Annotated in this window: 41 protein-coding genes and 4 pseudogenes; 21 read left to right on the forward strand and 24 right to left on the reverse strand. The window is 54.5% G+C overall.

Translation table 11 applies throughout. From position 1 onward, the window contains the following. Positions 1–397: 397 nt before the first annotated feature. Positions 398–679: a YjcB family protein gene (locus ACSZPU_RS02380; RefSeq protein WP_498995086.1), complete on the reverse strand. Its 282-nt coding sequence runs from the start codon at positions 677–679 to the stop codon at positions 398–400. A 548-nt stretch (positions 680–1,227) separates the two neighbouring features. Between ACSZPU_RS02380 and ACSZPU_RS02385 the strand changes: the two genes are divergently transcribed. From ACSZPU_RS02385 to pdeC, 3 genes are all read left to right on the forward strand, one after another. Then, positions 1,228–2,022, forward strand: coding sequence for a PAS domain S-box protein (locus tag ACSZPU_RS02385; protein ID WP_498995087.1), 795 nt, complete (start codon positions 1,228–1,230; stop codon positions 2,020–2,022). Further along, positions 2,019–2,630, forward strand: coding sequence for a GGDEF domain-containing protein (locus tag ACSZPU_RS02390; protein WP_498995089.1), 612 nt, complete (start codon positions 2,019–2,021; stop codon positions 2,628–2,630). The genes ACSZPU_RS02385 and ACSZPU_RS02390 overlap by 4 nt, the downstream gene beginning before the upstream one ends. A 340-nt stretch (positions 2,631–2,970) precedes the next feature. Beyond that, complete coding sequence (gene pdeC, locus ACSZPU_RS02395) at positions 2,971–4,542, forward strand: cyclic di-3',5'-guanosine monophosphate phosphodiesterase PdeC (RefSeq protein ID WP_498995091.1); 1,572 nt, start codon at positions 2,971–2,973, stop codon at positions 4,540–4,542. 15 nt (positions 4,543–4,557) lie between these two features. Here pdeC and soxS read toward each other — a convergent pair whose 3' ends face one another. After that, positions 4,558–4,881: a superoxide response transcriptional regulator SoxS gene (soxS, locus tag ACSZPU_RS02400; RefSeq protein ID WP_047372175.1), complete on the reverse strand. Its 324-nt coding sequence runs from the start codon at positions 4,879–4,881 to the stop codon at positions 4,558–4,560. An 80-nt stretch (positions 4,882–4,961) separates the two neighbouring features. Here soxS and soxR point away from each other — a divergent pair, with 80 nt between their 5' ends. The 5 genes from soxR (at position 4,962) to ACSZPU_RS02425 (ending at position 10,002) form a co-directional block, all read left to right on the forward strand. Next, positions 4,962–5,420 (forward strand): redox-sensitive transcriptional activator SoxR, encoded by a 459-nt coding sequence (gene soxR, locus ACSZPU_RS02405; RefSeq protein WP_498995094.1) that lies wholly within the window; start codon positions 4,962–4,964, stop codon positions 5,418–5,420. Between the two features lie 8 nt (positions 5,421–5,428). Then, a complete protein-coding gene (locus ACSZPU_RS02410) occupies positions 5,429–5,560 on the forward strand; it encodes a hypothetical protein (RefSeq protein ID WP_498995095.1) in 132 nt (43 codons plus the stop codon). Positions 5,561–5,889: 329 nt separating this feature from the next. Next, positions 5,890–6,558, forward strand: coding sequence for a glutathione S-transferase family protein (locus tag ACSZPU_RS02415; RefSeq protein ID WP_498995098.1), 669 nt, complete (start codon positions 5,890–5,892; stop codon positions 6,556–6,558). 306 nt (positions 6,559–6,864) lie between these two features. Continuing rightward, positions 6,865–8,214: a guanine/hypoxanthine transporter GhxP gene (gene ghxP, locus ACSZPU_RS02420; protein ID WP_498995100.1), complete on the forward strand. Its 1,350-nt coding sequence runs from the start codon at positions 6,865–6,867 to the stop codon at positions 8,212–8,214. A 141-nt stretch (positions 8,215–8,355) separates the two neighbouring features. Next, positions 8,356–10,002: a Na+/H+ antiporter gene (locus ACSZPU_RS02425; protein ID WP_498995102.1), complete on the forward strand. Its 1,647-nt coding sequence runs from the start codon at positions 8,356–8,358 to the stop codon at positions 10,000–10,002. Between the two features lie 497 nt (positions 10,003–10,499). On the opposite strand, the gene ACSZPU_RS02430 is transcribed toward ACSZPU_RS02425, so the two are convergent. After that, positions 10,500–11,420 carry a LysR family transcriptional regulator gene (locus ACSZPU_RS02430; RefSeq protein ID WP_498995104.1) on the reverse strand — a complete coding sequence of 307 codons (921 nt, stop codon included), beginning with the start codon at positions 11,418–11,420 and terminating at the stop codon, positions 10,500–10,502. Positions 11,421–11,523: 103 nt separating this feature from the next. Here ACSZPU_RS02430 and ACSZPU_RS02435 point away from each other — a divergent pair, with 103 nt between their 5' ends. Further along, a complete protein-coding gene (locus tag ACSZPU_RS02435; RefSeq protein ID WP_498995107.1) occupies positions 11,524–11,934 on the forward strand; it encodes a CidA/LrgA family protein in 411 nt (136 codons plus the stop codon). Beyond that, positions 11,927–12,616 carry an LrgB family protein gene (locus ACSZPU_RS02440; protein WP_498995109.1) on the forward strand — a complete coding sequence of 230 codons (690 nt, stop codon included), beginning with the start codon at positions 11,927–11,929 and terminating at the stop codon, positions 12,614–12,616. The genes ACSZPU_RS02435 and ACSZPU_RS02440 overlap by 8 nt, the downstream gene beginning before the upstream one ends. Here the strand turns inward: ACSZPU_RS02440 and ACSZPU_RS02445 are convergent. Next, a pseudogene (locus tag ACSZPU_RS02445) lies at positions 12,613–13,915 on the reverse strand (Gfo/Idh/MocA family protein). The gene ACSZPU_RS02440 and the pseudogene ACSZPU_RS02445 sit on opposite strands and share 4 nt — an antisense overlap. Before the next feature lie 47 nt (positions 13,916–13,962). Between ACSZPU_RS02445 and ACSZPU_RS02450 the strand changes: the two are divergent. After that, positions 13,963–15,528, forward strand: coding sequence for a hypothetical protein (locus ACSZPU_RS02450; protein ID WP_498995112.1), 1,566 nt, complete (start codon positions 13,963–13,965; stop codon positions 15,526–15,528). A gap of 217 nt (positions 15,529–15,745) precedes the next feature. Here ACSZPU_RS02450 and actP read toward each other — a convergent pair. The 3 genes and pseudogenes from actP to acs all read right to left on the reverse strand — a co-directional run bounded on the left by actP (position 15,746) and on the right by acs (position 19,862). Further along, a pseudogene (actP, locus tag ACSZPU_RS02455) lies at positions 15,746–17,395 on the reverse strand (cation/acetate symporter ActP). Next, positions 17,392–17,706, reverse strand: coding sequence for a DUF485 domain-containing protein (locus ACSZPU_RS02460; protein ID WP_498995114.1), 315 nt, complete (start codon positions 17,704–17,706; stop codon positions 17,392–17,394). Before ACSZPU_RS02460 ends, actP begins: the two are co-directional and overlap by 4 nt. A gap of 197 nt (positions 17,707–17,903) precedes the next feature. Then, on the reverse strand, positions 17,904–19,862 hold the full coding sequence (acs, locus tag ACSZPU_RS02465; RefSeq protein WP_498995116.1) for an acetate--CoA ligase: 1,959 nt from the start codon (positions 19,860–19,862) through the stop codon (positions 17,904–17,906). Between the two features lie 413 nt (positions 19,863–20,275). Between acs and gltP the strand changes: the two genes are divergently transcribed. After that, positions 20,276–21,589, forward strand: a complete 1,314-nt coding sequence (gltP, locus tag ACSZPU_RS02470; protein ID WP_498995118.1) for a glutamate/aspartate:proton symporter GltP — start codon at positions 20,276–20,278, stop codon at positions 21,587–21,589. Positions 21,590–21,637: 48 nt separating this feature from the next. Here gltP and ACSZPU_RS02475 read toward each other — a convergent pair. Next, positions 21,638–22,399: pseudogene (locus ACSZPU_RS02475) on the reverse strand (DeoR/GlpR family DNA-binding transcription regulator). A gap of 88 nt (positions 22,400–22,487) precedes the next feature. Between ACSZPU_RS02475 and ACSZPU_RS02480 the strand changes: the two are divergent. From ACSZPU_RS02480 to ACSZPU_RS02490, 3 genes are all read left to right on the forward strand, one after another. Beyond that, positions 22,488–22,874: a VOC family protein gene (locus tag ACSZPU_RS02480; RefSeq protein WP_498995120.1), complete on the forward strand. Its 387-nt coding sequence runs from the start codon at positions 22,488–22,490 to the stop codon at positions 22,872–22,874. A 160-nt stretch (positions 22,875–23,034) separates the two neighbouring features. Continuing rightward, complete coding sequence (locus tag ACSZPU_RS02485; RefSeq protein ID WP_498995123.1) at positions 23,035–23,511, forward strand: hypothetical protein; 477 nt, start codon at positions 23,035–23,037, stop codon at positions 23,509–23,511. Further along, positions 23,511–23,927 carry a hypothetical protein gene (locus ACSZPU_RS02490; RefSeq protein ID WP_498995125.1) on the forward strand — a complete coding sequence of 139 codons (417 nt, stop codon included), beginning with the start codon at positions 23,511–23,513 and terminating at the stop codon, positions 23,925–23,927. Before ACSZPU_RS02485 ends, ACSZPU_RS02490 begins: the two co-directional genes overlap by 1 nt. Positions 23,928–23,993: 66 nt before the next feature. On the opposite strand, the gene fdhF is transcribed toward ACSZPU_RS02490, so the two are convergent. Beyond that, complete coding sequence (fdhF, locus tag ACSZPU_RS02495) at positions 23,994–26,141, reverse strand: formate dehydrogenase subunit alpha (RefSeq protein ID WP_498995127.1); 2,148 nt, start codon at positions 26,139–26,141, stop codon at positions 23,994–23,996. A gap of 270 nt (positions 26,142–26,411) precedes the next feature. Between fdhF and ACSZPU_RS02500 the strand changes: the two genes are divergently transcribed. Further along, positions 26,412–27,143: a response regulator gene (locus tag ACSZPU_RS02500; protein WP_498995129.1), complete on the forward strand. Its 732-nt coding sequence runs from the start codon at positions 26,412–26,414 to the stop codon at positions 27,141–27,143. A 5-nt stretch (positions 27,144–27,148) separates the two neighbouring features. Here ACSZPU_RS02500 and ACSZPU_RS02505 read toward each other — a convergent pair whose 3' ends face one another. From ACSZPU_RS02505 to ACSZPU_RS02530, 6 genes are all read right to left on the reverse strand, one after another. Continuing rightward, the gene (locus tag ACSZPU_RS02505) at positions 27,149–28,156 is read right to left on the reverse strand and encodes a carbohydrate kinase family protein (RefSeq protein ID WP_498995171.1); all 1,008 of its coding nucleotides are present in this window, start codon (positions 28,154–28,156) and stop codon (positions 27,149–27,151) included. After that, positions 28,153–29,013 carry a ketose 1,6-bisphosphate aldolase gene (locus ACSZPU_RS02510; protein ID WP_498995132.1) on the reverse strand — a complete coding sequence of 287 codons (861 nt, stop codon included), beginning with the start codon at positions 29,011–29,013 and terminating at the stop codon, positions 28,153–28,155. Before ACSZPU_RS02510 ends, ACSZPU_RS02505 begins: the two co-directional genes overlap by 4 nt. A gap of 10 nt (positions 29,014–29,023) precedes the next feature. Beyond that, positions 29,024–29,710 (reverse strand): D-lyxose/D-mannose isomerase, encoded by a 687-nt coding sequence (locus ACSZPU_RS02515; RefSeq protein WP_498995134.1) that lies wholly within the window; start codon positions 29,708–29,710, stop codon positions 29,024–29,026. A gap of 91 nt (positions 29,711–29,801) precedes the next feature. Beyond that, positions 29,802–30,743, reverse strand: coding sequence for an ABC transporter substrate-binding protein (locus ACSZPU_RS02520; RefSeq protein ID WP_498995137.1), 942 nt, complete (start codon positions 30,741–30,743; stop codon positions 29,802–29,804). Positions 30,744–30,770: 27 nt separating this feature from the next. Next, positions 30,771–31,781 carry an ABC transporter permease subunit gene (locus tag ACSZPU_RS02525; RefSeq protein WP_498995140.1) on the reverse strand — a complete coding sequence of 337 codons (1,011 nt, stop codon included), beginning with the start codon at positions 31,779–31,781 and terminating at the stop codon, positions 30,771–30,773. Then, a complete protein-coding gene (locus ACSZPU_RS02530; RefSeq protein ID WP_498995141.1) occupies positions 31,774–33,297 on the reverse strand; it encodes a sugar ABC transporter ATP-binding protein in 1,524 nt (507 codons plus the stop codon). Before ACSZPU_RS02530 ends, ACSZPU_RS02525 begins: the two co-directional genes overlap by 8 nt. Positions 33,298–33,509: 212 nt before the next feature. Between ACSZPU_RS02530 and ACSZPU_RS02535 the strand changes: the two genes are divergently transcribed. After that, the gene (locus tag ACSZPU_RS02535) at positions 33,510–36,074 is read left to right on the forward strand and encodes an ATP-binding protein (protein ID WP_498995144.1); all 2,565 of its coding nucleotides are present in this window, start codon (positions 33,510–33,512) and stop codon (positions 36,072–36,074) included. Here ACSZPU_RS02535 and alsK read toward each other — a convergent pair. From alsK to ACSZPU_RS02565, 6 genes are all read right to left on the reverse strand, one after another. Continuing rightward, entirely contained in the window at positions 36,028–36,972 is a 945-nt protein-coding gene (gene alsK, locus ACSZPU_RS02540; RefSeq protein ID WP_498995146.1) for an allose kinase, read from the reverse strand. The genes ACSZPU_RS02535 and alsK overlap by 47 nt on opposite strands. Then, the gene (alsE, locus tag ACSZPU_RS02545; protein WP_498995149.1) at positions 36,956–37,651 is read right to left on the reverse strand and encodes a D-allulose 6-phosphate 3-epimerase; all 696 of its coding nucleotides are present in this window, start codon (positions 37,649–37,651) and stop codon (positions 36,956–36,958) included. The genes alsK and alsE overlap by 17 nt, the downstream gene beginning before the upstream one ends. A 112-nt stretch (positions 37,652–37,763) precedes the next feature. After that, on the reverse strand, positions 37,764–38,744 hold the full coding sequence (gene alsC, locus ACSZPU_RS02550) for a D-allose ABC transporter permease (RefSeq protein ID WP_498995151.1): 981 nt from the start codon (positions 38,742–38,744) through the stop codon (positions 37,764–37,766). Further along, entirely contained in the window at positions 38,723–40,255 is a 1,533-nt protein-coding gene (gene alsA / locus ACSZPU_RS02555) for a D-allose ABC transporter ATP-binding protein AlsA (RefSeq protein WP_498995152.1), read from the reverse strand. The genes alsC and alsA overlap by 22 nt, the downstream gene beginning before the upstream one ends. 85 nt (positions 40,256–40,340) lie before the next feature. Beyond that, complete coding sequence (gene alsB, locus ACSZPU_RS02560; protein WP_498995155.1) at positions 40,341–41,276, reverse strand: D-allose transporter substrate-binding protein; 936 nt, start codon at positions 41,274–41,276, stop codon at positions 40,341–40,343. A gap of 69 nt (positions 41,277–41,345) precedes the next feature. Further along, positions 41,346–42,236: a MurR/RpiR family transcriptional regulator gene (locus ACSZPU_RS02565; RefSeq protein WP_498995157.1), complete on the reverse strand. Its 891-nt coding sequence runs from the start codon at positions 42,234–42,236 to the stop codon at positions 41,346–41,348. Between the two features lie 364 nt (positions 42,237–42,600). Between ACSZPU_RS02565 and rpiB the strand changes: the two genes are divergently transcribed. Beyond that, positions 42,601–43,050, forward strand: coding sequence for a bifunctional allose-6-phosphate isomerase/ribose-5-phosphate isomerase RpiB (rpiB, locus tag ACSZPU_RS02570; protein ID WP_498995158.1), 450 nt, complete (start codon positions 42,601–42,603; stop codon positions 43,048–43,050). On the opposite strand, the gene ACSZPU_RS02575 is transcribed toward rpiB, so the two are convergent. Together ACSZPU_RS02575 and ACSZPU_RS02580 are read right to left on the reverse strand one after the other, a co-directional pair. Beyond that, complete coding sequence (locus ACSZPU_RS02575) at positions 43,047–43,400, reverse strand: low molecular weight protein tyrosine phosphatase family protein (protein WP_498995173.1); 354 nt, start codon at positions 43,398–43,400, stop codon at positions 43,047–43,049. The genes rpiB and ACSZPU_RS02575 overlap by 4 nt on opposite strands. Beyond that, positions 43,378–43,623 carry a hypothetical protein gene (locus tag ACSZPU_RS02580; RefSeq protein ID WP_498995161.1) on the reverse strand — a complete coding sequence of 82 codons (246 nt, stop codon included), beginning with the start codon at positions 43,621–43,623 and terminating at the stop codon, positions 43,378–43,380. The genes ACSZPU_RS02575 and ACSZPU_RS02580 overlap by 23 nt, the downstream gene beginning before the upstream one ends. Positions 43,624–43,981: 358 nt before the next feature. On the opposite strand from ACSZPU_RS02580, the pseudogene ACSZPU_RS02585 reads away from it, so the two are divergent. From ACSZPU_RS02585 to yjdP, 3 genes and pseudogenes are all read left to right on the forward strand, one after another. After that, positions 43,982–45,822, forward strand: a pseudogene (locus ACSZPU_RS02585) (ATP-binding protein). 4 nt (positions 45,823–45,826) lie between these two features. After that, positions 45,827–48,142 (forward strand): ATP-binding protein, encoded by a 2,316-nt coding sequence (locus tag ACSZPU_RS02590; RefSeq protein ID WP_498995163.1) that lies wholly within the window; start codon positions 45,827–45,829, stop codon positions 48,140–48,142. Positions 48,143–48,242: 100 nt separating this feature from the next. Continuing rightward, the gene (yjdP, locus tag ACSZPU_RS02595) at positions 48,243–48,566 is read left to right on the forward strand and encodes a DDRRRQL repeat protein YjdP (RefSeq protein WP_498995166.1); all 324 of its coding nucleotides are present in this window, start codon (positions 48,243–48,245) and stop codon (positions 48,564–48,566) included. 23 nt (positions 48,567–48,589) lie between these two features. On the opposite strand, the gene ACSZPU_RS02600 is transcribed toward yjdP, so the two are convergent. Continuing rightward, positions 48,590–48,925, reverse strand: coding sequence for a zinc ribbon domain-containing protein YjdM (locus ACSZPU_RS02600; RefSeq protein WP_498995168.1), 336 nt, complete (start codon positions 48,923–48,925; stop codon positions 48,590–48,592). Positions 48,926–49,180 lie beyond the last annotated feature (255 nt).

The following is a 49,180-nucleotide window of genomic DNA, read 5'->3' on the forward strand; positions in this document are numbered from 1 at the left end:
ATAGTCATGATAATAGGGCCTTCTGATTAGAAGGCCCTATTATCAATGATTTTTATCCTCGTGACGACACTATCTAGGGATTTATAGTGGCAAGAAGCTGATATTGTTGATTTTATTTGCGCTTGTTGTGGCAACGATTTGCGGGGTTTCGACCTATTTATTTGTAAAGCACTTTGGCTAAATATATATTTCTTTACTCAAGCGGATATTATTTAAAAATAATGATAAAGTCAGTGTTAATTAGCAGCCTATATAATTTAACCCAGAATGGTTACGTCCTTATGGCTAATTAAGAGTGCGTTAAGGATGGCAACAGCAGTGCCTTGTTAAAAAGAGCCGTGTTTTGGGTAATAAAAAAGCTCCAGGCAGGAGCTTTTTTATCAAGGAATGGCGACTATCAGGTAATGACCATCGGCCATTCGGGGGACGATTTCTCTGACATCTCCGTCATGATGTTAATGACGTTGTGCCAGACGGCATGGACATCGACCATCGTAATGCCCAGCAGCCCCGTCGCGAACCAGCAGGCCGCCACCAGACCACAGCCGCTGCTGATCACAGCAAGACCGATGTAATCTGCTTTACGAAAGCGAATGTTCAATGTGCTGGCCATAAACATCAGCACAGCGCTCAGTATCTGCCAGCGAAGAAGAACAACGCTGGTGGTTAATGTAGCCATGAAAACAATCCTCGAAAGAAAAACTTTCAGGCACAGGGGTGAAGCCATGAGCCTGAGCGATGTGTGCAGGCGCAGAAAATCTGCAGAAGTAACGTTATAAGTTGAAACAGCGTTCCCTGTCTCAAGAATGTGTGAACTATATCACATTTGTTCTTTTATTAGCCAGTGTGCAAATGAGCAAAATTTTCTATGCAAAGTGTCATTTTGCCGGGAGAAGGCGGCCTTAAACCGGACGATAACTTTTTGCTATGGGGGACAAGAATTCTATTAAATTCATTAAGATACTAATGTTATGATTTTCAGTATATTTTCCCGGAGTTGGCAGTTTTGGGAACATCGATTATTCTTGATCGAATAGTTATATATATCTGAATGCAAATATTCGAATTTCTGACCTTAATGGATATATCCTCAACTGGCGTCTTTTAAACGCATTTCGCTGCATTTTCTCTAAATCAGCGTTGGTCATCTGAATTTAGCTTTTCGTTTTTTGCTGCACGGCTTATTGTGGGTATGGTCCGGTGTTTAATCATCTGTGACTGAAAAAAATGAAAAAAGAGAATACCGCCATTCCTTTGGATGACGGCGCAATGGCGCTTACTATCCTTGCGAAGTTGATGCCGTGGTTGACTGCACAACGCACGCTAAAAGACATTTTACAGGCAATTAATAGTTCCGTAGGTTCAACACTTTCGTGGGTGGTGATTGAACAGGACGGAGAGTTCCAGCATGCGAGCGCAGGGCAGATTCCATGCACCCTGAAAGATGCACAAACCTTCCTGGAACAGTCACAGTTGCGGCGTCATCAGCATGCCTGGAGAGTTATTTGCTGGAGAAGACAGGTCGGTACAATATTATTTTCCCCCACACACCAGGCCGCTGATAAATTTCATAGCGGCATTCTCTGCAAATTAATCTCAACCTCTCCTGGTGTCGAAGGCTATTTCTTTTTGGCGTTTTCGCAGCCATTAGCATCAATGGATATTATTAAAAGTGTGGTGATCATTCTTGTTGAGAAATTGAAAGACTATCTCGACGAAATTATTGCCAGAGAGCGTATGGCCAGAGAGATGCAGCGTATCGTTGCGCAATATAAAGCCTTATTTGATCGCGCCCCTGTGTTAATGAATTCATTCGATAAAAATAACCGCTGCATAATGTGGAATGGGGAGTGCGAACGCCTGTTTGGCTGGACAATTGAGGAGCTAAACTGTCAACCTGATCCATTAGCGTTGTTTTCCCGGATGACGATGTTCGCCACCAGATTAGGGCCTCCGTCAGCGCGTCACCAGCCGTGGATATGTACGAATGGCACCCGGTCAGGCGCACAGGCGAAGTTTTGACCGTATTGTGGTCAAATATTTTGCTCCCGGATAAAACCATCCTGAGCATTGGGCTGGATATCACCGAACGTAAGAAGGCCGAGCAGCAGCTGGCGGTGAAAGCCACGACCGATGATCTGACGGGATGCTTTAACCGTTTCTCTATTCTACGGCAGTTCAAAGAGGCCATGATTGCCTGTGAACCGGGCGATCCCGGCAGCCATTTCAGTATCCTGATGCTTGACCTGGACCACTTTAAAAGCATCAACGATCGCTGGGGACACCTGACGGGAGATGCCGCGTTGCTCCATTTTTGTGAGAAAATTCGTGAGCTCAGCATTCCGGAGTACTCACTGGGTCGTTTGGGGGGTGAGGAATTTCTGATTTTGCTACCGCAAACTGACGGCCAGGCAGCGCTGCGTTTTAGTCAAAAAATTCGCTCAGCGCTTACCGATAAACCTCTCTTTAATGGCGGTGAAAAGATAGCCTTATCCTTCAGTGCGGGTGTCGTGTTTGTGACCGGAGGCGTGTCCGATACTTCAGTTTTGCTTACGCTTGCGGACAATGCGCTGTACGATGCGAAGCGCACCGGACGTAGCCGGACTGTGATCTCAGAAGCATTTCTATAATTATTCCCAGCCCCCTTCCGGGAGGTTGCGCAATAGATGAAAAAATACCCGATTGGCCTGTCTTTTTTTTATCCTGTGGGGAGTTTGACTTAACCAACTATTGTCTGTTGCGTAAACTAAAAACCTTGCCAAGCGACTGGATAAATATTTTCCTTAATATAAACACAACGCATACTTTTAGTTTGCCTTACGGGCAAATATTATCGTCATAACCAAATATTAGGTTTTTAATGAAAAAAGTAAGTTGCTAATGTCGTATGATTCATGCAACGTAATCACCTGTTTATCAAAGCATCCTGCCTTCATTACAGGCACACTAAATGCAGGGATATAGGCGGAAATGAATCATAGCGCGCATCGTAAGGTGCTGAGACTCGTCGGGATCATCATGGTAGTGCTCCTACCGGTGATGCTGTCGCTATGGTTTGCTCACATCCGTGCAGTAAAAGAAACAGGTAATCATCTGCGTTCTTTTGCGCAGCTGGCATTAGATAAAACTGAACTCGTTATCGGGCAAGTGGACCAGGCCCGAAGCGCCGCCGAAAAATATCACGGACAAGTTTGTTCCCCTGAGCATCGCGATTACATGCTCAATATCATTCGCGGTAGCCTGTATGTCGCCGATTTAATATACGCGCGTGGCGAGCAGTTTTTATGCTCTTCGGCTCTTACCCCTGCGCAATCGTATGCTATTTCGCCTGCCGAGTATAAACGTAAACCTGCTGTTTCTATTTATTACTACCGCGATACACCGTTTTATCCTGGATATAAAATGGTCTATATGCAGCAGGGAAATTATGTTGCGGTGGTAAATCCGCTTTCCTACAGCGAAGTTATGTCGGACGACAGCACGCTGGCATACGGTATATACGACACGGTCACCGACCTCTTTTTTTCCGTCAGCGAGCAGGCCGACTTACAGACGCTGGACAAACTTGTTCGTAAAAATGATCTTACCTTTCAACAAGGTAACCGTTTTTACACCATAGCCCATTCTGATAAACGCCCGATTGCGATCATTGTTTCCACCTCCAGCGACAGTTATTTTCAGTACCTTTATCATCAGGCGACGTTAACGCTGCCGCTAGGCATGATCTGTAGCATTATTATTTTATTGATGTGGTCGCGAACACGGCAGGAGTTTAACTCTCCGCGTCGAATGTTCCACAGAGCGTTAACCAAACATCAGCTTCAACTTCATTACCAGCCCATTATTGATATCAAAAACGGCCAATGCGTAGGCGCAGAAGCATTATTGCGCTGGCCGGGTTTTAACGGACCGGTAATGAGCCCGGCGGAATTCATTCCGCTGGCAGAAAAAGAAGGGATGATTGAACGCGTTACCGATTATGTCGTTGATGAAGTCTTCAGTGATCTAGGCGAATTCTTAGCGGCATGGCCACATCTTTATATTTCGATCAATTTGTCAGCAGCGGATTTCCATTCTTCTCGCCTGATTGCGCTCATTTCCAATAAAACCAAGGAACACTCGGTTCGCGCAGAGCAAATTAAAATCGAAGTAACCGAACGCGGATTTATTGATGTGCCCAAAACCACGCCGGTTATTCAGGCATTTCGCCAGGCAGGTTATGAGGTGGCGATCGACGATTTTGGCACCGGTTACTCGAACTTGCACAACCTGTACTCACTCAACGTCGACATCTTAAAGATCGATAAATCCTTTATCGATACGCTGACGACCAACAGCACCAGCCACCTGATCGCCGAGCACATCATTGAGATGGCACACAGTCTGCGCCTGAAAATTATCGCGGAAGGGGTAGAGACGGCGGAGCAGGTAACCTGGTTACTTAAGCGTGGCGTGCAGTACTGTCAGGGATGGCATTTTGCGAAGGCACTGCCACCGCAGGAATTTAAAGCCTGGGTCGCGCAGCCACCTTCACTAAAGTAATCTTCCCGGCGACAGTTACGCATGGTGACGATAGTCGCTGGGGGTCCGATCGAACTCCCGACGAAACACGCGTGAAAACGTTTGTTGCGAAACGTAGCCCAAATCCATCGCGATATCAAAAATGGGACGCCGCGTAGTACGCAGCGCTTCCGCAGCCAGCAGCAGACGGCGCTGACGAATGTAATCGCCTAGCGTTTGATGCATCACGGTACGAAACATTCTCTGCAGATACCACTTTGAATATCCTGACTTTCTGGCGACCACATCAATGTTCAACGGTTGGTCGATATGTTCATCAATCCATTCCGTAAGGGTCTGAATAATTTGCTGATGGGACATAGAGCTGCCTCTTTCTCGATTCGTCGTTTTGTCTGCGGGGGAGTATAATTCCTCAAGTTAACTTGAGGTAAAGAGGTTTTATGGAAAAGAAAACACCGCGTATCAAAGCGCTGCTCACCCCCGGCGAAGTGGCGAAGCGCAGCGGGGTGGCCGTTTCCGCGCTGCATTTTTATGAGAGCAAAGGGCTTATTAAAAGCACCCGCAATGGCGGTAATCAACGGCGCTATGCGCGTGATGTGCTGCGCTATGTGGCGATCATTAAAATTGCCCAGCGCATCGGTATTCCTCTGGCGACCATCGGCGATGCCTTTGGTGTGTTACCGGAAGGGCACACGCTGAGTAAGAAGGAGTGGAAGCACCTTTCGTCCCAGTGGCGTGAGGAACTGGACAGACGTATTCACACGTTGGTGGCGCTGCGCGATGAGCTGGACGGTTGTATCGGCTGCGGCTGTCTGTCGCGTAGTGATTGTCCGTTGCGAAACCCTGGGGATCAGTTAGGCGCGCAGGGAACCGGGGCACGACTGCTGGAAGAGGATTAGCCGCAGTGATGTCTTATCCCCCGGTGGCGCTGACGCTTACCGGGGCTACGGGCCTGTTTCGTAGGTCGGATAAGCGCAGCGCATCCGACATTCCCCCGGTGGCGCTGACGCTTACCGGGGCTACGGGTCTGTATTTGTAGGTCGGATAAGCGCAACGCATCCGACATTTCCCCGGTGGTGCTGAAGCTTACCGGGGCGACTATCTAAGCAATACAAAAAACTAAAGCGCCCAACTGGGGCGCTTTAGTCGGTCCGGTCTTTGTCTTTCTCTCTATCCCATTCTGTTATGGGAGGGTTTCCCCCGACATCAGCACCCCTCAGTATGTTGGAGGTTCCGGATTGTGCTGACACTTTTAGTCTAGGCAATGGTGAAAATTTCGCCACATGATGACAGATTTTTTTAGGAAATTTTTCATCCAAAGGGCAGGCTTCTCTATAGTTAATTCGAATAACTCTGCGGGAGCCCGCCATGCTCAAGGTCCACCATCTTAATCAGTCCCGTTCTCAGCGCATCCTGTGGGCGCTGGAGGAACTCGGTCTGCCGTATCAAATCATTCATTATCAACGTGAAAAAACCATGCTTGCCCCGGCGTCGCTTAAAAAAGTGCACCCGCTGGGCAAATCGCCGGTGCTTGAGGATGATGGCCTGATCATCGCCGAATCCGGAGCCATCCTGGAATACTTGCAGGAGACCTACGATACCAGCGCGCAGCTCAAGCCTCTGGATTTAGAGCCGCGCCAGCAGTATCGCTTTTGGCTGCACTACGCAGAAGGATCGCTGATGCCTTTACTGCTGATGAAGTTGGTCTTTAGCAGCCTCGGCAAGCCACCGGTCCCCTTCGGTATTCGGACGGTGGGCAAAGTGCTCGGTCAGGGCATCCAGAAGAGCTGGCTGAACAAACAGATTGAAACCCACGCGCGCTATATTGAGTCGCATCTGGCTAAACAGCCCTGGTTTGCCGGAGAGCAGCCCAGCATGGCCGACATTCAGATGAGCTTCCCAATTTTCGCGCTGCTTTCCCGGGGTGGTATTGCTGATCTTCCGCATACGCAGTCCTGGAAAAAGAGAGTGGAAACACGTCCGGCCTGGCAGCGGGCGATCGAGCAGGGTGGTCCTTTTGATCTTCCTGGTGCGTAATAATGATCGTGAAATGTTGCAAAGTTGCGCAGGGACGATAACGTTTGCGCATCAGTCGGTTATTTCTTCGTCGTCATAAGTGAAAATTAGCAAAAAGCGGCAAAGTTCAGTTGAAAAGCGGTATCTAAACGCTGGATAATCGTTTGCCTTTTTTGACCAACCGTTTTGTATGCGCGGAGTTAATCGTTTGCTTTTTGTGACACCCCTTCGTCACAACGCAGCTCAGGGAGACGACGATTAACAGGCAGTGGACACTGTCCGCCACGCATATCAACGAAAGATAAAAACTCTCAGGGGATGTTTCCTATGTCTACGCCTTCAGCGCGTACCGGCGGTTCGCTTGACGCCTTATTTAAAATTTCTGCTCGCGGCAGTACTGTCCGTCAGGAAGTGGTTGCTGGTTTAACCACGTTTCTGGCAATGGTCTATTCCGTTATCGTCGTGCCTGGCATGCTCGGTAAAGCGGGCTTCCCGCCAGCTGCGGTGTTCGTTGCTACCTGTCTGGTTGCTGGTGTAGGTTCGATCGTGATGGGCCTGTGGGCAAACCTGCCGCTGGCTATCGGTTGCGCCATCTCCCTGACCGCGTTCACCGCGTTCAGTCTGGTGCTGGGCCAGCACATCAGCGTTCCGGTCGCCCTGGGCGCTGTGTTCCTGATGGGTGTGTTGTTCACCGTCATTTCTGCTACGGGCATCCGTAGTTGGATCCTGCGCAACCTGCCGCAGGGCGTTGCGCACGGCACCGGTATCGGTATCGGCCTGTTCCTGCTGCTGATCGCGGCGAACGGCGTGGGCCTGGTTGTCAAGAATCCGCTGGACGGCCTGCCGGTTGCGCTGGGTCACTTCGCCAGCTTCCCGGTGATCATGTCGCTGATTGGCCTTGCGGTCATTATCGGCCTGGAAAAGTTGAAAGTGCCGGGTGGCATCCTGCTGACCATCATCGGTGTGTCGATAGTGGGCCTGATTTTTGATCCGGCCGTACACTTCTCCGGCATCTTCGCTATGCCGTCGCTGAGCGATGACAAAGGCAACTCTCTGATCGGTAGCCTGGATATCGTGGGCGCGCTGAACCCGGTTGTTCTGCCAAGCGTACTGGCGCTGGTGATGACCGCGGTGTTCGATGCCACCGGGACTATCCGTGCGGTAGCCGGTCAGGCGAACCTGCTGGATAAAGATGGCCAAATCATCGATGGCGGCAAAGCGCTGACCACCGATTCCCTGAGCAGCGTGTTCTCCGGTCTGGTGGGCGCAGCGCCTGCTGCGGTGTACATCGAGTCTGCAGCGGGTACGGCGGCGGGCGGTAAAACCGGCCTGACAGCCATCACCGTTGGCGTGCTGTTCCTGCTGATTCTGTTCCTCTCTCCGCTCTCCTACCTGGTTCCGGCGTACGCGACCGCGCCAGCGCTGATGTACGTAGGCCTGCTGATGCTGAGCAACGTAGCGAAAATCGACTTTGCTGACTTCGTTGACGCGATGTCTGGCCTGATCACCGCGGTATTCATCGTGCTGACCTGTAACATCGTTACCGGCATCATGATTGGCTTCGCCTCTCTGGTGATTGGCCGCGTGGTTTCAGGTGATTTCCGCAAACTGAATATCGGCACCGTGGTTATCGCCCTGGCGCTGGTTATCTTCTACGCAGGCGGCTGGGCAATCTAATTTCCCCACGTATTTTGCAAAACGGGTGGCTCAGGCCGCCCGTTTTCATTTTTTACGCACATCCTGTTTCCTTTACGTTAAGCTGAATGTTCTATCCTCAAGGCAAGACGCTTTAATAAGAACATCGCAAACAGGGAACGCATGGAAATCTTTTTTACCATCTTCATCATGACCTTAGTGGTTTCGCTTTCGGGCGTTGTCACACGTGTAATGCCATTTCAAATCCCACTCCCGCTTATGCAAATCGCCATCGGTGCGCTGCTGGCAATCCCCACGTTTGGGCTGCATGTGGAGTTTGATCCGGAGTTATTCCTCGTTCTGTTTATTCCGCCGTTACTGTTCGCTGATGGCTGGAAAACGCCCACTCGTGAGTTCCTTGAGCATGGTCGGGAGATCTTTGGCCTGGCGCTGGCGCTGGTGGTGGTCACCGTCGTTGGGATAGGTTTTTTGATTTACTGGCTGGTGCCGGGCATTCCTCTGGTTCCGGCTTTTGCCCTCGCGGCCGTGCTGTCGCCTACCGATGCGGTGGCGCTTTCTGGCATCGTTGGGGAAGGGCGTATTCCGAAAAAAATCATGGGGATTTTGCAGGGTGAAGCGTTGATGAATGACGCATCCGGCCTGGTCTCGCTGAAATTCGCGGTTGCCGTGGCGATGGGCACGATGGTCTTTACCATCGGCGGTGCGACGGTTGAATTCTTTAAGGTGGCGATTGGCGGTATTCTCGCCGGGTTCGTGGTGAGCTGGCTGTACGGTCGTTCACTGCGCTTTCTGAGCCGCTGGGGCGGTGATGAACCGGCCACGCAGATCGTGCTGCTTTTCCTGCTACCGTTCGCCTCTTACCTGATTGCGGAACACATTGGCTTTTCCGGTATCCTCGCGGCGGTTGCCGCCGGTATGACTATCACCCGTTCTGGCGTGATGCGTACTGCGCCGCTCGCCATGCGTCTGCGTGCCAACAGCACCTGGGCGATGCTGGAGTTTGTCTTTAACGGCATGGTGTTCCTGCTGTTAGGTCTGCAACTGCCAGGCATCCTGGAGTCTTCGCTGGTGGCGGCAGAAGCCGATCCGAACGTGGAAACCTGGATGCTGTTTACCGACATCGTGCTGATTTACTGTGCGCTGATGCTGGTGCGTTTTGGCTGGCTGTGGACGATGAAAAATTTCAGTCAGCGCTTTTTGCACAAGAAGCCGATGGAGTTCGGTTCCTGGAGTACGCGTGAGCTGCTGATTGCCACCTTCGCGGGTGTGCGCGGTGCGATTACCCTGGCCGGTGTGCTGTCTATCCCGCTGTTTTTACCCGATGGTGTCGGTTTCCCGGCGCGTTATGAGCTGGTGTTCCTCGCCGCCGGGGTGATTCTGTTCTCGCTGTTTGTTGGCGTCGTAGCGTTACCGTCTCTGCTGCAGCATATTGAAGTGCGTGACCACTCCCAGCAGCACAATGAGGAGCGTCTGGCGCGGGCGACCATTGCCGAAGTGGCGATTGTCGCGATTCAGAAAATGGAAGAGCGTATGGCGGCCGATGCGGAAGAGAACATTGATAACCAGCTGCTTACCGAAGTGAGTTCCAGGGTGATTGGTAATCTGCGTCGTCGAGCGGATGGGCGTAACAACGCGGAAAGCTCGCTGCTGGAAGAGAACCTTGAACGCCGTTTCCGCCTGGCGGCCCTGCGTGCGGAACGCGCGGAGCTTTACCACCTGCGCGCAACGCGGCAAATCAGCAATGAGACGCTGCAAAAGATGCTGCACGATCTCGATTTGCTGGAAGCACTGCTGATAGAGAATAAGTAGGTTTTCCCCTCACCCATTCCTTCTCTCCATAGGGTGAGGGATCCCCACAAAAAATGTGAGCACGGTCAGTTCCCTCTCCCTGAGGGAGAGGGCCTTGGTGAGAGGGAAAATGCGGCTTTGGTGGTCATTCCGTTCACCTTATGTTCTTTGCTTTTCTATCGCGACAGAACCCGTGAACGTGCCAGGGTGGCTCATCGCCACCACCCTGGCGACCCGGGCTCCCGGCCAGGAAAATCGCCGCTTCGCGGTCCACTCGTCTTATGCCGTCTGACTTTCGGGTCGGGGACCAGCCTACGTCCTTGTAGGCTATCCCCTCCGCCCGCTGCCCTGCGGGCGGCCCCGGTCAGCCGTCAACGCCTCATCGATTTTGCAGCCCTGGTAAGGCGTTTACGCCGCATCCGGGACATTCCCCCGGTGGCGCTGCGCTTACCAGGGCTACACCATGCGTAGCCCGGATAAGGCGTTTACGCCGTATCCGGGACATTCCCCCGCTCGGGCTATATCTTCCCTTCGCTCAGCGGCAAATCCGCAAAATTCGTATTTACCCAGAACCCTTCACAACACTGTAGCCAGGCCTGCGCGCTGCGGGACAAATAGCTCCCTTCGCGCCAGATCATACCCAGATGCCAGCGTAAATCGCTCTCCAGCGGAACCCAGCGCAGCGTCTGTTTATCCAGCCGTTGGCAAATAGGCTCCGGCAAAATTGCGATCCCCACGCCGGCCTGCACCATCGCAGCCAGGAAATCCCACTGTCCGCTACGCACGGCGATACGCGGCTTCACGCCATGTTCGTTAAAGAGCTGCATCAACTGGCGGCTAAGGGCGAAATCTTCGTTGTAGATAAGCAGCGGATGCCCGGCCAGCTGTTCTGGCGTGATGGATTGAACGCTGAGCCAGTCGCCGGAGCGCGGCATCAGCACGCACAGCGGGTGGCTGAACAGCGGCAGGGTGGACAGGCCGCTGTCCTCCTCGACGGGCAGGGCGGTCATCGCCAGATCCAATTCACCGTTGGTGACCGCCTGTTGGACCGTCAGGCCGCCAAACTCGGAGATTTTCAGCTCAACACCGGGGTAGCGCTGACGAAACAGACCGATCGGACCGGCCATCAGCATGCCGACCATCGGGGGGATCCCCAGGCGCAGCAGTCCTTTATTTAAGTGATTGATATCGCCAAGCTCTGCCTCGAGCTGGCGAAACTCGGCGAGGATAGCCAGCCCACGCTCGAATACCACGCGCCCGGTATCGGTGAGGAGTAATTTGCGCCCGTCGCGAATGAGCAGCGTACAGTTCAGCTCATCTTCCAGGTTTTTCAGCATCTTACTGATCGTCGGCTGGGTAACGAACAACCGCTCCGCTGCGCGAGTGAAACTTTGCTGGCGCACCACTTCCACAAAATAACGCAGCGTTCTGATGTCCATAATTATTCCTTTAAACTATGCATGCGATGAGTTTAATTCATTTCAGTACGCAGCAGTGGCTCCCTATACTGTGCTCTCTGTCTCATTTTCGCGAGAATTAAGTGTGGTATTGACGTTAGGTCGTATTACGCCTGCCATTGTGCGTCGACTGCAGGTTCCGGTTCAGGTTGTCCTCTATGCCGGGCTGTTTATCGTGGCGCAATATCTGGTGCAGTGGCTGCATCTTCCCCTTCCCGCCAACCTGGTTGGCATGCTCATGATGCTGGTGCTGATTTTATGCCGGGTGGTTCCGCTTAACTGGGTGCAGGCAGGTGCGCGCTGGCTGCTGGCCGAAATGCTGCTGTTCTTTGTGCCTGCCGTTGTGGCGGTGGTGAACTACACGCAGCTTCTGATGGTGGAAGGCTGGCGTATTTTTGCCGTCATCGCTCTGAGCACGCTGCGGGTGCTGGGGGTCACGGCCTGGGTGGTGGATAAGGTGTATCGCTTTGAACTCAGCAGGCTCAAACATGAGTGATTTCGCCCTGAGCATGCTCTGCCTGGTCATGACGCTGGTCATCTATTTTCTCAATAAGCGCCTGTATCGCCGGTTTCATAAACTCCCGCTGATGCCACTGGTGTTCACCCCGATATTGCTGGTGCTGATCCTGGTCTTCGGGCATATCTCCTGGCAGCGCTACATCGGTGAATCCCACTGGCTGCTGTGGCTGTTAGGCCCGGCGACCATCGCTTTTGCCGTGCCGGTGTACGACAACCTCGCCGTGATCCGCCGCCACTGGATGTCCCTTTCCGCTGGCGTGATCACCGCAACGCTGGTCGCGGTAACCAGCTCCGTCTGGCTGGCGCGTTTATTTACCCTGCCAGATGAAATCCAACGCAGCCTGGCGGTGCGGTCGGTGACGACGCCCTTTGCGCTGGCTGCGGCAGAACCGCTGGGCGGGCAGCCGGATCTGGTGGCGTTGTTTGTGGTGATTACCGGGGTCTTTGGCATGGCGGTGGGGGATGTGCTCTTTTTGCGCCTCTCCATTCGCGAAGGGATGGCAAAAGGCGCTGGCTTTGGCGCAGCATCCCACGGCGCGGGGACGGCGCGCTCCTACGAGCTTGGCCCGCAGGAGGGCGTGGTGGCCAGCCTGGTGATGATGCTCTCCGGCGTGGTGATGGTATTAGCCGCCCCGCTGGTGGCGGTAGTAATGTTTTAGCTCTGTTTTTTCAGCCGCGACACCAGTTCAAATTCACGGAAATTGACCGGGCGCTGCTGCTGCATGGAAATATTGCCCGCGATGCCCGTCAGGATCGACATCGCTCCGGCGCGGTGATCGGCGGCACGCTTGAGCGGATCGTTGGCAGGTGTGCCGAACAGGTCCGCCAGCATCGCGTTATCGCCGCCGCCGTGGCCGCCTTCGCCGAGGGTAAAGTTGGCCTCCCAGGGGGCGGCAAACATCGGAAAGACGTTGATATTGCAGGATTCCAGGCTCCCCTCGTTCGCCCGCTCGCCCCCGGCGTTCACATAGGATTTCTCGACGATTTTCATCTCCAGTCGGCCTTCACTGCCGTTAAACACCACATTCAGTCCTTACCAGGGCAAATAGGTATTCAGCGAATAGCTGAGCTGAGCTGGCACTGGTTCTGGTATTTCACCAGCACCGAGAGGGTATCTTCGATGGTGATGCCGTCGCTGAACACGCTCTGATCCCGCCAGTAGTTATCTTCATGCTCCGCGTCCAGATAGATGGCCTTAAGCTGCGGATTGTCGGCCATATGCAGGGCAAACGGGTCCTCTTTGGCCGCCGCATAGCCGTGGGCGCGCGGGTAAAACTGGGTCACGCCGCGTTTTTCTGCGTTCTCTTTGCCGTAAAAACGCAGGCTGCCTTCGGCGTAGACGCGCTCCGGATAACTGTTGAGCCAGAAATTCATCAAGTCGAAGTGGTGGTCGATTTATGCACCAGCAGGCCGCCGCTGTTGCGTTTTTCCCGGTGCCAGCGGCGGAAATAATCCGCGCCGTGCTCGGTGTTGAGCAGCCATTCGAAATGGACCGAGTAAACCTCGCCAATGGCGTTGTTCATCAGCAGCTCGCGCACCTTGCTGTGGTGCGGCGCATAGCGGTAATTAAAGGCCACGCGCACGGTGTGCCCGGTCTCTTCAATGGCATCGAGAATGCGCAGCGCCCGTTTTTCATCGATAGTCATCGGCTTTTCGGTGATCACATCGCAGCCTGCTTTCAGCGCTCGCACAATATAGTCGTCATGGGTCCTGTCCATGGTGGTGACGATAATAATGTCAGGGCGCGTCTCGCGGATCATCTCTTCGAACTGCGCGGCTTTCCAGGTGGATACCGGGGCTGCACCTTCATTTTTTAATAACTTATTGGCGTAATGCATTCGCGTCTGGTTGGTATCGCAAAACGCCACCAGTTGCGCATTGTCTTTCCACTGACCGCCGATGGCGGAAATATATAATCCGGCGCGCCCACCTGTGCCGACCAGCGCATATTTTTTCATACTATCCTCAATTATTATCTATGAGAGCAAATGACCTGGATGAAGTAATGAAACGTATTGCCCATCAATTAATGGAACTCAACAGCACGTTTATCTGGCACTGGCCGTGGTTGATGCAAGGCGTTGAAAGCGCGAAGCAACACGGCTTTACCGGCATCATTCTTCATCAGCAGGAGTTATTTTCGCTGCTGGCAACGCCCTCGCCATTAAGTCAGAAGTTGAATGTGGAAAACCTCATTCATCAACAGCACTACGCGTTGCACTATTTAAAACGGGTGAACCAGTATCTGGCGGCGAATAATTTGTCTTTTTGGTTGCAGGGAGAGGCCGCGCCCGCTGACGATATTATTAAGCGTAAATTCCCGGAATTTGCCTTCGATGAAAAAAGCACGCCGGATTTCTGGAACCACTTTTATTCCACAACGCTGACGCCGTTATTAACCGAATTGCCCCACCTGAGCGGCGTTATTCTTAGTCTGACGACCCCGTCATTCCAGACGGCAGAGTGGCAAAAAAGCCTGCGTCAGGTCTGGCGACAGCTACGCGGCGCCGGAAAGAAACTGATCCTGCGCGATTTTATCGATGACTCCTGGCCCCGCCAGCAGCTGTCGGGTGTTCTGGCGACGCTGCCCCATGATGTTCGCGCCTCAATCAAAGCCACGGAGCTCGACTACCACCCCGGTTTTGCCAATCACCCGCATATCGTCACTCTGCCGGATCATAAAAAGTGGATCGAATACGATCTCTTCGGCATCGGTTACGGCTGGACGGCGCTGCCGTGCTGGCTCGCCGACGAAATCAGCGGGCGGCTGAGCTGGGCCATCGGCGCGACGGATAACACCGTCGAAGCCATTACCTGCCGGGTGAGCTGGCAGTGGCTGCCGGACAGCCGGGTGATGGATTCGGTCAATACCATCAACCTGATGGGGCTGGCGGCGGCCAACCAGACGCACGGCCACGTTTTTGACGACTGGGCCGAGCAGCACGGGCTGCGCTTTCGCCAGCCGCAGGATAAAACCCGCCTTGCCGCGTTATTCCATTCCAGCTACGACTGGCTGTGTAAAACCCCCAATCTGCTGGGGCGACGCCTGCATTACCAAAGCCAGATCCCGGAAAGCCTGGCGCAGGCGCAACAGCTGCTGCATATGGATACGCGCAGCGCCAACTGGCTACAGGCGTATCAGCCGCTGATGCCACCAGACGATCGCGATCTCGGCGTTGAGCAGCGCCAGCTCATTACGCTGGAAAAACAAAACGCCTGCTTCCTGGCGTCCAGCGCGGTACAAACCCTGCGTGAGCTGCTACCGCGAATCACCTGCCCGGATGATTCCATGGAGACGCTGCTGGCCGCCTGGCGCAATGCGGATATCTATAGCCAGATGTTCAGCCGGGTCACCGAGGTTGTCACTGATGTGCTGTGGCGCGACCATTACGGCGACGATGCGCTGCCTGCCAGGGCGCTCGAACGGCATCAACAGTCCCTGCTGCACTATGCCGAAACCATCGCCGCCTGGGTGAACAATCCGCCGCCCGGCAGCCCGCTCTTTTTGCCGCTGCTGCTCAGCCCGGAGCGTCTGGCGACCTTTGCCGACAGTCTTGATGCGTCACTGTGAAATAAGCATAAAGGGCGTAAGTGGGCTGTCGTGCTCGCATTGATGACCTGAATGCCGGAAAACGGCAGAACGCGCAAAAGCGTGATGTTGATTGCAAAACAGTATGAATGATTGTGATGAGGATCGGCTTTTATGCGCTGAGAAAGGTGATGTCTGTCACCAGAGGCGGGAAAAACTGTGAGGTTGCCCCGACCATCGTTGGCCGGGGCAAGGGGACTTAGTGCGCGCGGCCCTGCGCGATGCCGACACCCGTTTGTGAACGGATAAACTGCGCGCGGAACTGCTCGCGTTCGCGATTGCCTTCTGCCGTATTGTCGGTAATCGAGAAAATCCAGATACCGATAAAGGCCACGGCGATAGAGAACAGTGCCGGGTACTCATATGGGAAAATGGCTTTCTCGTGGCCGAGGATCTGTACCCAAATGGTCGGGCCGAGAATCATCAGAATCACCGCCGTCAGCAGGCCCAGCCAGCCGCCAATCATCGCGCCACGGGTGGTCAGTTTTGACCAGTACATGGAGAGCAAAATGATGGGGAAGTTACAGCTCGCTGCGATGGAAAACGCCAGGCCGACCATAAAGGCAATGTTCTGATTTTCAAACAGAATACCTAGCAGGATAGCTACCACGCCCAGCACCAGAACGGTGATTTTCGAGACTTTCAGCTCCTGACGTTCAGTCGCGTCTTTGCGGATAACGTTGGCATAGAGGTCATGAGAGACCGCCGATGCACCCGCCAGCGTTAACCCGGCAACCACCGCCAGAATAGTGGCGAAGGCCACGGCGGAGATAAAACCAAGGAACAGGTTGCCGCCGACCGCATCGGCCAGATGCACTGCCGCCATGTTATTGCCGCCAATCAGTGCGCCTGCCGCATCTTTAAAGGCCGGGTTTGCCCCAACCAGCATGATGGCGCCGAAGCCGATGATAAAGGTCAGAATGTAGAAGTAACCCATAAAACCGGTGGCATAAAAGACGCTCTTACGGGCTTCACGCGCATCGGACACCGTGAAGAAGCGCATCAGAATATGCGGCAAGCCAGCGGTACCAAACATCAGCCCCAGACCCAGCGACAGCGCGGAGATCGGATCTTTCACCAGTCCGCCAGGCCGCATAATGGCTTCGCCTTTCGGGTGGACCGCCATCGCTTCACTAAACAGGTTATTGAAGCTAAAGCCAACGTGCTTCATCACCATAAAGGCCATAAAGCTTGCGCCGAACAGCAGCAGCACGGCCTTGATGATCTGCACCCAGGTGGTGGCGAGCATGCCGCCGAACAGGACGTACATCACCATCAGGACGCCGACCAGCACCACCGCGACGTGGTAGTTGAGGCCAAACAGTAACTGGATAAGTTTACCGGCACCCACCATCTGCGCGATGAGATACAGGGCGACCACCACCAGCGAACCGCAGGCGGAGAGGGTACGAATCGGCCCTTGTTTAAGGCGATACGAGGCCACATCGGCAAAGGTAAAGCGCCCGAGATTACGCAGGCGTTCAGCAATCAGGAACAGAATAATCGGCCAGCCGACGAGGAAGCCCAGAGAGTAAATCAGGCCATCGTAGCCGGAGGTGAAAACCAGCGCGGAGATCCCAAGGAACGATGCGGCGGACATAAAGTCACCGGCAATCGCCAGCCCGTTCTAGAAGCCGGTAATGTTGCCGCCCGCCGTGTAGTAGTCGCTGCGCGAACGGACGCGTTTTGACGCCCAGTAAGTGATGTAGAGCGTCAGCGCCACGAAAATCAGGAACATGATGATCGCCTGCCAGTTGGTTGGCTGGCGTTGAACCGCGCCGGTAATGGCATCGGCGGCGTTGGCCGTAAAAGGCAGTGTGGCGGCGAGCGCCGTCAGAACACGCTTCATGATGCTTTTACCTCTTGCAGAACGGTTTTTGTCAGACGATCAAACTCACCGTTTGCCCGCCAGACGTACACGCCGGTCAGCAAAAACGAAATCACAATCACGCCAATGCCGATCGGAATACCGCGCGTGACGCTGCTGCCCTCGGAAACCGGCGTGCCAAGCCAGCCCGGCGCAAACGCGATCAGCAAGATAAAGCCGACATAGATAATCAGCATGATGATGGAAAGAATGAAGGCAAACCGTTGCCGCTTTTCGACGAGCTCCCTGTAATGCGCATTGTTTTCTATCCGTTGATAAATGGTGTCATTCATCACAGAACTCTCCAGAGGTATCCCCTTCGTCTTTCACGCCACAGGTTCGTTGGCTGCACTTGCCCACCCCAGTCACAAAGTTATCTATGCTCCTGGGTATGTGCGCGCTTGCCGCCTTCCTGTAACGCGAAATCCTTTGGGGAGGGTTTTTTTATTCCCTCTCCCTTTTAGGGAGAGGGGCAGGGTGAGGGTCGTTGTTACGAAGGCATGGTGATGGCCTGCTTCTCTTCGAGCAGTTTTTCCACCACGCCCGGATCAGCGAGGGTCGAGGTATCGCCGAGATTACTGGTATCCCCGGCGGCAATTTTGCGCAGAATACGGCGCATGATTTTGCCGGAGCGGGTTTTGGGCAGGGAGTCGGTCCAGTGCAGCACATCCGGCGTTGCCAGCGGGCCAATCTCTTTACGCACCCAGTTACGCACCTCGGTATAGAGCGCCGGGGTCGGCTCTTCGCCATGGTTCAGGGTGACGTAAGCGTAGATAGCCTGGCCTTTAATATTGTGCGGAATGCCCACCACCGCGGCTTCGGCGATTTTCGGATGAGACACCAGCGCCGATTCAATTTCCGCGGTCCCCAGACGGTGGCCGGAAACGTTCAGCACGTCGTCCACGCGACCGGTTATCCAGTAGTAACCGTCTTCGTCGCGGCGTGCGCCGTCGCCACTAAAGTACATGTTCTTAAAGGTGGAGAAGTAGGTCTGCTCGAAACGCTCGTGGTCGCCAAACAGCGTACGCGCCTGGCCCGGCCAGGAATCGGTGATCACCAGATTGCCCTCGGTGGCCCCTTCCTGCGGATTGCCTTCGTTATCCACCAGCGCAGGCTGCACGCCGAAGAACGGACGGGTCGCGGAACCGGCTTTGAGCTGGGTCGCACCTGGCAGCGGGGTGATCATAAAGCCCCCGGTTTCGGTCTGCCACCAGGTGTCCATCACCGGACATTTTTCTTTGCCGATTTTCTTCCAGTACCACTCCCAGGCTTCCGGGTTGATAGGCTCGCCCACGGAACCGAGAATGCGCAGCGAAGAACGGTCAGTACCGTCAATCGCTTTGTCGCCTTCTGCCATCAGCGCACGGATAGCGGTCGGCGCGGTGTAGAGAATATTGACCTTGTGTTTGTCCACCACCTGGCTCATGCGCGCAGGCGTTGGCCAGTTCGGCACGCCTTCGAACATCAGGGTGATCGCGCCGCAGGCCAGCGGCCCATACAGCAGGTAGCTGTGGCCGGTGACCCAGCCGACATCGGCGGTACACCAGTAGACGTCGCCGTCGTGGTAATCGAAGACATATTTAAAGGTGGTGGCTGCGTAAACCAGATAGCCGCCGGTGGTGTGCAGCACGCCTTTCGGTTTGCCGGTAGAGCCGGAGGTATAAAGGATAAACAGCGGGTCTTCGGCGTTGACTTCAACCGGCTGGTGCTCCGCGCTGGCGTTCGCGGTGAGGGCGTCCCACCACAGGTCGCGGCCTTCGTGCCAGTCGATCTTACCGCCGGTGCGTTTAAGCACCACAACGTGCTCAACGGTTTTGACGTTCGGGTTTTTCAGCGCGTCATCGACGTTCTTTTTCAGCGGAATACTGCGCCCGGCGCGCACGCCTTCATCGGCGGTGATCACCAGACGGGAGCTGGAATCGACAATACGTCCGGCAACGGCTTCCGGCGAGAAGCCGCCGAAAATTACCGAATGCACGGCGCCGATGCGGGCACAGGCCAGCATGGCGACCGCCGCTTCCGGCACCATCGGCATATAGATAGCCACCACATCGCCTTTTTTAATGCCGAGATCTGTCAGCACGTTGGCAAAACGGCAGACATCACCATGCAACTGGCGATAGGTGATCTTTTTGCTCTGGCTGGCGTCGTCGCCTTCCCAGATGATGGCGGTTTGGTCGCTACGCTCGGCAAGGTGACGGTCAAGACAGTTGGCCGCAAGGTTCAGCGTGCCGTCTTCAAACCATTTGATAGATACATTACCCGGGGCGAAGGAGGTGTTTTTCACCTTCTTGTAGGGCTTAATCCAGTCAAGGATCTTGCCTTGCTCACCCCAGAAGGTGTCCGGGTCGGTAACGGATTGCTGATATTTGGCTTCGTACTGCTCCGGATTGATCAGGCAACGTTCCGCAATATTTGCGGGAATATCGTGTTTGTGGATTTGGCTCATGGCTTTTGCTCTCCTTGTAAGATGTTAATGATATGTCACATAAACGTTAATTGTAGGGGCTTTGGCCGGTTTGTTTATTATTTGCGCTGTAGATCACGCATTGATTGAACAGTATGAAAATTGGACAAATGAATCTTTGAAGAGAAATAATTGCTGGATTGAATTATCTAAAAACAGATGAAAAAAAGCTTTTTCATAACAAATAGTTATGCATGATAAATGGCATAAAAAAGCGGTTTTATGCAAAAAATCAGTCAATCCCCCTTCTGGTAAAGGGTTGCGCGTTGCACCCCGCAAATGGTACTGATACTGCGCGTTAAAAAACCCCGCAAGAGCGTGTGACGCCAACCATTCCCTTTCCGTATGAATCGTTCCCTGGCGGGAAGGTCGCTTTATTGAGGATCTCTGCAATTATGAAAACATTTAAAGTCAGCCTGGCCTGGCAGATTTTGCTGGCCCTGGTGCTGGGTATTCTTCTGGGCAGTTACTTGCATTATCACAGCGACAGCCGCGAATGGCTTATCGCTAACCTGCTGTCTCCGGCAGGCGATATCTTTATTCATTTGATCAAAATGATTGTTGTGCCGATTGTTATCTCCACGCTGGTGGTGGGTATTGCCGGTGTGGGTGATGCGAAACAATTGGGTCGTATTGGCGCCAAGACCATTATTTATTTCGAAGTGATCACCACGGTTGCCATTGTGCTGGGTATTACGCTGGCGAATGTTTTCCAGCCGGGGGCGGGCATTGATATGTCGCAACTCGCGGCGGTGGATATTTCGAAATATCAGAGCACCACGGCGGAAGTGCAAAGCCACGCGCATGGCTTAATGAACACGATTTTGTCCCTGGTGCCGACCAACATCGTGGCATCGATGGCGAAAGGCGAAATGCTGCCAATTATTTTCTTCTCGGTACTGTTTGGTCTGGGGCTCTCTTCCCTGCCGGCAACCCACCGTGAACCGTTGGTGACCGTGTTCCGTTCTATCTCTGAAACCATGTTCAAAGTCACTCACATGGTGATGCGTTATGCGCCGGTGGGTGTATTTGCGCTGATCTCCGTGACGGTCGCGAACTTCGGTTTTGCCTCCCTGTGGCCGCTGGCGAAGCTGGTAGTGCTGGTGTACTTTGCGGTGCTGTTCTTTGCGCTGGTGGTTTTGGGGCTGGTGGCGCGGATGTGCAAACTCAGCATCTGGACGCTGATTCGTATTCTGAAAGATGAGCTGATTCTGGCGTACTCCACGGCAAGCTCTGAGAGCGTGCTGCCGCGTATTATCGAGAAAATGGAAGCCTATGGTGCACCGGCGTCAATCACCAGCTTCGTGGTACCGACCGGTTACTCCTTTAACCTTGACGGCTCTACGCTGTATCAGAGTATCGCGGCCATCTTTATTGCTCAGATTTACGGTATCGACCTGTCACTGGGTCAGGAGATCATCCTGGTGCTGACGCTGATGGTGACTTCGAAAGGGATCGCCGGGGTGCCGGGGGTGTCATTCGTGGTGCTGCTGGCAACGTTGGGCAGCGTGGGCATTCCGCTGGAAGGTCTGGCCTTTATTGCCGGTGTTGACCGTATCCTCGATATGGCGCGTACCGCGCTGAACGTGGTGGGTAACGCGCTGGCGGTGCTGGTTATCGCCAAGTGGGAACACAAGTTCGACCGTAAAAAAGCTGCGGCTTACGAGCGTGAGATGCTCGGTAAGTTCGATAAAACGGCCGATCTGTAATCTTCATACCTCGCGCCGCCTTCCGTTCGGGAGGCGGTGTTTCTCATTTCAGGCGGTGATCACCGTGATCTGCTGTGCCTGCAACGCGCTACGTAGTACGTCGCTGGTATTCGCTTCTACTATTATCACGTCAAGATCCTGGGGCCGCGCCACAACGTAGCGTGCCACGCCGGGGAGTTTATCCGCCGTCAGGGCGACTACCGTCTGGCTACTCTGTTTGAGTACCGCTTTTTTGAACTCGCAGTCAGCGAAATCAAATCCCGTCAGACCAACGTCCGCGTCCATGGCGCAGCCGCCAATAAACACCTGCCCGAACAGCATTTCCTGAATCTGCGCAATGGCACCGCTGCCGACGCATCCGCCCGTGGCCTGATGGATCTCCCACCCAGCAGGATTACGTCGATCTGCGGGCGGGTCATCAACTCGACGGCAATCTCCGGCGAGTTCGTCACCGCCGTGATGCGGATATCTGCGGGCAGCGCTCTGGCGACGGCCAGATTGGTGGTGCCCGAATCGATGAAAATGCAGGTGTCTGGTTTCACCAGTGCTGCGCATTGCTGCGCGATCTTGTCCTTTTCTGAACTATTTTTCGCTTTGCGATTGTGGAAACTTCCGGCAGCTGTAATACCGCCCCGCTGTACCCTTTTTACACAGGCCTGCATTGCTAATTTCTTGTAAATAATGGCGAATAGTATGTTCGGATACCTGCATCTGGCTGGCCAGTTCTGCACAGACAACACGTCCGTTTTCCTGTAAAAGCTGGCGAATGCGCGCTTGTCGCCGTTGCGGGAAAGCTGCATAATCGAGCATGAAGCCTCTTTATTGAAATGTCATCGAGCAATAATGAGCATGATCCAGCATTCTTTACGGTCTTGTCAAAACCCTTTGGAGATGAAAGATGAAAATTGCACACGTCGCCCTCTGGACACGCAACCTGGAGGCGCAGGTCGCGTTCTGGCAGGCCGTATTTGGTGGGCAGAGCAACGAATGCTATCTCAGCAAAAACCGTCCTGGGTTCGCCTCGCACTTCATCTCTTTGCGCGAAGGGCCAGCCATCGAACTGATGGCCTTACCTGAGCTTGATGACGCGCCCGCCAACCCGGAATTTGTCGGCTGGGCGCATATCGCCATTACCGTCGGCGGTGTCGGAGAGGTGGATGCGATGGTGCAAAAAGCGCAGGCAGAAGGGCGTTTGCTCAGCCCGGCCAGATGGACCGGGGATGGGTTCTACGAGGCGGTGATTGCGGACCCGGACGGCAACCGCATTGAACTGGTCGCGGCGTAATAACGTCCCGCAGTGCCATAATATATATGCATACTGAATGTCGCCCCCCAAAATTGCGGGGCGATTTTTTATAGCAGATTCAATAATTACAGCCATAATACTTCTGTCGTGAATATTAGCACGCGTTTAACGTTACCCTGATAATAAGGAGAGTTCGGGAATGTCAGACTTTTATCTGCATGAAGGCAATCGCTATATCGTTAAAAATCAGAAAAAACTGAAAATATGCTTGGCAATACTGTTTGTGGTACTGGGGATTTACGCTTATTTCAAACATGAATCATCACTGCGCGGTATTATTGTCGCACTGGTTTTATTTGCCATCGCCGGGGTGATGCTCGCGGCCCTGCGCGTCAAAATGGTCTTTGATTTAGATAAACGCATCTTCTATATCCAGGCCGGGAGCGGTAAGCAGACCTTCAACCAGTCACTGGATAATTTCGCCGGGCTTGAGTTGATTCGTCAGTTCCGCTTTTTTGGCCTGATGCGTAACAGCATTCTGAATGTGGTTTTCGATGTGGACGGGAAAACCGTGAAAATGCCGATCAGGCAGTTCGGCCCCGGCCAGCAAGCCCCGCAGGCGATGATAGAACAGACGGAAACCTTTCTTGGCATTAGCCATCAGAGGAATGCCTGATGGAGCTAAATGACCGGCGGTTGGTTTATCGTCCCTGGAAGGTAGGCAGCGCACTGGTGTTTGTGGTGGCCGGTATCGCACTGCTGGCGGGTGGGGTTCTCACCGTATACGGTCTGTTCTATATCTGGAAAAATGCAGAGATCCTCATTTTTGATATCTCGACTGGGCGCATCTCCCGAAAATTGCCGTTATTACCGGGAAGGGATATTAGCCGCTTTAATGACATCTACTCTATTTCCCGGGTCGGAGAAATGCGGACATTTCACTATGTCCTGAAGTGCAAGAGCCAGCACGGTGGCGGTGACATTCCTATTTCCGACGATTTTTTAAGTGCCAGGCGGGAGCCGGAAAGAGTTGCGTTTGAAGAGAATATCCTGCCCGTTATTTCAGCAATGCTGAACTTACATCCTGAGTAAATGAACTCTCCAGCAAAATAAAACGGGGTGCGATAATCACACCCCGTTTTATTTTGCTGGTTAATATTAACCCATGGCGCTTTCACGCAATCGTGATTTCAGTTTGTTGTATTCGTCGATCACATACTCTTCGGCAGCATGCTGGTCGGGAATACGTTCTATATTCACCGCGCAGTACTTGTACTCTGGCGTTTTGGTAATCGGACTCAGGTTCTCCGTCACCAGCTCGTTACAGGCCCCAATCCACCACTGGTAGGTCATATACACCGCCCCTTTATTCGGACGATCGCTGACCTGCGCACGGGTGATAATTCGGCCTTTGCGCGAGTTCACCCACACCAGCGCTTCATCTTCAATACCGAGGCGTGCCGCATCGGCGGTGTTGATTTGCGCGTAGCCAGGTTCGTCCGCCAGTGCCGACAGCGCCGCACAGTTGCCGGTCATCGAACGGCAAGAGTAGTGGCCCACTTCACGCACGGTGGAGAGCACCATCGGGAACTCATCGGTGAGTTTATCCATTGGCGCGACCCAGTCGCAGGTGAAGAACTTCGCCAGTCCTGTATCGGTGTCGAACTTCTCTTTAAACAGATACGACGTCCCCTGATCGGCATCCGATGTGTCACGACACGGCCACTGGATGTAGCCCAGTTCACCCATTTTCTCATAGGTGGCGCCGTAGAATTCCGGGCAGAGATGACGCAACTCGTCCCAGATTTCCTGCGTGTTGTTGTAATGCATCGGGTAGCCCATTCGGGTGGCGATCTCACTGATAATCTGCCAGTCCGTTTTCAGATCCCATTTCGGTTCCACCGCTTTAAAGAAGCGCTGGAAGCCACGGTCGGCCGCCGTGTAAACACCTTCATGCTCGCCCCAGGAGGTGGATGGCAAGATGACATCCGCCGCCGCGGCGGTTTTGGTCATGAAGATATCCTGCACGATAACCAGTTCCAGACCTTCGAACGCCCTACGCACGGCGGAAAGCTCTGCGTCGGTCTGCAGCGGATCTTCTCCCATGATGTAAGCGGCGCGCACTTCACCATGCTCCACGCGGTGCGGCAGCTCGCTGATGCGATAGCCGGTATGCGCGGGCAGATCGGCCACGCCCCAGGCTTTGGCGAATTTATCGCGGTGGACCTGCTCTTTAACAAACTGGTAGCCTGGGAAGGTATCCGGCAGTGCGCCCATATCGCAGGCACCCTGGACGTTGTTCTGCCCGCGCACCGGGTTCACCCCGACATGCGGTTTACCCAGGTTGCCCGTCATCATGGCGAGACTGGTCAGTGAACGCACCGTCTCTACGCCCTGATAGAACTGGGTGACGCCCATGCCCCACAAAATGGTGGCGTTTTTCGCGCCAGCATACATCCGGGCGGCTTTACGAATATCCGCAGCGCTGACGCCGGTGATATCTTCCACCGACTCCGGCGTATAGCCTTCGACGATTTTTTTATACTCTTCAAACCCTTGCGTACGGGTGGCAACAAACGCCTGGTCGTACAGGTTTTCTTCAATAATCACATGCCCGAGCGCATTCAACAGCGCGATGTTCGAGCCGTTTCTCAATGCCACGTGCATATCGGCAATACGCGCGGTTTCGATTTTGCGCGGATCGCAGACGATGATTTTTGCCCCGTTCTGTTTCGCCCGAATCACGTGGTTAGCGACGATAGGGTGTGAATCCGCCGGGTTATAGCCAAAGATAAACACGAGATCCGTGTTATCGATTTCGTTAATGGCATTACTCATTGCGCCATTGCCGACCGACTGGTGCAGACCTGCAACCGATGGGCCGTGTCAGACGCGTGCGCAGCAGTCAACGTTATTGGTACCAATAACGGCGCGCGCAAATTTTTGCATGATGTAGTTGGTTTCGTTCCCCGTACCACGGGACGAGCCGGTCGTCTGAATCGCATCCGGGCCATACTTCTCTTTAATGGCGCTCAGGCGAGTGGCGACGTAATCCAGGGCTTCATCCCAGGAGACCGCTTCCAGTTTGTCGCCACGCTGGCGACGGATCATAGGGGTTTTCAGACGAGGCGTAAGGATTTGAGTATCATTAATAAAGTCCCAGCCATAGTAGCCTTTCAGACACAGGTTACCCTGGTTGGTCTTTCCTTGCGCAGCCTCCGCCCGAACGATTTTTCCGTTATCCACCACCAGGTTGATCTTGCAACCTGAGGCGCAATACGGGCAAACCGTGACGACTTTTTTCATCGCTATCGCTCCAGTTAAGAAAGTTCACGCATTCCGCGCTCACTCAACCCATTATGCATCTTCTATGCCATGCTTCTTTTGTGGGTATTTCCTGATTTTACGCCCGATTTTTGTTCAAAATACTGACGAAAGGCAGGCCATCGTCAAATTTGACGTGACGACGCCTGGGGGATGTGACCGTGATTATAAAAACGGCATTAATTCGCTGCCTTTATGATTGAGCCAAATAAAATAAAGCAACGAGTCACTTTTTCCTGGCGGATGCGGACAATGAAACCTGCGATTCTGGTAGTGGATGACGATTTAGCGGTCTGCGAACTGCTCAGGGATGTGCTGAGCGAGCACGTCTTCACCGTGCACCTGTGTCATAACGGGCTGGATGCTATTGCCGCCGCCGCGCAGCATCCGGAGATTGCGCTGGTCTTACTCGACATGGTGCTGCCGGACATCAACGGCCTGATAGTGCTCAAACAGCTGCAAAAACAGCGCCCGGAGCTGCCGGTGATCATGCTGACAGGGTTGGGCAGCGAGTCGGATGTGGTGGTGGGGCTGGAAATGGGGGCCGATGACTATATTGGCAAACCCTTTACCCCGCGCGTGCTGGTGGCTCGGGTGAAAGCGGTAATGCGCCGTACAGGCGTGCTGGCATCCGATGCGCCGACGGTGAAAATGGCCGGGTTCTCGTTCAACGGCTGGCATCTTGATCCCGCGTGCTGCCAGCTTAGCGACGCCCGTCAGCAAACCGTCGACTTAACCCAGGGGGAATACAGCCTGCTGCTGGCGCTGGTACAAAACGCCCGGCGGGTGCTCAGCCGCGAGCAGTTGCTGGAGCTGACCCACAGCGAGAGCATTGAGGTGTTCGACCGTACCATCGATGTGTTGATCATGCGCCTGCGGCGTAAGATTGAAACCAACCCGCATCAACCCGCGTTAATCAAAACGATACGCGGGCTGGGTTACGTGTTTGCGGCGGATGTGGTACACAGCGAGCAGGCGGCGTAGCCAGCTCAGGTCGTGTTGTCGATCTCTTGTTTTAACTCTGCCAGTGATTTCGCCCCGTCGATGGCGTTCGCGCAAAGCAGGCTGGCACGGGCGCAGGCGTGGGCCAGTTGAATGCTTTGCGGTAGCGGCCAGCGCTCATGGCAGCCGTAGAGCAGCCCGGCACAAAATGCATCTCCCGCGCCGACGCTACCGACAATCTCCTCCTGCGTGAGCATCTGCGTTGCTATCCACTGGCCCTCGCGGCCCGGTTCTTCGCCCCATGCGCCTTCCGGGCAGTGGATCACTACGCGCTGGCGTACCCCGGCGGCGAGCAGCTGTGAGGCGGCCGTGGCGATGTTGTCGATATGCGGTGAATCGTCAGCCAGGCGCATCTCCAGCCCGCTAAATTCCCCCGCCTCCATCTCGTTGATCACCAGATAATCCAGATACGGCAGGCAGGGCATCACCAGCGGCTGATAGCGCGGGTCGCCCTTGCGGGAGACCAGATCGAGCGACGTTTCATACCCTTGTGCGCGCATCTGCGCCAGCAGGCGGGCGCTGCGGGTGCCAAATTGCTCATCCGGCAAATCGAGGCTGTCGAGCAGCAGCAAATAGCCGAGATGGAAGATTTTCATCGTCTCGTCCAGGCGGTCGAATGCCGGGAGATCCAGCAGGCGATTCGCGCCGGGCGAGTGGAAAAAGGTGCGTTGTCCGGTCGGATCGGTCATCACCTGCGACATGGAGGTGGGTGCAAAGTTGGTGCGCTGCACATGCTGGCGATTGACGTGATACTGATCGAGCATCGCCATGATGTAATCTCCGTCGCTGTCTTCCCCCACCAGTCCCACCGCCTGGAGCGGCATGCCGGTGCGCATTTTGGCCAGCGTCAGCAGGACGTTGAGCGGCGCACCGCCGGTGGAGCGCTCGCTTTGTGTGATCTCCGCCAGCCAGCCACGCTCCGGCCATTGCACAATCTGGTGCACATGGTCGACCAGCATGTTCCCGGCGGCGATAATCCCTTTGCGTTCCATCAGAGTCGCCCCGCGCTGCCAAAGACGCGCATCTGCCCGGCAACGGTGTCGGTGATGGCCTCTTCAATGCTCAGTAAAAGCTGGGCGAATTCGTCGTAAATGGGCTGGCGGTTAGCCATGCGGGTTTCAATGGCGTCCAGCGCCGCTTGCGACATGCCGGTATAGAAATTGATTTTGTGGATGCCAAGTTCGATGGCGCGACGGAAATCGGCGTCGCTGATGCCGGATCCGCCGTGCAGCACCAGCGGCAGGCCGGTTTGCTGGCGAATCGCGTCCAGGCGGGCAAAATCGAGCTTCGGTTCACCTTTGTATTTGCCGTGGGCGTTGCCAATCGCGACGGCGAGGGTGTCGATCCCCGTGCGGTCCACAAAGTCACGCGCTTTGGCCGGATCGGTGAAATACGCTTCATCCGCGTGGCCATACAGTGCGCCGCCTTCATCGCCACCCACGGCACCGAGTTCTGCTTCCACCGAGACGCCTACCGCGTGGCACATCTTCACCACTTCCCGGGTCTGGCGAATATTCTCTTCGTACTCCAGCGTTGAACCATCAAACATCACCGAGCTAAATCCCAGCCTGAGTGCGCGCACCACGGATTCAAAATGCAGTCCGTGATCGAGGTTGAGCACTACTGGAATGTCATGGTGGGCGGCCTCGAATTTCACCGCTTCGACCAGCGAATCGAGGGAGACATATTTGAAATGCACTTCGGCGATATTGATGATGAAAGGCGACCGCTCCTGTTTCGCTGCCGCAAAGAGCGCTCGCAGGAAGTGGGAGTCGAGCACGTTGAACGCGCCGAGCGCGTACTGATGTTCACGGGCGTGCGCCAGACCTTGGGCAAGCGAAATCAAAGCCATCGTATTCTCCTTAGCTCAGGAACAGACCATATTCGTTGCACAGCACCAACTGCGCGGGTTCGTCTTCCAGAATGTTGTTAAACCTGTCCACCGGGTGCAGGAAGTGGTTGTCGTGCTCGTCATCGTTGACCGACGACACTTCACCAACCAGCACGTCGCCGAAGCCGGATTCCCCCCAGAAGCTGTGGTACAGACCGGGCGGCAGGCAGATGCTTTCCCCCGGCGCGAGGCGTAGTTGGCTGCCTGCGGAGTGCTTCTGGATGCAGCCGTCGATGACCACGCTCACGTCGGTGTAGTTCGTTTCTTCATGCGCTCCGGCGTTCCACAGCTCGATAATCAGATTGCCGCCGCCGCGATTAATGATGTCTTCGCGTTCGCGCCAGTGAAAATGCATGGGGGTGACCTGCCCGTCGCGCACGTGCATGATTTTTTCTGCGTAGCACTTGGCGTAAGGGGTGCCGTTGGGAGAGCCGTTGCGCAGGGTGAATAGCGTGAGTCCCTGGTCGTAGAAATTATCGCTGCCGAACGCAGTGACATCCCAACCGAGTTTCAAGTCGAAGACTTCGCGCCAGCTGTCGTGATCGAGCTGCTGCCATTTGGTTGGAGGGAAGCTGGCGAAGGGCGGCAGGTGGACGTCGTGCATGGAAAAGAATTGCCGGGTATGGCCGAGGATTTCATTGATTTCGGAGCGTTTCATGGCGATCTCCCAGAGTCTGCAGAAGACCCCTCACCCCGGCCCTCTCCCTCAAGGGAGAGGGTTAGGGGGAGGGCATCAGGCCGCACAATTCTTATTTAACCGTCCAGCCCTTATAGGTACCGACGTTTTTCTTGTCGATCATCGTCACCGGGATCAGCACGGGTTCTTTCGGCGCGGGTTTCCCTTGCAGAATGTCATAGCCGATTTCCACCGCTTTTGCCGCCATCACCTGCGGATCTTGTGCTGGGGTGGCCACGAACAGCGAGTTCTCGCGTTTCAGCGCCTCTTCACCGTCCGGGCTGCCGTCCACGCCAACGATAAAGAACTCGTTACGTTGCGCTTGTTTAGCCGCCAGATCGGCACCGATCGCGGTCGGATCGTTAATCGCGAACACGCCATCAATCTTCGGATTAGCGGCCAGCAGCGAGGTCATAATCTCCAGACCGCCTTCACGACTGCCTTTGGCGTTCTGGTTCCAGGAGAGCACTTTGATATCCGGGTGGCGCTTGAATTCGGTCTGGCAGCCTTCCACACGGTTCTGTACCGCAGATACCGGCGGTCCGTTGATGATGACCACATTGCCTTTGCCTTTCAGGCGATCGGTAATGTACTTACAGGCCATTTCCCCTGCCTGGGTGTTATCCGAGGTAATGGTGGCATCTGCCCCTTCCGCCGCCACGTCAACCGCGACCACCACGATACCGGCATCTTTCGCGCGTTTTACGGCTGGCCCAATGCCTTTTGAATCAGCGGCGTTAAGGATAATCATGTCCACTTTGGCGGCGATAAAGTTATCGATTTGCGCCACCTGTTGGCCGAGGTCGTAGCCGCTGGACACCAGCGTCACTTTCACCTTGTCGCCTGCCAGCTTACGCGCTTCCAGCTCCGCCCCTTTGGTGATTTGCACGAAGAACGGGTTGGCGAGATCGCCTACCGTTACCCCGATCGATTTCAGATCTTTTGCCTGCGCAAACGGCGTTGCGACAAGCAGTGCGCCAGCACAGAGAGCGGTGACAAGTGGCTTCAATCTCATGCTTAAATCCTCTGTAGGGTTTTGTTGTTATGCACTTTGATGATGTCGGGTACGGTATTTGTCTATCAGCACTGCAATGATGATCACCGCCCCTTTGATCACCAGTTGCCAGAAGTACGAAACGCCCATCAATGTCATGCCGTTATTCAGCGTGGCGATAATCAGTGCGCCCACCAGCGTACCGGTGATGGTGCCGATACCGCCGACGAAACTGGTGCCGCCGAGGATGACCGCCGCGATGGCGTCAAGCTCGTAGCCCATGCCGAGGTTGCCGTTGGCGCTGTACAGGCGCGACGCGCTCATCACCCCGCCAAGGCCAGAGAGCAGGCCGCTCATGCCGTAGACGAACAGCAGCACCAGCCACACTTTGATACCGGTCAGACGCGCCGCCTGCATGTTGCCGCCGACCGCATAGATATGAACGCCAAGCGTGGTGCGGCGCAGGATAAACCAGCAAACCACAATCACCGCCAGCGCAATCACCACCAGCCAGGGGATTGGCCCGAGATAGTTGTTACCGATCCACTCAAACCCGATACTCGAGTTGATGACCGTGGTGCCGTCCGCCAGCAGGTAGGCCGCTCCGCGCAGCGCCGTATAGGTGCCCAGGGTGACGATAAACGGCGGCAGTCCGGCAAAGGCGACCAACACGCCATTGGACAGGCCCAGCACTAAACCGAGCATCAGCGCGGCAGGCACGGAGAGGATCGCCAGTTCCGGAATCAGCGACACCACCATCGCCGCCACCGCCGTGGTGCCGAGGATGGACCCGACCGACAGGTCGATACCGCCGGTCAAAATGATGAACGTCATGCCCGCTGCCAGCACGATGTTGATCGATGCCTGGCGGGTGATATTCAGCAGGTTGCTTTCGGTGAAGAAATTCGGCGCGATAAAGCCAAATACCGCCACAATCAGGATCAGAATCGGCAATATACCGACCGTCTGCATCAAATCGCCCATCAGCATTTTTTTCGCCGAGGCCGATTTCGCCACCTGCTGCGGCGTGGTGGCTGAGGTCTCTTTAGGTTCAGTCATGGTGTACCGCCTGGTGATGGGATTCGTTAACGCCGGTTGCCAGCGTCATAATGTTTTCCTGGGTAATGCGCTCGCCTTCCAGCTCGCCAGCGATGCTGCCTTCATGCATGACGTACACGCGGTCGCTCATGCCGACCACCTCCGGCAGCTCGCTGGATATCATCAGGATGGCTACCCCTTTGCGCGCCATCTGGCTCATGATGCGGTAGATTTCGCTCTTCGCCCCGACGTCGACGCCACGGGTTGGCTCATCAAGAATCAGGATGCGCGGGCCGATAGCGACCCAGCGGGAGATCAGCAGCTTTTGCTGGTTACCGCCGGATAAACCGCCCGCCCGTACCTGGGAGTGGGGCACGCGGATATTGAGTAACTTGATGGCGTCATCGGAGATGGACTGCGCTTTTTTGCGGTCGAGCATGCCGTAGTTGGCATCGCGCTCGATGGTCGCCATGGTGATGTTTTCCTGGGCGGCCAGTTCAAGGAACAACCCTTGTTCTTTGCGGTTCTCGGTCAAAAAACCGATCCCCAGATCGATGGCCGCGCGGGGGGAGTGAATGACCACTGGTTCGCCGTCGATTTCAATCACGCCTCCGGTGGCTTTGCGCACGCCAAAAATCAGCTGGGCCAGCTCCGACCGGCCTGCGCCTACCAGACCCGCCAGCCCGACGATTTCTCCGGCACGGACTTGCAGGCTGACCGGCTGGATTTTTTTGCCGTCCGTCAGATGGTGAATGTTGAGCCGCAGATTGCCTTTGGGGATATCCCGCTCTTTATTGAACAGGTCGCTTAACGGACGGCCCACCATCATGCGCACCAGCTCCAAAGCGTTGAGTTTGTCGCGGGTCAGGCTGCCGACATACTGGCCGTCGCGCAGGACGCTGACCCGGTCGGAAAGCTCATACACTTCCGCCATGCGGTGGCTGATATAGATAATCGCCATCCCTTCATCGCGCAGGCGCATGATAAGCGTAAACAGGCGGTGGGTTTCGCAGGAGGAGAGGGCGGCGGTGGGTTCATCCATCACCAGAATGCGGCTGTGGCGGTGCAGGGCGCGGGCGATTTCCACCTGCTGCTGCTCGGCGATGGTCAGTTTCATCACCAGGTCGCTGGCTTTGAACTGTGCGCCGAGGCGGTCAATCACGCTTTGCGCCTGGGCGACCATGTCCCGGCGCTGAATCAGCCCGCCGCGGGAAATCTCGCTGCCGAGGAAGATGTTTTCAGCGACGGTCAGATTGGGGGCAAGCTGCATCTCCTGATAAATCAGCGTGATGCCCGCCGCCAGCGCGTCTTTCGGCCCTTTGATATGAAACGGCTGCCCGTCAATCAGGATCTTGCCGCTGGTGGCGGTGTACGCTCCGGCGAGGATTTTCATCAGCGTACTTTTTCCCGCACCGTTTTCCCCCATCAGCGCGTGAATTTCCCCGGGATATACCGTCAGATCCACCCCTTTCAGCGCGTAGAATTTGCTAAATACTTTGGCAATATTGCGCATCTCCAGAACCGGCGTTTTGCTCATCGCTTGCTCCTGCAAGGGTTATCAATGCTTTCAGTCCACCACAATGAAATAAATGCAAAATGTCATTGGGCGTTCATATTTGTCATATTGCTGAATAGTTAACGAAGATCACAATTTCTTAACGTTACCAATGGCACGCTTTGCCCTCACCCTAACCCTCTCCCACCGGGAGAGGGTTAGGGTGAGGGGAGAAACTGACAACGGAGCCCGTTATGCCCTATCGGCACAACCCGTTTTTCGCCAGCGCGCGCGGGCGGTTACTGTTCTTCAACCTGTTGGTGATGGCCGTGACCCTGATGGTCTGCGGCGTGGCGGTGCTGGGTTTCCGCCATGCCAGCCAAATCCAGGAACAGGTGCAGCAACAGACGCTGGATGACATGACTGGCAGCATGAATCTTGCGCGTGACACCGCCAATGTCGCCACGGCGGCGGTGCGCCTGTCGCAGGTGGTGGGGGCGCTGGAATACAAAAGCGAGGCGGAGCGGCTTAAGGACACCCAGATGACGCTGCAAAACTCCCTCGAACAGCTGGCCCGCGCGCCGCTGGCACAGCTGGAACCACAGCTGGTGGAGCGCATCACCTGGCGCAGTAACGAGCTGGAACAGAGCGTGACCCAGATGCTGGAGCGCGGTCAGCGCCGCCACCTGGAGCGCAACGCGCTGCTGAGCTCGCTGTATCAGAACCAAAGCTACCTGCGCCATCTGCAGGATATTAACCAGCGTGACGGCACCGACACCGGAGACCCCCGTTTACTCGGCGAAATGGACAGGCTGCTGGCGGCGGCTATTCGCACCCCCTCGCCGCGCCCGACGGTACAACAGCTGACGGACATCCGCGCCCAGTTGCCGGACCGCACCGACAACCCGGTGGTGAACGGTATTTTGCAGGATTTCAACAATGAGCTGGCGAAGCTCGGGCCACTGGCGGCGCAGATGGATGAGAGCGATCTGGCGATAAGCTGGTTTATGTTTCATATCAAAGCGCTGGTCGCCATTCTCAATACCGATATCAATCAGTACGTTGCGCAGGTAGCGCAGGCCTCAGAGCAGCGAACCGCGCAAAGCCACCGTGAAATGCGCTCGATCATTATCTTTATCAGCACCTTTGCCCTGCTGGCGCTGGTGATCACCGGGTTTGCTGGCTGGTATATCTACCGCAATCTGGGGTCGAACCTGACGGCGATTTCCCGCGCGATGACCCGCCTGGCGCGCGGCGAGCAGGACGTTTCCGTTCCGGCGCTGCAACGGCGCGATGAACTGGGGGAGCTGGCGCGCGCCTTTAACGTTTTTGCGCGCAACACCGCCTCGCTGGAACACACCTCAAAGCTGCTCAAAGAGAAGAGCACCCAACTGGAGACCACCTTCCATGCCATGCGCGACGGCTTTGCCCTGTTCGACAGCCTGGGTTGCCTGGTGGTGTGGAACCCGCAGTATCCGCTGCTGCTGGGTCTTTCTGCCGACGCGCTACAGCGGGGGCAGCACTACCAGAGCCTGCTGCGCCAGGTGAGTGAGCTGCAGGACCATGTGCAGGAAAATCTGGCGCGCCCGATGCCAAAACCGCAGGAGCTGCGGCTGGCGGATAACCGCACCATCGAGCTGCGCTTTAGCCCGGTGCCGGGGCGCGGGATGGTTAACGTGGTGCTGGACCGAACCGAGCGCAAGGGGCTGGAAGAGGCGCTGCTGCACAGCCAGAAAATGAAAGCGGTCGGCCAGCTTACGGGCGGGCTGGCGCATGATTTCAATAACTTACTGGCAGTAATTATCGGCAGCCTGGAGCTGGTGAACCCCCAATCACCGGATGCGCCGCGCATCTCCCGCGCGTTAAAAGCCGCCGAGCGTGGGGCGATGCTGACCCAGCGTTTGCTGGCCTTTTCACGTAAACAATCTCTGCATCCCCACTCGGTCGACATGCAGCCGCTGCTGGAAAACTTAAGCGAGCTGATGCGCCACTCGCTTCCGTCCACGCTGACGCTGGAGATTGAAGCCCAGCAGCCGGCCTGGCCTGCGTGGATTGACGTGGGCCAACTGGAAAACGCCATCATCAATCTGGTAATGAACGCCCGTGACGCGATGGAAGGACAGAAAGGGGTCATCAAGATCCGCAGTTGGAACCAGCGCGTGACTCGTAGCGACGGACGCAAACAGGATATGGTGGTGCTGGAGGTGATCGACAGAGGTTCTGGCATGTCGCAGGAGGTGAAGGCCCGCGTCTTCGAGCCGTTTTTCACCACCAAGCAGACCGGCAGCGGCAGCGGCCTGGGGCTGTCGATGGTATACGGTTTTGTGCGCCAGTCCGGCGGGCGGGTTGCCATTGAGAGCGCGCCAGGGCAGGGGACTACGGTGCGCTTACAGCTCCCGCGCGCGTCGGTACAGGTGGCAAGCCCGGTTGAGCTGACACCGGCGCAGGAGGCCGATAATACCGATAAGCTGATTCTGGTGTTGGAAGATGAAGCCGATGTGCGGCAAACCCTCTGCGAACAGCTGCATGAGCTGGGGTATTTAACGCTGGAAGCGGCGTGCGGCGAAGAGGCGCTGGCGCTGCTGGCAGCGTCGGAAGATATCGGCATGCTCATCAGCGATCTGATGCTGCCGGGGCAAATGAGCGGGGCAGAGGTGATTAATTTCGCCCGACTGCACTATCCACATTTACCACTGCTGCTGATTAGCGGCCAGGATTTACGTCCGGCGCACAACCCTGCGCTACCGGACGTTGAACTGCTGCGAAAACCCTTTACCCGTGTGCAGCTGGCGCAGGCGCTGCGACGGATTGCGGCGTAAAGCGGCTGCGGGCAAGCGTGGCCGCGCCCTGTGCGCCGTTAAACGCGGAGGACGATGCCGGCAGGAAGCGCACGTCGTCATGCGGTAATGGCTTACGTACGTGTACGCGAATAGCCGTAATAAGCGCGTCCCGTGGGAATGACGGCATATCCATCACCCCGCCGCCCAGAATCACCGCGTCCGGATCGAACAAGTTAACGCTGGTGGCGATAGCGCGCGCGGCATGGTCGAGCAATGCCTGCACGAAGGGTTCATGGCTGGCGTGAACAAAGAGGTCGCCCAGCTCGTAATCACGCGGCTGCTGTTCATACCAGCGACGCAGCGCGATGCCGGAACAGACGGTCTCCAGACAGCCAGGGTTACCGCAGCCACAATGCTGCTGCATATCACCCTGCGGAATATGTCCCAGCTCACCCGCCACACCGTGCGCACCGGTCCAGGGCGCACCGTTCAACCAGATAGCGAAGCCCATGCCGGTGCCCAGATAGGCTGCCAGCACTTCCTGGCCAGCCAACCCGTTTTCCTGCACATCAAAGGACAGTTGCAGGTTCACATCGCGGGAAAACTCCAGCGGGCAGCCCAGCGCGTCTTCGAGCTGCTCTGCCAGTCCAATCAGTGAATCCGACGTCAGCGGCAGGTTCGGCGTGGAAATGATGGTGCGCTTGTCTTTACCGACCAGCGCCGGGAACCCCATCACCAGACCATAACACTGCGCGTTGTACTGCTCCAGAAGCTGGCGGAGCAGGCCGCTGATGCCGGCCACCACACCGCTTTCAATGGTTTCGGCAGTGCGGCGTTTTTCACAGTGCAGTACATCGCCCGCTGCGGTTTGCAGGCAGATACGGATATGGGTCGCCCCCATATCCACGCCTGCGACCACGTTATGCTGTTGGTGCATGAGGCAGTACCTCGTTTTTCGCGGCCAGAACTTGCTCTTCCAGAACGGCCCAGGCGTCGCCAATCTGCTCTGCCTGGTTGAACAGGCCGGAGGTGCCGACGATAAACACGTCCGCACCGGCTTCCATCAGACGCTTGTAGGTCGCTTTGTTGCAGGAGCCGTCAATCTCAATTTCAAAGCTTAGCCCTTCGCGCTCGCGCCAGGCTTTCAGTTCGGCGATTTTATCCAGCATTTCCGGAATGAACGGCTGGCCGGCAAAGCCCGGGTCAACGGTCATCACGGTCACTTTGTCGGCTTTGTGGATGTAGTACTTCATCGCCTCGACGGTGGTTTCCGGGTTCAGAATCAGACCCACTTTCATGCCCAGACGACGAATTTCGTCGATCAGGCGGAAGGCCTGGCCGTTAATGGTTTCCGGGTGCAGGGTGATGATGTCTGCCCCTGCGCTTGCCAACTGGCTGATGTAGTCCTGCGGGCGCGTCACCATCAGGTGGCAGTCGAGCGGTTTGCTCGCCAGCTTTTTCACCTGGCTTACGAAGAACGGCGACAGCGTCAGGTTAGGGACGAAATGGCCATCCATGATGTCGATGTGGAAATAGTCTGCGTGGGTATCGATAAATTCGATCTGTTCTTTAAATTTCAGCAGATCCATACACATCAAAGAGGGGGAAATTTTCATGCTAGCTCCTGAATTTTAGTGATTTTTGGCAGCAGGAAGCCCGTCGGTTCGTGAATTCCCTGGTAAGGAGCGAACCGACAAGGCAGAACACCTGCGACCTAAAGCGATAAGGTTATTTACTGATCAGTCTGTCCAGGGCTACTGCGGCGATAATCAGCCCGCCCATCACCACCAACTGGTAATACGTTTGAACCTGCAAAATATTCAGACCGTTGTTGATGGTGCCGATAATCAGCCCGCCAATAACCACTGAGAAGATGCGCCCCTTGCCCCCGAAGAAGCTGGTGCCACCGATGATGGCGCTGGCGATGGCGTAGGTTTCAAAACCCATACCGGCCAGCGGTTCTGCGGCACCCAGACGTGCGGTGGACACCACCCCTGCCAGCCCGGCGCAGATACCGGAGATAATGAACACCACCAGAACGTGGAATTTCACATCGATACCGGAGTAAAACGCGGAGTTCTTGTTACCGCCGAGCGCATAGATGTTGCGGCCCAGGCGCATACGGGTGGTCAGGAACCAGAGAATGATCGCCACGGCCAGCGAGAAGAGCACCGGTACCGGGATGCCGATAACGCTCGCGGCGAAGAAGTTAACGAAATCAAACGAGAAGCCGTACACTGAGTTGGCATCAGAGATAACCAGCGTGATACCACGGAAGATGGCGTTGGTACCAAGCGTGATGATGAACGGATGCAGCCCCGTCCAGTTCACCAGGCAACCGTTGATGGCACCCAGCAGGCCTCCGACCACCACACCGCCGATCACGGCTGCCAGGAATGGGTCAACCCCGGCCAGCATTAGCTTGGCGGTGACCATGCCGGAGAGCGCCAGAATTGCACCGACGGACAGGTCGATACCGGCAATAAGGATGGCGAAGAACTCGCCCATACCGATCAGTACCGTCACCGAGCTTTGGACAAAGATCTGCGTGATGTTATTCGCCGTCAGGAAGTACTGGGATGACAGCGTGCCAAAGATCGCCACGATGATAGCCAGGATAAAAAAGGTGCCGTATTTATCCCAGAACAGCGCGAAGTTGAAGGGCTTTTTCTCGCTCATTTCGCTTTTCACTCTTGTGGTAATGCCCATGCCATAATCTCCTCTTCGCTCATATCGTCGCGATTGGTCAGGATTTGCGTCAGTCGTCCTTCGCAGAACACGGCGATGCGGTCGCAGACGGCGATAATTTCAGGAAGTTCGGATGACACCATCAGGATGACTTTTCCGTCATCCGCCAGCTGGCGCATCACTTTGTAGATTTCGGCCTTTGCGCCAACATCGATACCGCGCGTTGGCTCATCGAAAATGACCACGTCAGGGTTGCAGCACAGCCATTTGGAGATCAGCACCTTCTGCTGATTCCCACCGGAAAGCTCGGTGATGTTCTGATCGACGGAGTGGCATTTCAGCCCCAGCAGCTCACGCTGCGCCTGCGCAACGTTTCGCTCTTCGGCTTCATTGAACAAACCCATTGCGCCTTTGTAACCCCCTTTCTTCAGGCTCTGGCTTACCGCCATGTTCTGGGCGATAGAGAAGTTGCCAAAGAAACCGTTCTCGCGGCGGCTTTCGGTGATGTAGGCCATGCCTTTTTTCAGCGCGTCCAGCGGGGAACGCGGGGAGATAACCTTGCCGTTGAGACGGATTTCACCGCTGCTGCGTTTATCCACGCCGAACAGGCAGTTCATCAGCTCAGTACGGCCTGAACCGACCAGCCCGGCGAAGCCGAGGATCTCGCCGCGATTGACGCTGAACGAGATATCGCACACTTTTTTCTTGTCGCGGCTGGTGACGTTTTTTACTTCAAACACCGTGTCGCGCTCGACGTTGCCGGTGCTCTCTTTCATCGCGTTGAAGCGATTTTGTAACTCACGGCCGACCATCAGTTTGACGATGTCATCGTTGGAGACATCGCTAACCATGCTGCTACAGACGCTGCTGCCGTCTTTCATGACGGTATAGCGGTCGCAAATACGGCGAATTTCAGCCAGTTTGTGAGAGATATAAACAATGGCCGTCCCTTCTTTGCGCAGCTGGTTCATTATCAGAAAAAGATAATCAACCTCTTTATTAGTCAGCGAAGAAGTTGGCTCGTCCATAATAATAACTTTGGCGTCGAGCATTAATGTCTTGGCAATTTCGAGCATTTGTTTGTGGCTGATAGATAAGTTCGCCACTTTTTCATCAAGGTCTACTTTCAGACCAACGCGCAATAACATCATTGCGGCGCGGACGCGCATTTCTCGCCAGTCAATAATATTGACGCCACAAACTTTCTTAGTGATATGCCGGCCTATGTACAAATTCTCCAGCACGGTTAATTCATCAATAACGCTGAGTTCCTGATAAATAATGCCGATACCGAGTTGCGCCGCCAGTTTATGATCGAGTTTGTCGTAATTAGTATTATTAATGGTGATGGTGCCTTTGGTCGGGTCATGAATACCCGATAATACTTTCATCAACGTTGATTTACCGGCACCATTCTCGCCCAATAACGCATGTATTTCATGGGTATAAATAGTTAAATCAACGGATTTTAATGCGTGAACCGGACCAAAGGATTTGCCGATACCCGCCATCGAAATATATGGCGTGACCATAATAGATTACCTTTTGTGGTCACCCTCTCCCTGTGGGAGAGGGCCGGGGTGAGGGCATCAGGCCGCACTTACCTGCTTAACATCGTTACTTCGTGACCAGAATCGAATCCACCAGTTTGAATTCCGGGGTCTTATCCAGCGCAATAACTTTGCCGGTTTTCGCGGCATCAACCATCATTTTCAGGCCAGTGGCACCGATATCAGCCGGGTTCTGGGCAACGGTTGCGGTCATCTGACCGGCCTCGACCATCTTACGAGCTTCCGGTACACCGTCGGTGCCGACTACCAGCACTTTGCCCGTTTTACCGGCGTTAGCGACGGCCTGAGCCACACCCATCGCCATGGTGTCATTCGCGCAGTAGAACGCTTTCAGGTCCGGGTTACGCTGCAGTACGTTGGTGGCAACGTCCAGCGCTTTAATACGGTCCCAGTCAGCAGGCTGGCTGGCAACCAGTTTGATCTGACTGGATTTTTTAAAGGCTTCTGTCGCGCCGTTACGACGAGCTTCACCGGACGCGTTACCGGCTTTACCTTCGATAATGGCCACTTCGCCACCCTGTGCACCCAGTTTCTCAACGATAAAGTTGGCGCCTTTTGCACCGACAGCGACGTTATCGGTGGTAATAAAACCTTCGACGTTACCGCCTGCTTTTTTCAGATTATCCATATCGATTTTTTCATCGAGGTTAACCAGGAAAATACCTTTTTTCCACGCACGTGCAACCGGCATCACCAGGTTTACGGAAGAGAGCGGTGCGAATGCGATACCTTTATAATTCTTATTGCTCAGGTCTTCGAATAACTGGAGCTGGGACTGAAAATCGCCTTCGGAAGGAGATGCGAAAATATCCACACTGACGCCCAGTGTTTTCGCTTCGTCTTCAATGCCTTTTTTCATATCCACCCAGAATGGGTTAGACAATGTTTTTAATACGACGGCATAGTCGGCGGCAGCAAACGCGCTGGTAGACAACATTAAACCCATAGCAGCGCCGCTGAATATTTTCAGGTATTTATTCATAGCAGTATTCTCATTGTAGGGAAGCGTTGTGGTTAATCCCACACAGAGAATGGGATTAACCTTATTGTTTTACTTCAATGCACCCGGTGAAAAGAAATCAACTATTGCACCGGTCTTTTCCATATTTTTGGTTGCCTGTTCGATATTCTGTTGAGCAACCGATACAAAGAATGCGTCGAGTAGTGTCAGTTGTAATATTCTTGCAGATGCGTTTCTCCCTAATAAAGGGGTCTCTGGTGCTGGCGAGCAAATAATAAAATCGGCCATCCTGGCGATTGGCGAATTGAAGCTGTGTGTGATGCAAATTATTTTTGCCCCATTTCTTTTTGCCAGTTCCACTGCTGCTTTAACATCGCTTGTCCGCCCTGAGTGGGAAACCACCAGTACAACATCGCCTTCCTGCAATAGCGCTGCGGACATCATCATTATGTGCGCGTCCTGATGAGCCTGGCAGCGCACGCCGATACGTAAAAACTTATGCTGTACATCCGCGCAGATAGCATTCGAACCGCCCGCACCGTAAAGATCCCGCTGCTTCGCCTGGTAGAAAAAGCGCGCCGCGCGATGAATTTCTTCCACATTCACAATCGACTGACCTTCCATGATGGTGCGTAATGTGATGTTGAAAACTTTGTTCACCACGTCCAGTGGTGCTTCATCAAAAGCAAGCTCTGCGGGCAAAACCTGCTCGGACTGAGAAAAGTAGCCCACGAGTGCGCTGCGCAGGTTACGAAAACCACTAAAGCCCAGCAGCTTTGAAACCTTAACAATCATCGCCTCTGACACGGCCAGCGCTTCCGCCACATCTTTAATGGCTGGCGCGTCGCTCAGATTACCCGGCGTAAGTAACCAGTCCACAATGCGGCTCTCGTTATCGGTCATCCCTTCCTGCTTCATTCGCAGCCAGGGGGCGAGGCCGATGCCGTTGGGGAGTCCTTGATCAAACTCTGACTGACTCATTGTTTTCTCTTGTCCTTGTAGTGAAGACGACACTATATCACCACAGGCGTCATCATAAATATGTCGATAACTTCACACAATAGCTAAATTCATAAAGTTTTATATTTCGTGAAGTGTTGGTTGTTCTTGTGATGTGTGTTTTTATTTAAATGTATTTAAAATCAATAATATAAATAAACTCATTCGACAGAATTATTTTTTTGTTTTGATGTGTTGAACACAATCATCGGTTGATTTGTAAATTAATGCCGTGTAGAAAAGGCCCTGTACCCGGTGATTTTGGGGTTTTATTCAGCAGTAAACCGGTCAGAAATCACAAAGGTCACCGGGTCCGTAAAGTTTGCTCAATCATAAGGCGGAAAACATGAAGAGGATTGCGTTCGGCTGCGATCACGTCGGTTTCATTCTCAAAGAGGATATTCTGGCGCACCTGGCGGCTAAAGGTGTTGAAGTTATCGATAAAGGTACGTGGTCAGGCGAGCGCACCGATTATCCCCGCTTTGCCAGCGCGGTGGCGGAGGCGGTGGTGGCAGGCGAGGTGGAAGGTGGCATTCTGATTTGTGGGACGGGTGTCGGTATCTCTATTACCGCAAACAAATTCCCCGGTATTCGCGCCGTTGTTTGCAGCGAACCTTATTCTGCACAGCTTTCCCGTCAGCATAACAACACCAACATCCTGGCGTTTGGTTCGCGGGTGGTTGGCCTGGAACTGGCGAAAATGATCGTTGATAGCTGGCTGGTCGCAGAGTTTGAAGGTGGCCGCCATCTGACGCGCGTTGAGGCGATTCAGGCGATAGAGCAACAGCAACGCTAAGAGTGAGTCGGTGGCTGGTTATCGCTGGCAAAGCCAAGAACGAGCGGAACAATTTCCTCGAGCAGTGTGATCAGCTCAGGTGCCATGTAGCGGTAGTCATCGGGGATTTCGAGAACGTGAAGCGGCTTATTGTCGATAATGCGGCGATAGTCGGCCATTAACCGGTTTTTATGTTTCTGTTCCATCACGCAGATAACATCCGCCCATTGAAGCCATTCGGCAGAGACGGTTTTTTTGGCATTGCGGCTGGTGCCTGCGGAGCGGACATTAAGCCCGGGATAACGGCGGAACACCTGTTCCGCCGTGGGGCTACGCCATTGATTGCGACTACAAATGAAAAGGACATTCATTGGCAAGCAGATACTCTTCCTGGCCACGCTTCGTCCGTTGTTGGCGGGTTATCCGTGGATACTCCATTCCCAGTTGTGCAGCCCGCGAGACTTTTTCAGAACGCAGATACAGCATCTTCCAGTTTTTTTCGCCACGAAAACGCAAAAGCGCGGTGTGAACATCACGGGATTTATTGCGTCGCTTTTGGGCGAGGCGCCAGTCCCGGCTACGGGGTGTTTCCATCGTTTTTTCTCTCTCAGATTGATCGGGTTCAGCAGCCGCGATAATACGGAGAGAGCGAACAGCAGAATTCTAATCCATTTTGCTTCTTGCCACTACCTCATATCTCTTGTTCATTTTTTTAGGGTCTGCGATAAATATTAATGATGTTGTCACGTTGCTGATATAAGCCGGACCCTCTTTGCTGATGAGAACAGCATCGGACACAATGATTAACATTCTATTAATCAACAACTTTTCAGATTTTATCCTCTTATTATGCACATCTGAAAAAAATAATATGGAATCGCGAAATTTTTAGCGATGCACCTATACTTACCCGTCTGGAATGCAATTGAAAAAATCGAGATCTGAATAGATTATGGATAATAAGATCGTCGCCATTGAGCAACATGACACATCGGTAAATCTGCATGGCCTTATGCAGGTGTTAAGTAAACATCTTTACTCCACGCCAATCGTCGCGCTACGTGAGCTTGTGCAAAATGCCCATGATGCGATAGTCCGGCGCAGACTGGAGGAAACAGATTCCACCTTCATCCCGGAAATTCGGGTTACCGGCAACCCACAGAATAAAACAATTACGATTTATGACGTCGGTGCGGGCCTGACAAAACAAGAGATTCATGAATTTCTGGCAACGGTCGGAATAGGGTATACCCGGCAATTACGCCAGGAAGATGATGAGACGGGTCTCATCGGCATGTTCGGTCTGGGTTTTTTATCCTCTTTTGTGCTGGCGCAGCAGGTTGTTGTACACACCACGTCCTGGAAAACGCCGCAGGAAGGCTGGGTTTATCGCTCTGATAACGGGGAAACGTACCGAATTGAATCGGCCATCCCCAGGGAACCGGGCTTTACGGTCACCCTTAAGCTGAAGGATGAATTTAGCTATCTGGCGGATAACCCGCTATTGGAAACGCTGCTTGGCCGCTACTGCGTACTGATGCGTGAACCGTTGTTTGTCGGTCAGTCGGAGACGGCGGTTAACCACCTTGCGCCGCCCTGGCGTCAGAACCGTGACTCGGCGGTAGTGCTGCATCCAGGGCTTCGCCAGAAGCAGAACATTGAGTTTGCCAGTCGCTTTGAACGTACCTTTACCCCCATTTGCACCATCGATATCACCCCCTCTGGTAAAAGCGATGTTGTCGGCATTCTCTGGATTCAGGATGGCGCGACCTATGGCACCAGTGATAACCGTAATCTGTCGCTCTTTTTACGTGGCATGCTGCTCGACGATCAGGCGCATGATCTGCTGCCACTGTGGGCCGGTTTTGTTGGTGGCGTCGTGGAGTCCAACATCCTGACGCCGACGGCGAATCGGGAAGATTTACAGCGTGATGATGCCTATTTCGCCACACAGCATGCGTTAGCCGAAGGGCTAATCAAAGGTCTGGGTGAGCTGGCTAAAAACCAGCCGGCTATCTGGCGGCGCGTGCTGCTACGCCATAATGAAGCCTTGCTGGGTGCGGCAATTTGCGATGAAAGATTGTTTGATCTGCTGAAAGATGACCTGCTCATCCCTACTTCAAAAGGTGACGTTCCGGTCAGCCATCTGCGTCAGCAAAATACGCTACTGGTGATGCCGGGGGAGGAGAGTTCTTTCGAAGAGATGTTATTTCGCCTTTCCGGGCGGCCCGTCGCGTTGGGCCATCGCTATGCCGTTATTCCATTTCTTCGCCGCTGGGCAACGCTCTATTGCGCGCGATTAATTGAAATCGGTACAGCGGGCGGCAATCAGTCATTATTCTCCAGCCATGACATTAGCCCGCAAGAAGAGCAGTGGTGGCGTGAACAATTGGCTGATGATGAAGAGTGCGTTATTTCGCTTTTTGAGCCAGCGGTTCTTCCTTTTGTGGTGGTGCCAAATCGCGAAGTCGATTAAAGCAGCGGCTGGAACAAGATGATGCCGACCGGCGAATGAGCACGGCGGCTTTAATGCTGGCACGACAGTTTACTCAACGTATCAGCGAGCAGGCAGATAAACAGCTCTACATTAATTTTAATAATCCAGCAATCAAGGCGCTTTCTGCATCCTGGCAAAGCGGAAAATACAACGATACCGCCTGTCAGTTATTGAAAAGCCTGAAGGTCATTTTATCCTTTCAACTACAACGTTCGGGAGCAAATGATTTTCATCAGGCACTGGAAAATGTGAACCAGATAATAATGACCCAGTTTCTTGCAAATCAAGGGGAATAATAAAATGGATATATGGCAATGGTACAACCAATATGAAAGTGATCTTCATGCAGCAGGCCAACCCTATATTACCGATCATCTGAACAAATTAATTAACGCTATCTGTGATGTTAAACCTGATTTGAGCGAAGCGTTGCTGCCGGAAGCGCGGTCATTTAAGAAAACGGCAGGAAACCCGTGGCTTGAAGTGTTTATCGGCCACTGGGAAATGCGTCACCGGCTGGGGATGGGTGAAGGTGAGACCGCGCTGGGAGATGCGGTGCGGTTCTTCGAACGTGCTCATCAGCCGGATGCGATCGATTGCCCTCAATCCGTTTGTGTCACCCAGGACCTCAGCGATTGCTACGGCAATATTGATGGTCCTGGCTGGGCGGATGAACGTATTGCCGTGTGCCAGGAAACGATGGCGCGAATTACCCCGTTATGGAACTGTTTTCAGTGTTTATCGGACGAGCAGTTCTGCGCCATGGTCGACAAAGGCGAGGCGCCACAGGCGCTGAATTACATCCGGGCACAGATACAGAAAGTTCGTGAAGCGGGTGAAACCGATGTGACGAGCCTGCTGGAAAACGAAGCCGAAGCGTTAATTTATCTGGGGCGCTATGAAGAGGCGCTGACCGTGATTGAACCCCTCTGCGAACCTGATGCATTGGAAGGCTGCGCTGAACAGACCCGGCTTACGCGAATGATGATTCGCGCGGAAGCCTATGCCTGTATGGGGCGGCTGGATGATGCGTGCAACAGTCTTATCCACTGGAAGCAGTTGCAAACGCGCGGTGTGGTTCGCTGGGTGAGGATCGTCGATCAGCTTTGTCGTCACGATGCGACCTACAACAACTGGCAGACGGGCGTGTCGCTCCAGCAAATTCTTGACCAGCGTATCGCCCACCAGGCCTGGCGAGCGGCTGTGGATACAGCGAAGGTACATATCCGTCTGGCTCTGGCGCGCAATGCGACCTGGATTGCTCGCCGGGCGTTAGGCCAGGCAAAGGCCTGTTTACCGCATTTACGTAAACCGGCAGGGGCCGATCGCGCGCTGGCCGAGCTTGAACGTGATATTGCTGGCACTGAACAGGAGGTGCAGCTCCCGGTTCCCGCGCATGAACTGTATGACTGGCTTGAAGAGCGCAGCACACAAAGCGATGCCCGTGACCCTGAACAAGAAGCGGAATGGCTGAAACTGGCGGCCACACAGCTTCCTGATGATGAGCAACTGGTGAGGCTGGCGTCATCCGCGCTGGAGGCCTGTCATGCCGCTGATGAGGCCATTGCACTGCTACAAACCTGGCGGTTGCGCCATCCGCAGAACGAGTCGCCGCTGCTGTTCGAATTGATGGGGGTGCTGCTGCGTACCCGGCGGCTTGATGAGGTTTTAGCCCTTGCCACGCACTATCGTGCGACACTACCTCATGTCGCGTACTGGTTCGAAATGCAGGTCGCCTCAGCCAACGAGGACTGGGCGGCACTGGAAAAACTGAGCGAGTTGATGCTCGAGACGCCAGAAGGCAGCAGCAAGATCGCGCCACGGCTACTGGCGAGTCGTGCGGCAATGAAACTGCGGGCCAGCGAGCGGGCGATTCCTCATCTTCAGCAGGCTATCGTGATGCTGGAGGCGCAAGAGCAAGAGACCAACAATGTGCTGTGGGATCTGATCACGGCGGCGAGCATTCAGGGGGAATGGGCGCTGGTGCGTGAAGCCGGCGCGAAGCTGGGGATGGAATTCGACAGCGAGGAAGGCCCTATCGAAGAAAACTGGGGGGCTGTGCGCCTGCGTTTTAAGGAAGAGCATGACTATGTTTACTACCTGGCCCAGCGTACCGGGCCGGCGACGGCCAGAGTCTTCCAGCCGGGCTGGCCGAAAGCGCAGCAGCACGTAAAAGATGTGGTGGTGTTCAATGTTGAGCTGCTCAATACCCCGCCAGAAGACGAAGCCGAGCGTGAATATTTCATCGGTCTTTATGACTGCGTGGAAATCATTGAGGAGGGTGGGTATGCCCCGTCGTGGTTCGTGGATGGCGTTTATCCCGGTGAGGCGCTGTTTAGTCAGTTTGAGAGTAGCGTGCGCGAATCTGGTGGGCTGATGTGGGTAAGCAGTGAAGAGGATTATGAGATTACCGATCGCGAGTCCCCTGAAACCCCGCTTCCTGGTGTGTACTTTAGTCTGGCTACGCCGCTATCCATGCCACCCCAGGACGTGGACACGATGCTGCTTACGCTGACGCGTGACTGGCCGCATCCGGTGCACTGGCTTAGCGTTGCCATTAAAGGCGGATTGGATGAACAGCGCCACCGTCAAATTATTGACCGCTACGGTTTGTAAGCGTCTACCCGGTGGGATCCCTGTGGTTTGGGATTCCTCCGCTATGCGCCTGCATACGCCTTGATTAACCTAAAGCCAGCCCACTGATGAGACTGGCTTTATGAAACGCTACTCTCCCCTGCTGTTTATCAGCGCACTCTCTCTTACCAGCCATATTGCTCGTGCCGATATTGTCGATGACGCCATCGGCAATATTCAGCAGGCGATCAATGATGCGTATAAACCGAGTGCCAGCCACAATAGTGACGACGATCGGCAGTACGATGACGATCGTCGCCGCAGTGACGAGCAGAGTCGACAATATGAAGATCGACACCGGCAGCTTGAGGACCGACGCCGCCAGTTAGATGACCGGCAGCGCCAGCTCGATCAGAAACGCCGTCAGTTGGACGACGAGGAGCGCCGGCTGGAAGAGGATTACTGACTTGCGGGCGCGTAAGGTGGCAATCAGTTCTTTTTAACGAACTCGGATTTCAGCTTCATGGGGCCAAATCCGTCAATTTTGCAGTCGATGTTATGATCGCCTTCGACCAGACGGATATTCTTCACTTTCGTGCCGATTTTCAGCATGGAAGAACTTCCTTTTACTTTCAGATCTTTAATGACAGTAACGCTGTCGCCGTCGACCAGTAAATTGCCGTTGGCATCTTTGACAATCAACTCATCGCTGTCGGCAGCAGCGTCGTTGTCGTTCCATTCATGGGCGCACTCCGGGCAGATGAACATGCCGTTATCTTCATAAGCGTATTCGGAATTGCATTTCGGGCAGTTTGGCAGTTGCATGGAGATATCCTCAAAAAGTACTGATGATGCTGGAAACAGGCCAGCGAAAAAGGCGGTTTATGCCATAAAAGTCCGCGATTATACAGCATGTCCGCACAATTACTGATGCTATTATTTTTTTCAGAAAAGATAAAAAAGGTGATGCAGGTGACATAACCTGTCATTAGCTTAGGTGATGCTAGATAGTGTCGTCACGAGGATAAAAATCATTGATAATAGGGCCTTCTAATCAGAAGGCCCTATTATCATGACTAT

Origin of the sequence: Phytobacter sp. V69, from assembly GCF_965644215.1 — a bacterium.
In the GTDB taxonomy this organism is placed as follows: Bacteria; Pseudomonadota; Gammaproteobacteria; order Enterobacterales; family Enterobacteriaceae; genus Phytobacter.

What these genes read in the sequence shown, in the direction of transcription:
- ACSZPU_RS02600 (WP_498995168.1), bottom strand. Translation starts at nt 48,925, where the DNA reads ATGCAACTGCCAAACTGCCCGAAATGCAATTCCGAATACGCTTATGAA.
- ACSZPU_RS02525 (WP_498995140.1), bottom strand. Translation starts at nt 31,781, where the DNA reads ATGACTGAACCTAAAGAGACCTCAGCCACCACGCCGCAGCAGGTGGCG.
- pdeC (WP_498995091.1), top strand. Translation starts at nt 2,971, where the DNA reads ATGAATCATAGCGCGCATCGTAAGGTGCTGAGACTCGTCGGGATCATC.
- ACSZPU_RS02440 (WP_498995109.1), top strand. Translation starts at nt 11,927, where the DNA reads ATGAGTGATTTCGCCCTGAGCATGCTCTGCCTGGTCATGACGCTGGTC.
- ACSZPU_RS02565 (WP_498995157.1), bottom strand. Translation starts at nt 42,236, where the DNA reads ATGAGTCAGTCAGAGTTTGATCAAGGACTCCCCAACGGCATCGGCCTC.
- soxS (WP_047372175.1), bottom strand. Translation starts at nt 4,881, where the DNA reads ATGTCCCATCAGCAAATTATTCAGACCCTTACGGAATGGATTGATGAA.
- ACSZPU_RS02380 (WP_498995086.1), bottom strand. Translation starts at nt 679, where the DNA reads ATGGCTACATTAACCACCAGCGTTGTTCTTCTTCGCTGGCAGATACTG.
- ACSZPU_RS02515 (WP_498995134.1), bottom strand. Translation starts at nt 29,710, where the DNA reads ATGAAACGCTCCGAAATCAATGAAATCCTCGGCCATACCCGGCAATTC.
- ACSZPU_RS02575 (WP_498995173.1), bottom strand. Translation starts at nt 43,400, where the DNA reads ATGAATGTCCTTTTCATTTGTAGTCGCAATCAATGGCGTAGCCCCACG.
- alsB (WP_498995155.1), bottom strand. Translation starts at nt 41,276, where the DNA reads ATGAATAAATACCTGAAAATATTCAGCGGCGCTGCTATGGGTTTAATG.
- ACSZPU_RS02530 (WP_498995141.1), bottom strand. Translation starts at nt 33,297, where the DNA reads ATGAGCAAAACGCCGGTTCTGGAGATGCGCAATATTGCCAAAGTATTT.
- alsA (WP_498995152.1), bottom strand. Translation starts at nt 40,255, where the DNA reads ATGGTCACGCCATATATTTCGATGGCGGGTATCGGCAAATCCTTTGGT.
- ACSZPU_RS02510 (WP_498995132.1), bottom strand. Translation starts at nt 29,013, where the DNA reads ATGGCTTTGATTTCGCTTGCCCAAGGTCTGGCGCACGCCCGTGAACAT.
- ACSZPU_RS02385 (WP_498995087.1), top strand. Translation starts at nt 1,228, where the DNA reads ATGAAAAAAGAGAATACCGCCATTCCTTTGGATGACGGCGCAATGGCG.
- acs (WP_498995116.1), bottom strand. Translation starts at nt 19,862, where the DNA reads ATGAGCCAAATCCACAAACACGATATTCCCGCAAATATTGCGGAACGT.
- ACSZPU_RS02535 (WP_498995144.1), top strand. Translation starts at nt 33,510, where the DNA reads ATGCCCTATCGGCACAACCCGTTTTTCGCCAGCGCGCGCGGGCGGTTA.
- ACSZPU_RS02430 (WP_498995104.1), bottom strand. Translation starts at nt 11,420, where the DNA reads ATGGACATCAGAACGCTGCGTTATTTTGTGGAAGTGGTGCGCCAGCAA.
- ACSZPU_RS02450 (WP_498995112.1), top strand. Translation starts at nt 13,963, where the DNA reads ATGAAACGTATTGCCCATCAATTAATGGAACTCAACAGCACGTTTATC.
- alsE (WP_498995149.1), bottom strand. Translation starts at nt 37,651, where the DNA reads ATGAAAATTTCCCCCTCTTTGATGTGTATGGATCTGCTGAAATTTAAA.
- yjdP (WP_498995166.1), top strand. Translation starts at nt 48,243, where the DNA reads ATGAAACGCTACTCTCCCCTGCTGTTTATCAGCGCACTCTCTCTTACC.
- ACSZPU_RS02500 (WP_498995129.1), top strand. Translation starts at nt 26,412, where the DNA reads ATGAAACCTGCGATTCTGGTAGTGGATGACGATTTAGCGGTCTGCGAA.
- alsK (WP_498995146.1), bottom strand. Translation starts at nt 36,972, where the DNA reads ATGCACCAACAGCATAACGTGGTCGCAGGCGTGGATATGGGGGCGACC.
- ACSZPU_RS02460 (WP_498995114.1), bottom strand. Translation starts at nt 17,706, where the DNA reads ATGAATGACACCATTTATCAACGGATAGAAAACAATGCGCATTACAGG.
- ACSZPU_RS02490 (WP_498995125.1), top strand. Translation starts at nt 23,511, where the DNA reads ATGGAGCTAAATGACCGGCGGTTGGTTTATCGTCCCTGGAAGGTAGGC.
- ghxP (WP_498995100.1), top strand. Translation starts at nt 6,865, where the DNA reads ATGTCTACGCCTTCAGCGCGTACCGGCGGTTCGCTTGACGCCTTATTT.
- ACSZPU_RS02485 (WP_498995123.1), top strand. Translation starts at nt 23,035, where the DNA reads ATGTCAGACTTTTATCTGCATGAAGGCAATCGCTATATCGTTAAAAAT.
- ACSZPU_RS02590 (WP_498995163.1), top strand. Translation starts at nt 45,827, where the DNA reads ATGGATATATGGCAATGGTACAACCAATATGAAAGTGATCTTCATGCA.
- alsC (WP_498995151.1), bottom strand. Translation starts at nt 38,744, where the DNA reads ATGGGCATTACCACAAGAGTGAAAAGCGAAATGAGCGAGAAAAAGCCC.
- ACSZPU_RS02410 (WP_498995095.1), top strand. Translation starts at nt 5,429, where the DNA reads ATGTCTTATCCCCCGGTGGCGCTGACGCTTACCGGGGCTACGGGCCTG.
- ACSZPU_RS02415 (WP_498995098.1), top strand. Translation starts at nt 5,890, where the DNA reads ATGCTCAAGGTCCACCATCTTAATCAGTCCCGTTCTCAGCGCATCCTG.
- soxR (WP_498995094.1), top strand. Translation starts at nt 4,962, where the DNA reads ATGGAAAAGAAAACACCGCGTATCAAAGCGCTGCTCACCCCCGGCGAA.
- ACSZPU_RS02520 (WP_498995137.1), bottom strand. Translation starts at nt 30,743, where the DNA reads ATGAGATTGAAGCCACTTGTCACCGCTCTCTGTGCTGGCGCACTGCTT.
- ACSZPU_RS02480 (WP_498995120.1), top strand. Translation starts at nt 22,488, where the DNA reads ATGAAAATTGCACACGTCGCCCTCTGGACACGCAACCTGGAGGCGCAG.
- gltP (WP_498995118.1), top strand. Translation starts at nt 20,276, where the DNA reads ATGAAAACATTTAAAGTCAGCCTGGCCTGGCAGATTTTGCTGGCCCTG.
- rpiB (WP_498995158.1), top strand. Translation starts at nt 42,601, where the DNA reads ATGAAGAGGATTGCGTTCGGCTGCGATCACGTCGGTTTCATTCTCAAA.
- ACSZPU_RS02580 (WP_498995161.1), bottom strand. Translation starts at nt 43,623, where the DNA reads ATGGAAACACCCCGTAGCCGGGACTGGCGCCTCGCCCAAAAGCGACGC.
- ACSZPU_RS02425 (WP_498995102.1), top strand. Translation starts at nt 8,356, where the DNA reads ATGGAAATCTTTTTTACCATCTTCATCATGACCTTAGTGGTTTCGCTT.